At 75.3% G+C, this 48,894-nt stretch carries 48 protein-coding genes; 20 read left to right on the top strand and 28 right to left on the bottom strand.

The features are described 5' to 3' along the window. The 4 genes from ACFSBI_RS13800 to ACFSBI_RS13815 all read right to left on the bottom strand — a co-directional run. Positions 1 to 1,870, bottom strand: a 1,870-nt coding sequence (locus ACFSBI_RS13800; protein ID WP_377935892.1) for a HelD family protein, incomplete at its 3' end; no start/stop codon positions are given. A gap of 57 nt (positions 1,871 to 1,927) precedes the next feature. Then, positions 1,928 to 3,133, bottom strand: coding sequence for a DUF4192 family protein (locus tag ACFSBI_RS13805; RefSeq protein ID WP_377935894.1), 1,206 nt, complete (start codon positions 3,131 to 3,133; stop codon positions 1,928 to 1,930). A gap of 98 nt (positions 3,134 to 3,231) precedes the next feature. After that, positions 3,232 to 3,756, bottom strand: a complete 525-nt coding sequence (locus ACFSBI_RS13810) for an adenine phosphoribosyltransferase (protein ID WP_377935896.1) — start codon at positions 3,754 to 3,756, stop codon at positions 3,232 to 3,234. 170 nt (positions 3,757 to 3,926) lie between these two features. Beyond that, positions 3,927 to 4,295 (bottom strand): FKBP-type peptidyl-prolyl cis-trans isomerase, encoded by a 369-nt coding sequence (locus ACFSBI_RS13815; protein WP_377935979.1) that lies wholly within the window; start codon positions 4,293 to 4,295, stop codon positions 3,927 to 3,929. Between the two features lie 78 nt (positions 4,296 to 4,373). On the opposite strand from ACFSBI_RS13815, the gene ACFSBI_RS13820 reads away from it, so the two are divergent. Further along, positions 4,374 to 5,702: an MFS transporter gene (locus tag ACFSBI_RS13820; RefSeq protein ID WP_377935898.1), complete on the top strand. Its 1,329-nt coding sequence runs from the start codon at positions 4,374 to 4,376 to the stop codon at positions 5,700 to 5,702. Then, positions 5,699 to 6,418, top strand: a complete 720-nt coding sequence (locus tag ACFSBI_RS13825) for a M50 family metallopeptidase (RefSeq protein WP_377935900.1) — start codon at positions 5,699 to 5,701, stop codon at positions 6,416 to 6,418. Before ACFSBI_RS13820 ends, ACFSBI_RS13825 begins: the two co-directional genes overlap by 4 nt. Here the strand turns inward: ACFSBI_RS13825 and ACFSBI_RS13830 are convergent. The 3 genes from ACFSBI_RS13830 to ACFSBI_RS13840 form a co-directional block, all read right to left on the bottom strand. Next, positions 6,402 to 7,559 (bottom strand): PrsW family intramembrane metalloprotease, encoded by a 1,158-nt coding sequence (locus tag ACFSBI_RS13830; protein WP_377935902.1) that lies wholly within the window; start codon positions 7,557 to 7,559, stop codon positions 6,402 to 6,404. The two genes, ACFSBI_RS13825 and ACFSBI_RS13830, sit on opposite strands and share 17 nt — an antisense overlap. 94 nt (positions 7,560 to 7,653) lie before the next feature. Beyond that, on the bottom strand, positions 7,654 to 8,088 hold the full coding sequence (locus ACFSBI_RS13835) for a hypothetical protein (RefSeq protein ID WP_377935904.1): 435 nt from the start codon (positions 8,086 to 8,088) through the stop codon (positions 7,654 to 7,656). A 24-nt stretch (positions 8,089 to 8,112) separates the two neighbouring features. After that, on the bottom strand, positions 8,113 to 9,501 hold the full coding sequence (locus ACFSBI_RS13840; RefSeq protein ID WP_377935906.1) for an FAD-binding oxidoreductase: 1,389 nt from the start codon (positions 9,499 to 9,501) through the stop codon (positions 8,113 to 8,115). Positions 9,502 to 9,538: 37 nt separating this feature from the next. Here ACFSBI_RS13840 and ACFSBI_RS13845 point away from each other — a divergent pair, with 37 nt between their 5' ends. Continuing rightward, the gene (locus ACFSBI_RS13845; RefSeq protein ID WP_377935908.1) at positions 9,539 to 10,060 is read left to right on the top strand and encodes a DUF6328 family protein; all 522 of its coding nucleotides are present in this window, start codon (positions 9,539 to 9,541) and stop codon (positions 10,058 to 10,060) included. 148 nt (positions 10,061 to 10,208) lie between these two features. On the opposite strand, the gene ACFSBI_RS13850 is transcribed toward ACFSBI_RS13845, so the two are convergent. Further along, positions 10,209 to 11,582, bottom strand: a complete 1,374-nt coding sequence (locus ACFSBI_RS13850; protein ID WP_377935910.1) for a DUF1501 domain-containing protein — start codon at positions 11,580 to 11,582, stop codon at positions 10,209 to 10,211. A 10-nt stretch (positions 11,583 to 11,592) separates the two neighbouring features. Continuing rightward, on the bottom strand, positions 11,593 to 13,203 hold the full coding sequence (locus tag ACFSBI_RS13855; protein ID WP_377935912.1) for a DUF1800 domain-containing protein: 1,611 nt from the start codon (positions 13,201 to 13,203) through the stop codon (positions 11,593 to 11,595). 180 nt (positions 13,204 to 13,383) lie between these two features. Between ACFSBI_RS13855 and ACFSBI_RS13860 the strand changes: the two genes are divergently transcribed. After that, positions 13,384 to 14,562, top strand: a complete 1,179-nt coding sequence (locus ACFSBI_RS13860) for an MFS transporter (RefSeq protein WP_377935914.1) — start codon at positions 13,384 to 13,386, stop codon at positions 14,560 to 14,562. A 22-nt stretch (positions 14,563 to 14,584) separates the two neighbouring features. Here the strand turns inward: ACFSBI_RS13860 and ACFSBI_RS13865 are convergent, their stop codons facing one another. Continuing rightward, positions 14,585 to 14,962: a cupin domain-containing protein gene (locus ACFSBI_RS13865; protein WP_377935916.1), complete on the bottom strand. Its 378-nt coding sequence runs from the start codon at positions 14,960 to 14,962 to the stop codon at positions 14,585 to 14,587. Between the two features lie 60 nt (positions 14,963 to 15,022). Here ACFSBI_RS13865 and ACFSBI_RS13870 point away from each other — a divergent pair, with 60 nt between their 5' ends. After that, the gene (locus ACFSBI_RS13870; RefSeq protein ID WP_377935918.1) at positions 15,023 to 15,454 is read left to right on the top strand and encodes a DUF6196 family protein; all 432 of its coding nucleotides are present in this window, start codon (positions 15,023 to 15,025) and stop codon (positions 15,452 to 15,454) included. 163 nt (positions 15,455 to 15,617) lie between these two features. After that, positions 15,618 to 16,319 (top strand): tetratricopeptide repeat protein, encoded by a 702-nt coding sequence (locus ACFSBI_RS13875; RefSeq protein WP_377935919.1) that lies wholly within the window; start codon positions 15,618 to 15,620, stop codon positions 16,317 to 16,319. A 7-nt stretch (positions 16,320 to 16,326) separates the two neighbouring features. Here ACFSBI_RS13875 and ACFSBI_RS13880 read toward each other — a convergent pair whose 3' ends face one another. The 3 genes from ACFSBI_RS13880 to ku all read right to left on the bottom strand — a co-directional run bounded on the left by ACFSBI_RS13880 (position 16,327) and on the right by ku (position 19,877). Continuing rightward, positions 16,327 to 17,298, bottom strand: a complete 972-nt coding sequence (locus ACFSBI_RS13880; RefSeq protein ID WP_377935921.1) for a GNAT family N-acetyltransferase — start codon at positions 17,296 to 17,298, stop codon at positions 16,327 to 16,329. A gap of 29 nt (positions 17,299 to 17,327) precedes the next feature. Further along, positions 17,328 to 18,746 carry a DUF222 domain-containing protein gene (locus ACFSBI_RS13885; protein ID WP_377935923.1) on the bottom strand — a complete coding sequence of 473 codons (1,419 nt, stop codon included), beginning with the start codon at positions 18,744 to 18,746 and terminating at the stop codon, positions 17,328 to 17,330. Positions 18,747 to 19,073: 327 nt separating this feature from the next. Next, on the bottom strand, positions 19,074 to 19,877 hold the full coding sequence (gene ku, locus ACFSBI_RS13890) for a non-homologous end joining protein Ku (RefSeq protein ID WP_377935925.1): 804 nt from the start codon (positions 19,875 to 19,877) through the stop codon (positions 19,074 to 19,076). 124 nt (positions 19,878 to 20,001) lie between these two features. On the opposite strand from ku, the gene ACFSBI_RS13895 reads away from it, so the two are divergent. The 5 genes from ACFSBI_RS13895 to ACFSBI_RS13915 are packed head-to-tail and all read left to right on the top strand — an operon-like array spanning position 20,002 to position 27,764. Continuing rightward, positions 20,002 to 22,437 (top strand): ATP-dependent DNA ligase, encoded by a 2,436-nt coding sequence (locus ACFSBI_RS13895; RefSeq protein ID WP_377935927.1) that lies wholly within the window; start codon positions 20,002 to 20,004, stop codon positions 22,435 to 22,437. A 19-nt stretch (positions 22,438 to 22,456) separates the two neighbouring features. Then, entirely contained in the window at positions 22,457 to 23,599 is a 1,143-nt protein-coding gene (locus ACFSBI_RS13900) for a YihY/virulence factor BrkB family protein (RefSeq protein ID WP_377935929.1), read from the top strand. Next, positions 23,596 to 24,279, top strand: a complete 684-nt coding sequence (locus ACFSBI_RS13905) for a hypothetical protein (protein ID WP_377935931.1) — start codon at positions 23,596 to 23,598, stop codon at positions 24,277 to 24,279. The genes ACFSBI_RS13900 and ACFSBI_RS13905 overlap by 4 nt, the downstream gene beginning before the upstream one ends. A 51-nt stretch (positions 24,280 to 24,330) precedes the next feature. Next, positions 24,331 to 25,680 (top strand): maltokinase N-terminal cap-like domain-containing protein, encoded by a 1,350-nt coding sequence (locus ACFSBI_RS13910; protein ID WP_377935932.1) that lies wholly within the window; start codon positions 24,331 to 24,333, stop codon positions 25,678 to 25,680. Then, positions 25,677 to 27,764, top strand: coding sequence for a S9 family peptidase (locus ACFSBI_RS13915; RefSeq protein WP_377935934.1), 2,088 nt, complete (start codon positions 25,677 to 25,679; stop codon positions 27,762 to 27,764). The genes ACFSBI_RS13910 and ACFSBI_RS13915 overlap by 4 nt, the downstream gene beginning before the upstream one ends. A 137-nt stretch (positions 27,765 to 27,901) precedes the next feature. On the opposite strand, the gene yidC is transcribed toward ACFSBI_RS13915, so the two are convergent. Next, the gene (yidC, locus tag ACFSBI_RS13920; protein ID WP_377935936.1) at positions 27,902 to 28,630 is read right to left on the bottom strand and encodes a membrane protein insertase YidC; all 729 of its coding nucleotides are present in this window, start codon (positions 28,628 to 28,630) and stop codon (positions 27,902 to 27,904) included. Between the two features lie 108 nt (positions 28,631 to 28,738). Then, positions 28,739 to 28,993: a hypothetical protein gene (locus ACFSBI_RS13925; RefSeq protein ID WP_377935938.1), complete on the bottom strand. Its 255-nt coding sequence runs from the start codon at positions 28,991 to 28,993 to the stop codon at positions 28,739 to 28,741. A gap of 60 nt (positions 28,994 to 29,053) precedes the next feature. Here ACFSBI_RS13925 and ACFSBI_RS13930 point away from each other — a divergent pair, with 60 nt between their 5' ends. Beyond that, positions 29,054 to 29,341 (top strand): hypothetical protein, encoded by a 288-nt coding sequence (locus ACFSBI_RS13930; RefSeq protein WP_377935940.1) that lies wholly within the window; start codon positions 29,054 to 29,056, stop codon positions 29,339 to 29,341. 102 nt (positions 29,342 to 29,443) lie between these two features. Next, positions 29,444 to 30,577, top strand: coding sequence for a glutathione-independent formaldehyde dehydrogenase (locus tag ACFSBI_RS13935; RefSeq protein ID WP_377935941.1), 1,134 nt, complete (start codon positions 29,444 to 29,446; stop codon positions 30,575 to 30,577). Between the two features lie 75 nt (positions 30,578 to 30,652). Here ACFSBI_RS13935 and ACFSBI_RS13940 read toward each other — a convergent pair whose 3' ends face one another. Together ACFSBI_RS13940 and ACFSBI_RS13945 are read right to left on the bottom strand one after the other, a co-directional pair. After that, complete coding sequence (locus ACFSBI_RS13940; RefSeq protein ID WP_377935943.1) at positions 30,653 to 32,752, bottom strand: DEAD/DEAH box helicase; 2,100 nt, start codon at positions 32,750 to 32,752, stop codon at positions 30,653 to 30,655. Positions 32,753 to 32,906: 154 nt separating this feature from the next. Beyond that, the gene (locus ACFSBI_RS13945) at positions 32,907 to 34,358 is read right to left on the bottom strand and encodes an FAD-dependent oxidoreductase (RefSeq protein WP_377935945.1); all 1,452 of its coding nucleotides are present in this window, start codon (positions 34,356 to 34,358) and stop codon (positions 32,907 to 32,909) included. Positions 34,359 to 34,472: 114 nt separating this feature from the next. On the opposite strand from ACFSBI_RS13945, the gene ACFSBI_RS13950 reads away from it, so the two are divergent. The 3 genes from ACFSBI_RS13950 to ACFSBI_RS13960 all read left to right on the top strand — a co-directional run bounded on the left by ACFSBI_RS13950 (position 34,473) and on the right by ACFSBI_RS13960 (position 37,430). Then, a complete protein-coding gene (locus tag ACFSBI_RS13950; protein ID WP_377935947.1) occupies positions 34,473 to 35,399 on the top strand; it encodes a pseudouridine-5'-phosphate glycosidase in 927 nt (308 codons plus the stop codon). Then, a complete protein-coding gene (locus ACFSBI_RS13955; protein WP_377935949.1) occupies positions 35,396 to 36,274 on the top strand; it encodes a carbohydrate kinase family protein in 879 nt (292 codons plus the stop codon). Before ACFSBI_RS13950 ends, ACFSBI_RS13955 begins: the two co-directional genes overlap by 4 nt. Positions 36,275 to 36,443: 169 nt before the next feature. After that, positions 36,444 to 37,430, top strand: a complete 987-nt coding sequence (locus tag ACFSBI_RS13960) for a phosphodiesterase (protein ID WP_377935951.1) — start codon at positions 36,444 to 36,446, stop codon at positions 37,428 to 37,430. A 191-nt stretch (positions 37,431 to 37,621) separates the two neighbouring features. On the opposite strand, the gene ACFSBI_RS13965 is transcribed toward ACFSBI_RS13960, so the two are convergent. Next, entirely contained in the window at positions 37,622 to 39,205 is a 1,584-nt protein-coding gene (locus tag ACFSBI_RS13965; RefSeq protein ID WP_377935953.1) for a stealth family protein, read from the bottom strand. Between the two features lie 170 nt (positions 39,206 to 39,375). On the opposite strand from ACFSBI_RS13965, the gene deoC reads away from it, so the two are divergent. After that, positions 39,376 to 40,098, top strand: coding sequence for a deoxyribose-phosphate aldolase (gene deoC, locus ACFSBI_RS13970; RefSeq protein WP_377935955.1), 723 nt, complete (start codon positions 39,376 to 39,378; stop codon positions 40,096 to 40,098). Positions 40,099 to 40,173: 75 nt separating this feature from the next. Here the strand turns inward: deoC and ACFSBI_RS13975 are convergent, their stop codons facing one another. From ACFSBI_RS13975 to truB, 6 genes are all read right to left on the bottom strand, one after another. Beyond that, positions 40,174 to 41,109, bottom strand: coding sequence for a bifunctional riboflavin kinase/FAD synthetase (locus ACFSBI_RS13975; RefSeq protein WP_377935957.1), 936 nt, complete (start codon positions 41,107 to 41,109; stop codon positions 40,174 to 40,176). A gap of 1 nt (position 41,110) precedes the next feature. Next, positions 41,111 to 41,536: a hypothetical protein gene (locus tag ACFSBI_RS13980; RefSeq protein WP_377935959.1), complete on the bottom strand. Its 426-nt coding sequence runs from the start codon at positions 41,534 to 41,536 to the stop codon at positions 41,111 to 41,113. A gap of 149 nt (positions 41,537 to 41,685) precedes the next feature. After that, positions 41,686 to 41,985, bottom strand: coding sequence for a hypothetical protein (locus ACFSBI_RS13985; protein ID WP_377935960.1), 300 nt, complete (start codon positions 41,983 to 41,985; stop codon positions 41,686 to 41,688). 8 nt (positions 41,986 to 41,993) lie between these two features. Then, on the bottom strand, positions 41,994 to 42,338 hold the full coding sequence (locus ACFSBI_RS13990; RefSeq protein WP_377935962.1) for a hypothetical protein: 345 nt from the start codon (positions 42,336 to 42,338) through the stop codon (positions 41,994 to 41,996). Further along, complete coding sequence (locus ACFSBI_RS13995; RefSeq protein ID WP_377935964.1) at positions 42,335 to 42,703, bottom strand: hypothetical protein; 369 nt, start codon at positions 42,701 to 42,703, stop codon at positions 42,335 to 42,337. The genes ACFSBI_RS13990 and ACFSBI_RS13995 overlap by 4 nt, the downstream gene beginning before the upstream one ends. Next, the gene (gene truB / locus ACFSBI_RS14000; RefSeq protein WP_377935966.1) at positions 42,700 to 43,563 is read right to left on the bottom strand and encodes a tRNA pseudouridine(55) synthase TruB; all 864 of its coding nucleotides are present in this window, start codon (positions 43,561 to 43,563) and stop codon (positions 42,700 to 42,702) included. Before truB ends, ACFSBI_RS13995 begins: the two co-directional genes overlap by 4 nt. Before the next feature lie 101 nt (positions 43,564 to 43,664). Between truB and ACFSBI_RS14005 the strand changes: the two genes are divergently transcribed. Continuing rightward, complete coding sequence (locus tag ACFSBI_RS14005; RefSeq protein WP_377935968.1) at positions 43,665 to 44,054, top strand: VOC family protein; 390 nt, start codon at positions 43,665 to 43,667, stop codon at positions 44,052 to 44,054. Here the strand turns inward: ACFSBI_RS14005 and ACFSBI_RS14010 are convergent. Beyond that, the gene (locus ACFSBI_RS14010) at positions 44,051 to 44,695 is read right to left on the bottom strand and encodes a nucleoside/nucleotide kinase family protein (protein ID WP_377935969.1); all 645 of its coding nucleotides are present in this window, start codon (positions 44,693 to 44,695) and stop codon (positions 44,051 to 44,053) included. The genes ACFSBI_RS14005 and ACFSBI_RS14010 overlap by 4 nt on opposite strands. A gap of 41 nt (positions 44,696 to 44,736) precedes the next feature. Between ACFSBI_RS14010 and ACFSBI_RS14015 the strand changes: the two genes are divergently transcribed. Next, positions 44,737 to 45,093 carry a GNAT family N-acetyltransferase gene (locus ACFSBI_RS14015; RefSeq protein WP_377935981.1) on the top strand — a complete coding sequence of 119 codons (357 nt, stop codon included), beginning with the start codon at positions 44,737 to 44,739 and terminating at the stop codon, positions 45,091 to 45,093. Beyond that, on the top strand, positions 45,090 to 45,950 hold the full coding sequence (locus tag ACFSBI_RS14020) for an HhH-GPD family protein (protein ID WP_377935971.1): 861 nt from the start codon (positions 45,090 to 45,092) through the stop codon (positions 45,948 to 45,950). Before ACFSBI_RS14015 ends, ACFSBI_RS14020 begins: the two co-directional genes overlap by 4 nt. A gap of 16 nt (positions 45,951 to 45,966) precedes the next feature. Here the strand turns inward: ACFSBI_RS14020 and ACFSBI_RS14025 are convergent, their stop codons facing one another. The 3 genes from ACFSBI_RS14025 to infB form a co-directional block, all read right to left on the bottom strand. Further along, a complete protein-coding gene (locus ACFSBI_RS14025; protein ID WP_377935973.1) occupies positions 45,967 to 46,362 on the bottom strand; it encodes a DUF6804 family protein in 396 nt (131 codons plus the stop codon). Beyond that, entirely contained in the window at positions 46,359 to 46,793 is a 435-nt protein-coding gene (gene rbfA, locus ACFSBI_RS14030; RefSeq protein ID WP_377935975.1) for a 30S ribosome-binding factor RbfA, read from the bottom strand. The genes ACFSBI_RS14025 and rbfA overlap by 4 nt, the downstream gene beginning before the upstream one ends. Positions 46,794 to 46,857: 64 nt before the next feature. Beyond that, the coding region (gene infB / locus ACFSBI_RS14035; protein ID WP_377935977.1) for a translation initiation factor IF-2 at positions 46,858 to 48,894 on the bottom strand (2,037 nt) is incomplete at its 5' end.

Genomic DNA, 48,894 nt, shown 5'->3' on the forward strand with positions numbered 1-48,894 from the left:
GTCGAGGCCGCGGCCGATGCGGTCCGCGCGGATCGCCGTCGCGGACCGCGCGGGACCGCGTGATCGGCAGCCCGTCCCGCTCCGCGCGGCGCTCGGCGAGCTCGGCGATCTCGCGGGGCGTGCGGTAGTTCACGGTGAGCCGCTCGAGCCGGAACTCCTCCGTCAGGGGCCGGATCGCCTGCTGCCAGGACCGGGGCGGGCGGCTCGCGGCCGACTGCGCGAGGTCGCCGACGATCGTGAAGCTGCGGAGCGGCCCGCGGCGGCGCAGCAGCCGCCACTGCATCGGGGTGAGCTCCTGCGCCTCGTCGACGACGATGTGGCCGTAGGTCCAGGTGCGGTCCATCGCCGCGCGCTCCGCCGTCGTGAGCGGGTTGCCGTCCTCCGCGAAGCCGTCCGCGAGCGCCTCCGCCGACACGAGCCCGCCGACGCCCATGTTCTCGATCGCGGCGCGGGCGTTCTCGAGGTCGCGCTCGCGCTGGGCCTCGCGGGCCTGCGCGCGGGCGTCGCCCTGCACGTCCGCCTCGCCGAGCAGCTCCGCCGCCTCGTCCAGCAGCGGCACGTCGCCGATCGTGAAGGCGGCGGAACGGGCGCGTGCGAGCAGCTCGCGCTCCGCGGGCGAGAGCTCCGGCGCGGCGCGGGCAAGGTAGTCCGGCCGCGTGAAGAGGTCGCCGAGCAGCTTCTGCGGCGTGAGCGGCAGCCAGGCGGTGTTCAGGAGGACCTTCACGTCGTGGGCGGTGCGGAGGTCCTCCCGCAGCAGCCGGCGGTCCTCGTCGTCGATCGTGCCGCCACGGGCGGCGACCCGCTCCGCGAGCTGCGCGGTCAGGGAGGACAGCGCGTCCTTCACGAACACGACGCGCGCCTCGTTGTGCGGCTTCCTCGTCTGCTGCGCGTGCCGGATCGCCCGCTGCAGCACCTCCGGCTGCACGGTGAGGACCACGCCGTCGACCTCGACGTCGGTCGGCCGCTCGGGCGCGACCTGCCGCAGGTGCACCGCGCGGCGGATCACCTCCGCCATCCGCGCGCGGCCCTTGATCGCGGCGACCGGGGCGGGGTCGACCGTCCCCGCATCGACGCCCGGGTACAGCTGGCCCAGCGTCTTCAGGACGACACCGGTCTCGCCGAGCGACGGCAGCACCTGCTCGATGTACTCGAGGAAGCTGCGGGACGGGCCGACGACGAGCACGCCGTTGCGCGCCAGCCGCTCCTTCTGCGCGTACAGCAGGTAGGCGGCGCGGTGCAGCGCCACGGCGGTCTTGCCGGTGCCCGGGCCGCCCTGCACGACGAGCACGCCCCGGGCCTCGGACCGGATGATCCGGTCCTGCTCGGCCTGGATGGTGCCGACGATGTCGTGCATTCGGCCGGTCCGCTGGGCCGCCAGGGCGGCGAGCAGCGCGCTCTCCCCCGTCAGCGCGGCGTCGTCCGGCACGTCGTCCGGGTCGAACACCTCGTCCTCGACGCCGACCACCGACCGGCCGCGCGTCGTCAGGTGGCGTCGCACCCGGACCCCGAGCGGCGTCGCCGCGGTCGCCTGGTAGAACGCGCTGGACTGCGGCGCCCGCCAGTCGAGCAGCAGGGGCTGCTGCTCGTCGTCCCGCAGCCCGATGCGGCCGATGTAGCGGAGGGCGCCGTCGGTCAGGCGCAGCCGCCCGAAGACCATCCGGTCGTCGACGTCGCGCAGCTGCTGCAGCCGATCCTCGAACAGCCGCGCCATCGCGTCGCGCTCGGTGCGGGCCTGGTGGGTGCCGCCGCCGCCCCGCCGCACCCGCTCCAGCTCGCCGCGCGCCTCGTCGCGGAGCGCGTCGAGCCGGTCGTAGAGCCCCGCGACGTAGCGCTGCTCGCGTTCCAGCTCGGCGTCGACGGCATCGGTCACAGGCGGGGCCTTCCGTTCGTTTCAGGGCCGTCGATCCTACGCCGCGGCGTCCTGGGGTCAGACGGGCGGCGCGAAGGGGTCGGGTGCCGTCGGATCCTCCCGGAACGCCCACTCGGGCAGCTCGCCGCGCTGCACACGCGCCAGCACGAGCGACGGCACGTCCCGGCCGGGGTCGAGGGCGAGCGCCCGCTCGGCGAGGACGCCGGCGATGCTGCCGCCGCCGACCGCCCAGTGCAGCCAGGCGAGCATCCCCTCGACCGGCGCCCGCTCCTCGGGGTCGAGCAGACCGCCGACCTCGGTGAGGGCCGCGATCGCCCGGGCGATGCGAGCGACGTCCGGGCGCGGGAAGGCACCGCCGCCGATCGCGGCGCCGAGGCTCGCGAGCGAGGGCGCCGCCGGGTCGCCGTCGTGCGCGTCGCGCCACAGCTCCGCGCCGAGCGCACGGCCCCAGCCGAACTGCACGAGCACCAGGTTCTCGAGGCCCTGCCGGGTCGCGAGCGCGAACAGCAGCGCCCGGCACGGGCACGGCCCGTCGCCGTCGTGCGGGTCGAGCATGCGCTCCACCAGCTCGACGACGTCCGCCTGGTCCCCGCCGTGCCGGTACCGCTGCATCGCGGGCTCGGGCGCGGCGGCGCGCCCGAAGGCGGAGCCCGGGCGGCGCAGGTCCACCCCGTGCAGCACGCCGCCCGGCCCCTCCGGGTGCAGCCACCAGCGCTCGAGCGCGTCGAGGAAGGCGTCCTGCGCCGCCTCGTCGGTCTCGGGGTACTCCGGCGCCCGCCGCGGGGAGGGCGGCGCGGGGTCGCCCTCGCGCGGCGCGATCTCGTCCAGCGGTCGGCCGCCGCGCGGGAGGGCCGGGTCGAGCAGCGACCCCCAGCCGTCGGCCGCGACGCAGAGCAGGTCGCGCACGTCCAGGCCCATGCGCTGCGCCTCGCGGTTCAGCGCCCGCAGCAGGTCGGCGTGCGGCGGGCGGCCGCTCGGGGCGAAGGACGCGTCGGTGCGGACGACCGGGGTGACCCCGTCGGCGCCCTCGACGCGGCAGACGGTACCGAGCACGTGCCGCGCCCAGGCCCGCTGGTCGTCCGGCACCCGCGTGGTCGGCAGGTCGAGCCGCATCGCGCCGTGGGTGCGCCTGCCCGACCAGAGGACGAGCACCACGCTGTCCTCGATCGGGACGCCGGCGAGGGACGGCACGAGCCGCAGCAGGTCGGCGGGCGTGCTGCACTTCACGACGTTGGCGGGAGGGGGCGCGACGGGGATGCTCATGCGCCGAGCCTGGGCATTGCAGCGGCGGCTGCGGCCGCATCCGGCGCATCGATCCGAGGATCGGTGCGATCCGGGCCTGGGGAGGAGCGGAACGCGGGTCAGACGACGCGGATCGCCTCGACGCGGCGCCCCGTCAGCCGGTCGCGGCCGCCCAGCCCGGCGAGCTCGAGCACCACGCCGACGCCCGCCACCACGGCGCCGGCCCGCTCGAGCAGCGCGCAGGTCGCCTCCACCGTGCCGCCGGTGGCGAGCACGTCGTCGAGGACGAGGACGCGCGTGCCGGGCTGCAGCGCCTCCTGCCGGATCTCGAGCGCGGCGGAGCCGTACTCCAGCTCGTAGTGCTCGGTCAGGGTCGCGGGCGGCAGCTTCCCGGCCTTCCGCACGGCGAGGACGCCCGCGCCGACGGCGTACGCGGCCGCCGCGGCGAGCAGGAACCCGCGCGCCTCGATGCCGGCGACCAGGTCGAACCCGCCGTCGAAGACGTCCGTGAACCGGTCCGTGACGGCGCGGAGCGCGGCGCCGTCGGCCAGCACCGGCGTGAGATCGCGGAAGAGGATCCCCGGCTGCGGGAAGTCCGGGACCTCGAGGGTGAGCGCGTCGACCAGCTCGGCGGCGGAGGGCACGGGTCGAGGCTACCCAGCCCTGTGCGAACGGCGGATCGGGCCCGGACAGGGCGATCGCCCGGTGGTGCGGCACTGCCTGCAGCTCGCCCGGGCGATCGATCGGGTTTCAGGATGCGCCGGGAGGGACTGCATCGCAACCCCTCCCGGCGCGGCGCTCGGGGAACTCCCGGTCAGGCCTTCAGCAGGTCGATCACGAAGATCAGCGTGCGGCCGGAGAGGCGGTGGCCGCCCCCCGCGGGACCGTAGGCGAGCGCCGGCGGGCAGGTCAGGATGCGCCGGCCGCCGACCCGCATGCCCGGGATGCCGTCCTGCCACCCCTTGATCAGGTTGCCGAGCGGGAACGAGATCGACTGGCCGCGGCTCCACGACGAGTCGAACTCCTCCCCCGACTCGTAGTCGACGCCGAGGTAGTGGACGGTCACGGTGCCGCCGGGCTTCGCCTCGGCCCCGTCGCCGACGACGACGTCCTCGATGACCAGCTGGTCGGGCGCGGGACCGGTCGGCGGCTCCAACTCGGGCTTGACGGAGGTGTCGGTGATGTCGCTCATGGGCCCCGAGTCAACCGCACGGCCCGCCGTGTCCGGCTGACAGCCCCCGGTCCGCCAGGATGGACGCCGATGGAGCAGCAGGGTGCGCGCGGCCGCGGCGCGCTGCTCGACCTCACGCCGCTGACGCAGTCGCCCGCGTTCGCGCGGCTCTGGGCGGGCCGCTCCGTGGCGAGCATCGGCAGCCAGCTGACCCTGGTGGCCGTCGGGCTGAACGTCTTCGCGCTGGTGCGGCCGGAGTCCGGGGCGGGGGCCGCGACCTTCGCGGTCGCGCTCACGGGCGTCTTCGCGCTCGTGCCGACGATCCTCGCCGGGCTGTACGGCGGCATGCTGGCCGACGCCTTCGACCGCCGCACCGTCGCGCTCGTCTCCGCGCTCGTCTCGTGGGCCGCCACGATCGTGCTCGCGGTGCTGTCGTGGACGGGAACGGAGACCACGGCCTCCCTCTACGTGCTGACGGTGGTCACGGCCTGCGCGGCGACGGTGCTCGTCGCGACCGAGACGGCGGCGACCCCGCGGCTGCTGCCCGCCCGCCTGCTGCCCGCCGCGAGCGCGCTGAACGGCGTCGGCATCGGGCTCGCCGTCACCGCCGGACCCGGGCTCGCGGGGGTGCTCGTCGCCGCGGTGGGCTTCGCGTGGTGCTACACGATCGACGCGGTGCTGTTCGTCGGCACGCTCGTCGCCGTGCTCACCCTGCCGCCCCTGCCGCCGGAGGGCCGCGTCGAGCGGCCCGGCCTCGCGTCGCTGCGCAGCGGCCTCGCCTTCCTGCGGTCCGCGCCGAACGTGCGGGCCAGCTTCGTCGTCGACATCGTGGCGATGACGTTCGGGCAGCCCCGGGTGCTGTACCCGGCGGTCGGGGCGGTGACGCTCGGCGGCGGCCCGATCACGGTCGGGGTGCTGTCCGCGGCCTTCGCGATCGGCGCCCTGGTCTCGAGCGTCTTCTCCGGCCGGGTCGGCGCGGTGCGCATGCAGGGCCGGGCGGTGGAGCGCGCGATCCAGGTCTACGGCCTCTGCACCGTGCTGTTCGGCGCGGTGCTGCTCGTCGCGGCGGTCGGCGCGGCGACGGGCGCGCTCCCCTCCCCCGCCGGTCCCGCCTGGGTGGCGCTGGCGGCGGTCGCGCTCGCGGGGGCGGGCGCCGCGGACAACGTGAGCGCGATCTTCCGCTCCACGATCCTGCAGACGGCCGCACCGGACTCCGTGCGCGGGCGGCTGCAGGGCATCTTCATCGTCGTCGTGACCGGCGGCCCGCGGGTCGGCGACCTGTACGCGGGCGCCCTGGCCGTCACCGGCGTGCTCTTCCTGCCGCCGCTGGTCGGCGGGGTGCTGATCATCGCCCTCGTGACGCTCATCGCGGCCCGCAGCGGGTTCCGCCGGTACGACGCGCTCCGCCCGACGTCGTGACCGGCGAGGGCGTGCTCGCGGCGCTCGCGGCGCTGTGGGCGCGGATCGTCGCGACCTCGCCCGCTCCCGGCCCGCTCGACGCGGTGCTGGTGCCCGCCGTCGTCACCGCGCTGCTGCTGTCCCCGGCGTGGCCGCACCTGAAGCACGGCGTCACGATCGTGCACGAGGCGGGGCACGGCGCCGCGGCGACCGCGACCCGCCGGCGCCTCCGCGGGATCCGCCTGCACTCGGACACGAGCGGGCTCACCGTCAGCGTGGGGCCGCCGCGCGGACCGGGCATGGTGCTCACCCTGCTCGCCGGCTACCCGGCCCCGTCGGCGGCGGGCCTGCTGGTCGCCTGGGCGGTCGCCGCCGGGCACTCCTCCGCCGCGCTCTGGGGCTGCCTGGTGCTGCTCGCGGCGGTGCTGGTGCAGATCCGCAACTGGTTCGGCCTGTGGTCGGTGCTGGTCGCCGGGGCGGTGGTCGGCCCGGTGACCTGGTTCGCGGACCCCGCCTGGCGCACGCGGGCCGCGCTCGCGGTCGCGGCGCTGCTGCTCGTCGGCGGGCTGCGGGCCGCCCTCGAGCTGCCGCGGGCCCACCGCCGCGAGCGCGGCAGCGACGCGGATCAGCTGGCGCGGCTCACCGCCGTGCCGGCCGCGGTGTGGCTCGCGCTCTTCATCGTGCTCGCGGCCGGGTGCGTCGCGGCCGCGGCCGCGCTGCTCACGCCCGTGCGGTGAGCACCTGCCGGTCCTCGACGATGCGCCCGAGCAGCTCCCGCTCGTCCGGGGTCCGCCCGATCGCGGTGCGTCCCCGCAGGAGGCGCTGCCGGGCGTGCCCGAGCCGGGTCGCGTCGCGGACGAAGCGGTTCATCGCGGCCCGCTTGCGGTGCCGGTCCGGCTGCTGGTCCGCCCAGCGCATCGCGCGCCTGCGGCCCGACCAGGTCGACAGCAGCGCCACCTCGGCCTCGGTGAACCAGCCCGCCTCCGCGTACTCCGACAGCCGCTGCCGCGTGACCGAGCGCTCCCTCGTGCGCACGGCGAGCACGACGACCACCGCGAGCACGAAGATCGGCACCTCGACGACGAAGTAGTACTCGATGGTGTTCCGGGCCAGCGAGAGGCCGCCGTTCCAGAGCGCGTGCAGGAGGGCGGCCGGGATCAGGCCGAGCAGGTAGGCGACGAAGCCGAGACCGGCGCCGCCGCGCTCCGCCGCCTTGCCGATCGCGTAGCCGGTGCAGGCCGTGAACAGCAGGTGCGCGAACGGGGAGAAGATGCCCCGCGCGACGAAGATCACGACGAACTGCGGCCCGATCCCGCTCTCCACGAGCGTGCGGCCGAAGTAGAGGACGTTCTCGGTGAAGGCGAACCCGGCCGCGACCGTGGCCGCGTAGACGATGCCGTCCACCGGCCCGTCGAAGTGCTTGCGGTTGAACCAGAAGAGCAGGAGCACGCCGAAGCCCTTCGCGGCCTCCTCCACGATCGGCGCCTGCACGACGGCCTGCACGAAGTCGTCCGGCTGCCCGCCCGCGGACGCGAGCGCGATCTGCACGCCGAGGTCGAACAGCAGCGCCACCGCGACGGACACGCCCGCGCCCCAGAGCAGCGCGAACAGGAGGGCGGGCCGCGGCTCCGGCTCCCACCGGTCGATCCATCGGATCGCGAGCAGCACGACCGCGAAGGGCACGAGCGCGGCCAGCGCGGCGACGCCCGCGCCCGCGACGCCGAGGCCGCCGAGCAGGTAGAGCGCGACGGCGACGAGCGCGGCGGCGCCGAGCGCGATGCCGAGCGCCGCGGCGACGCGGCGCCCGACGTGGCCGGGGTCGTGGGGTGGGAAGTCGATCGGCGCCTGGGGCGAGGGCGCGGACCGGATGTCGGTCACGCGGCGGGGCCCGGGTCGAGGGTCATGCCGCCATGATCCTGCAGAGCGGGGCGTGGAGCGCCTGGGAGCACCCGGAGAGTCGGCTGCAGCGCAGTCAGCGGGGGTCGATGCCGATCTGGACGACGAGCGAGGCCGGCAGCCCGACGTGCGTGCTGCCCGCGTCCGCGGCGATCACCGCCGACGCCGGGGCGACCGCGAACGACATCAGCGGCAGGGCGATCGCGAGGCCGATGAGGGTGCGCCGGGCGATCCGCGGCCACCGCCAGGGCGACCCGCCCGCCTCCTGCTCGAGCCGGCCGAGCCTGCGCCCGCCGAGCACGACGCCGACGATCAGCAGCGGCACCCACCAGGTCGGCGTGCTGTGCAGCACCGCCTCACGGCCCGAGCCGCCGAAGGGGCGCTCGATCGCCCAGAAGCTGCTCGCGAGGTAGAGCACGAGCACCCCGATCGCCAGCGGCCACAGCCGCTGCGGCCGGGCGGCGCGCGCGAAGATCGCGTCCGCCTCCGACGTCAGGTCCTCACCCGCCATCGCCGCAGTGTCGCACGCGCTCCTTCAGATCGCCTTGCCGGGGTTCAGGATGCCGAGCGGGTCGAACGCCGCCTTCACGCGGCGCCCGAGGGCGAGCACGTCCTCGCCGAGGGCGTCCTCGAGCCAGCGGCGCTTCAGGATGCCGACGCCGTGCTCCCCAGTCAGCGTGCCGCCGAGGTCCATCGCGGCGCGGAAGAGGTCCTCCGCCGCCGCCCAGGCGACGTCGGGGATGCCGCCGGTGGCGAGGTGCGGCGGGATCACCACGTTCGGATGCAGGTTGCCGTCGCCCGCGTGCGCGATGACGGGGATCGGCAGGCCGTGCCGCGCGGCGATCTCCTCCACCGCCTCGAACATCTCGGGCAGCCGGCTGCGCGGCACCGCGACGTCCTCGATCAGCGGCTCGCCGAGGCGGGCGAAGGCGGGGTGGGCGGACCGGCGCAGCGCCAGCAGCGCCTCCCCCGCGGCGGGGTCCGCCGCCCGCGTGACGTCCCCGCCGGCCGCCTCGAGCAGCCGCACGGCGGTCGTCGCGTCCGCCTCCGCGCTCGCGCCGTCGCAGTGCACGAGCAGGAAGGCGCCCCGCCCGGAGAGCGACGGCACGTCCCCCTCCGGGCCGCCGCCGGCCGCGACGAGGGCGTCGATGGCCGCGCAGCTCGCGGCGTCCATCAGCTCGAGCGCAGCGGGCCGCAGCCCGGTCGCGGTGATCGCCGCCGACGCCGCGGCGGCCTCGCGGACCGAGTCGAAGGTGGCCGCGAGGGTCACCGTCGGCGCGCGGTCGATGCGGCGGAGCCCGAGGGTCGCCTCCACGACGACGCCGAGGGTGCCCTCCGAGCCGATCATCAGCCCGGCGAGGTCGTAGCCCGTGACGTCTTTCACGGTCGGCCGCCCGAGGTCGACGAGGGCGCCGTCCGCGAGCACCACCTTGAGGGCGCGGACGCTCTGCCTGGTCACGCCGTACTTCGCGCAGAGCAGCCCGCCCGCGTTCGTGGCGATGTTGCCGCCGACGGTCGAGATCGCGCGGCTCGCCGGGTCCGGCGGCCACCAGAGCCCGTGCGGCTCGAGCGCGCGGGCGAGGTCGTCGGTGACGACGCCGGGCTGCACCACGGCGGTCTCGTCCGCCGCGTCGATGCCGAGCACCCGGTCCATCCCGGCGAGGTCGAGCACGATCGCGCCCTCGGTGCCGATCGCGCCGCCGGCGAGCCCCGTGCCCGCACCGCGCGGCACGACCGGGGTGCGGGTGGCGGTGGCGAGCCGCAGCACGGCGCGCACGTCGTCGATCCCCCGGGCGCGGACCACCGCGAGCGCCCGCTCCGGCGTGGTCCACCCGCCGCGGTCGGTGCGGACCTTCTCGAGGTCCTCGTCCGCGGTGCTGACCGCGGGCCCGACCTCCTGCTGCAGCGCGTCGAGGATCGGCATCGCCCCAGCGTACGAGGCGGGCGCTAGCCTCCGGTCCGTGGACGCGAGGCGGGACGCCGACCCGGCCGACGGGCGCGACGAGACCTCGACCGAGCGGCTCGACCGCAACTGGGACGGGCTGCTGCAGGAGCTGCGGGTGCTGCAGACCGGGACGCAGCTGCTGACCGGCTTCCTGCTGACGATCGCCTTCCAGCCCGCCTTCGGCGACCTCGAGCCCTGGCAGCGCGGGCTCTACCTGGGGGTCGTGTCGCTCGCGGTGGTCTCCACGGTGCTCGTGCTGATGCCGGTGTCGCTGCACCGCGTGCTGTTCCGGCGGCGGGCGATGGCCGAGCTGGTGCGGTGGGGCGACCGGATGGTGCGCCTGGGGCTCACCGCGACGGGCCTCGCGATCGCCGGGGTGCTGGCGCTCGTGTTCGGGGCGACGGTCGGCCCGGTCGCGGCGGTCGCGGGCGGCGGCGTCGGGCTCCTGCTGATGGCGGTCCTGTGGGTGGCGCTGCCGGTCTCGCTGCGCCGCGGCCGCCCCCGGCACACGGCGGGCGACCCGCGTCTCGAGGCCTGACCGCGGACTTGCCGCTCCTTGCTGACCGCGCCGGCGTGTCTCCGCAAGTCGCGGCAAGCGCGCGCCTCCCCGACCGCGGACTTGCCACCTCTTGCGAGGCCGCGCGGCGTGTCGCGACGATCCGCGGCAAGTCCGCGTTCGTCGCCGGTCAGGCGGCCATGACGCCGACCGGCTTCACCTTCCAGCGGGGGAAGACGCGGCCGAGCTGGCCGGCGGAGAGGCCGACGCGCGTGCCGACGACCTCCCCGAGGACGTCGCGGTAGTCGTTCCAGCCGGGCACGTCGCCGAGGCTCGTCCGCTGCCCGAGGCCGCGCCAGGTGCCGTGCACGCCGCCCGCGACCCCGCCGCCGATGACGAGCACGGCGCCGCCGTGGCCGTGGTCGGTGCCGCCGGACGCGTTCTCCTCGACCCGCCGCCCGAACTCGCTCATCGTGACGATCGTCGTCGTGTCGAGCGCCTCGCCGAGGTCGTCGGTGAAGGCCGCGAGCGCCGCGGCGAGGTCGCCGAGGTGGCGCTGCATGTCGCCGGAGTCGGGCGTGCCCATGCCGGTGTGCGTGTCCCAGCCGCCGACGTCGATGCAGGCGACGCGCACGCCGGCGCCGCTGCGGATCAGGGCCGCGACGTCCTTCAGCGCGTCGCCGAGGTTGCCCTTCGGGTAGGTCGTCGCCGGCTTCGCGGTCGCGGAGCCCCGGATCCGCTTCGCCGTCGCGAGCGCCTCGAGCGCGAGGTCGGCCTGCTCCGCGACGGGGTGGTCGAGACCCGTGTAGAGCGCTCGGAGCGCTGCGGAGGTCGCCCTCATCTCCCGGTCGTCGACCGGCAGCTTCAGCGCGTCGATCGAGCGCATGGCGATCGCGTTCGCGGGCCCCTGCAGCGAGCGCGGCGTCGTGCCGCCGACGGCGACCGCCCGGAAGGTCGTGCCGGGGCCGGACGCCTCCAGGACCCGGTCGAGCCAGCCGGTGGTGAGGGAGCCGCTGGAGCCGCGCTCCAGGCAGTCCTGCGCCTGGAAGTGGCTGCGGGTCAGGTCCGGCGTCGAGACGGCCGGGACGGCGGCGACACGGCCCTTCGCGATCAGCGGCGCGAGCGGCTTCATCGCCGGGTGCAGCCCGAAGCCGCGCGCGGCGTCGAAGTCGAGCAGGGCGCCGGCGCGCACCGCGATGTGCGGCCGCTCCTTCACGAGCAGCGGATCGGCTGCGGGCACGAGCAGCGAGAGCCCGTCCATCCCGCCGCGCAGGAACAGCACGACGAGCGTGCCCGTGCGCTCGGCGGCCGCGGCGTAGGACACCCGGCTCGTCACCAGCTGCGAGCCGAGCGCGGCGACGCCGACCCCGATGCCCCCGGCGAGGAACGTGCGGCGGTTGAAGCCGCCGGACCAGGCCTGCGTGCGCTCCTCCTCCGCCACCCGCTGCGCCTCCGCCACCGCGCGCAGCGCCGCGTCGCCGCGGCTCGGCCCGAGCCGCTCCCAGTCGGGGCAGTCCGGGTGCAGGGTGCGCAGCACGTCGTCGGGGAGCGTCGTCGTCGGCATGGTCGTCTCGCTATCGCAGCTGGAAGTACGGGGAGTCGAGCAGCAGGGCGGCGACCTTGCCGCACGTCCAGTCGTCGACGGGGGCGGGCGCGCCGACCTCCAGGCCCGCGCCGCGCACGGCGGCGACGAGGTGGGCGCGCTTCGGCGTCGTGCCGGTGAGGCGGCGCCCGACCGCTGCGGCCCATTGCACGGTGGTCATGCCGTCGGTGCGCTTCACGAGGCGGGACGGCTTCGTCCACGTCAGCTTCGGCCACCAGCCGTGGACGAAGGCGCGGTGCAGGTCCCAGCGCTGCAGCATGGCGCCCGCGCCGAGCCAGGCCGCCGCGACGTCCGGGTAGCCGTTCGGCGGCGCCCAGCGCAGCGGCGCGTGCCCGGCCGAGTCGAGGTTCCAGTACAGCCACTCGAGCGGCTGCCGCATGCCCGCGGCCGGCTTCACGTCGAGCACCCGCAGGGCGCCGACGGCGTCCTCGAGCGGCCGGCGCATGCGGGTGCCGACGGCGTGCCAGAAGTCGCTGGAGCGGAAGACCGCCGTCACCACGGCGCGGATGTCGGTGCCGTTCCGCAGGTAGACGCGGGCGAGCCGGTTCACGAGGTCGGCGCTCGGGGTGTCGGAGACGAAGCGGATCGCGAGCTTCCGGGCGATCGTCCGCGCCGTCGCGGGGTGGTGGGCGAGGTAGCGCAGGTAGGCGTCGCCGACCGCCTCCCCCTGACCGGGCCGGTTGGGGTGCGAGAAGCCGAGCACCCGCAGCCGGCCGGTCACGTGGCGGTCCGGGTCGAAGCGGTAGACGCCCTTCTTCCAGTCCCACGTGCGGCCGGAGAGGATGCCGGCGCTCGCGCGCACGTCCTTCTCGCTGTACCTCGCCTGCAGCCCCACGGTGTGCAGCTCGAGCAGCTCGCGCCCGAGGTTCTCGTTCACGTTCCGGCGGTCGGACTCGTCGTTGCTCAGGAACGACAGCATCGCCGGGTGCCGCATCGCGGCCTGCAGCATGTCCTCGAAGCGGCCGAAGGCGTGCGCGCGGATGACGTCCCGGACGTAGCCGGGTCCGGTGTGCCACTGCTCGCTCGGCACCGGGACGTGCAGGTGGTCGGCGAAGACGTCGACGACGACCTCGTAGAGCTGCCGGTCGGAGAACACCTGGCGCGCGAGCGTGGCCTGGCCGGTCTGGAACCCGGCGTCCCAGCTGTACCGCTTGCTGCCCTTCACCACGGCTGCGGGCCGGGCGAACGCCAGCGGGAACCGCTGCACCGCCTTCTTCGCGCGGCCGTCGTCGATGCGGCCGGGGTGCAGCTGCAGGTCGAGCCACGCGTCGATGCCGAGGCGCTTCAGCCGCTTCCGGTCGGCGGGCCTCGGCCCGAAGGTGGCGCGCCGCAGCAGGTGCTCCCGGGGGTCGTGCGCAAACACGGCGGAGCGGGCGCCCCGGGCCGCCGCGGCGGCGGCCGATGCGGTCGGGTACTGGCGGCCGACGAAGGCGCGCTTCGCGGGCGCGGCCTCGGCCGGATCGGCCGCGGCGAGCGACTCGCCCGCGATCGCGCCGGCCGCGAGCGCGGCGCCGAGCCCGAGCAGGGCGCGGCGGGACGAGGCGCGGCGGGACGAGGCGCGGACCTCCACCTCGGCCGACATGCGGCCAGACCGTAGGGGCCGCCCCCGTTCGCGGGTCGCAGCGACACGGGGAGCGGCCGGATCCGCCCCCGGGCGGGGCGGGCAGACGGGCGGCGACCGGTCCTGCTGGCAGGCTCGTGGGGTGCGCGCCCCCGTCCCCCCGGCCCTCTGCGGCGCTCCGCACCGCTCGGCCATCGCCCGGTGACGACTGCCACCGCCGGCCGCGACCGCGTCCTCTGGCCCCTCGCGGCGTGGTTCTGGGCGCTGCAGTTCGCCGTCCTCAACCCGATCCTCGCCGTCCTGCTCGTCACGCTCTACGGCGCTTCCGACGCGCAGACGGGGCTCGCGCTCGCGGCGTACAACCTCGGCGGCTTCCTCGCATCCCTCGTCATCCCCGCCGCGGCCGATCGGCGGGGCGACTACCTGCGACCGCTGCTGCTGTGCGGCGCGAGCGGCGTCGCCCTGATCGGCGCCCTCGCCGTCGTGCCGGCGCTCCCGTTCGCGGTCGTCGCCCTGGTGCTGCTCGGCGGGCCGCCCGGCGTCGGGTCCACCCTGCTGTTCGCCCAGCTGCGCCACAGCGGCGCCTCACCGGAGCGGGTGGTGCGGACCCGGGCGATCGTGTCGTTCGCATGGGTGGTCGGGCCGGTCCTCGCCACGGCCGTGACGAGCGCCTTCTCCCCCGCCGCCGCCCTCGTCCTCCTCGCCGCCACCGCGGCCGTGAACCTCGCGACCGCGCTGCTGCTGCTGCGGAGCCGGCGCCGCGCCGGCCTCGAGCGGCCCGCCGCGACGGGGGCGTCGCCGCTCGCCGCGCTGGCCCGGCTGCGCACGGGGCGCCCGCTGCTCGTCGTCGGCGCCTTCACCGTGCTGCAGGCGACCAACGTCGCCACCGTGACGATCGCCGGCCTGTACGTCGCACGGTCGCTGCAGGCGCCGATCGTCTGGGCGGGCGTCGCCCTCGGGGCCGCCGCCCTGCTCGAGATCCCCGCCCTGCTGCTCGTCGGACGCCTCGTCGGGCGCCGGTCCGCCCGCGCGCTCGTCGTCGCGGGGTGCGTCGCCGGGACCCTCTACTACGCGCTGGTCGCCGTCGCGCCGAACCCGGTCGTCTTCGTGGCGCTGCAGCCGCTGAACGCCGTCTTCTTCGCCGTCGTCGCGGGCGTCGGGCTGACCGTGTTCCAGGACGTCTTCCACGCCCCCGGCATCGCCTCCGGGCTCTTCACGAACACGCGCCGCATCGGGGCGGTGCTCGCGAGCGGCCTCATCGCCGCGGCGGCCGTCGCGCCCGACACCTACCGCGCGGTCTACGCGAGCGGCGCCGCGGCGACGCTCGCGGTCCTCGTGGGCGTGCTCGTGCTGCGGCTCCGCCGTCCGGCGCGGTCCTGAGGCGGGTCCCCGGCGCAGCGGCTCAGCGCCCGAGCTGCTCCTCGATCGAGCGGGTGCGCTCGACGACCACCGAGCCCGTGTGCGCGGTCGTGACGGTCTCGACCAGCACGATGCGCACCTCCTCCTCCGCGATCGGGTTGTGCCGCACGCCGCGCGGGACGACGAAGAGCTCGCCGGGCCCGAGCCGGACCTCGTCCCGCCCCTCGAGCTGGATCCGGAGCCGCCCCGAGACGACGAGGAACAGCTCGTCCTCGTCGTCGTGCGCGTGCCACACGAGCTCGCCGAGCAGCTTCGCGACCTTGACGTACTGGTCGTTCACCCGCGCCACGACCTTCGGCGACCAGTGCTCGGTCAGCCCGTCCAGCGCCGCTGCGATCCCGACCACGTCCTGCTGCTCCACGGCCTCAGCCTCCCACCGTGCGGCCGGAGCGCTCGCAGCGTCGGCGCCTACGGTGACGCCGTGGTGAGCGTGAGCCGGGAGACGGCCGAGGAGACGGAGCAGCGGCTGCAGGGCGTCCTCGCCCTCGCGGAGACGGTCGTGCTTCCGGGCGCCTGGTCCTTCTTCGAGTCGCCCCGCGACCAGCCGCCCGTCCTCGACGACGACGTGCTCGCGGTGGTCCGCGACGACGACACCTGGAGCGTCCTGCGCCCGGCGGAGGACGGCGACGGGACCCGCGAGCGCTTCGGCGTCTTCTCGTTCCACTTCCCCGAGGGCGTCGACAACAGCGGCTTCGTCGGCTGGCTCGCGGGTGCGCTGAAGGAGCGGCTCGGCACCGGCGTCCTCGTCGTCTGCGGCAGCAACCGCGACCGCGGTGGCGTCTACGACTACTGGGGCGTCCCGGAGGACCTGCTCGACCGCGCGGTCAACGTGGTGCACGCCCTCGCGGTCTGAGATCGCACCCCCGCGACGCGCGGTCGCTGCGCCGCGACGCGCGGTCTTCCGGGCATTACGCGGTCGGCGCGCCGACCGCGTACCGCCGCAGCGACCGCGTGAGGGGCGCGGGCGGCACCCTCGCTCGCGCGGTCGCCCATCCGGGCGGGCCGATCATCGAGGGGTGGACGATCGCGACCTCGAGGCCTTCGCCCGGGCGTGGCACGAGCGGCCGGACGGCTGGAGCGGTCGCCGCTACACGGACGCCCTGGTCGACGCCGGCCGCCTGGACGAGGCCGCCGCGGTGTGCGAGGCGATGTGGGCGCTCGGCTACCCGGCGGGGCTCACCGACCTCGCCTGGCTCGAGCGCGACCGCGGTGCCGTCGATCGCGCCGTCGCGCTGATGCGCCGGGCGCTGCCCGAGCTCGACGACGAGGACCGCCCGCTCGCCGAGGGCGTGCTCGGCCACTGGCTCTGGTACCTCGAGCACGACGCGGATGCCGAGCCGCACCTCCGGGCCGGCTGCGCGGCGTACCCGTCCGCCCGGGTGGACCTCGCCGGGCTGCTCCGCGCGACGGGCCGTGCCGAGGAGGGGCGCGGGGTGCTCGAGGCGGGCGTGGCCGCCGGGGAGGTCGAGTCCATGCTGCCGCTCGCGAACCTGCTCGACGAGGAGGGCGACCCCGCCCGCGCCGAGGCGCTCTACCGCCGCGCCTACGAGGCCGGGGACGCGTACAGCGCCTGGAACCTCGCCGTGATGCTCGACGGCCGGGGTCGCCGCGAGGAGGCCTCGGCGTGGCGCTGGCGCGCCGCGCAGGGCGGCGACGAGCTGGCCATCCGCCACCTCGCCGACGACGAGGACGACGGCCCCGCGACGCTCCGGGACTGATCGCGGTTCAGTCCCGTCGACCCACGCGATGGCCTTCGGCGGCGTCCAGCCGCAGCACGCCCGCCGCGGTCGGACGGAAGCCGCAGGCGCGGTATAAGCGCGCCAGCTGCGGCTCGTGGTCGACGTGCAGCCACTCGCAGCCGACCGCGCGGACCTCCCGCACGAGCCGGTCCACCAGGCGGCGCCCGATCCCCCGTCCCTGCCGGTCGGACCGGACCACGGCGTCGAGCAGGAAGGCGTGCGCGCCCCCGTCGCCGCAGGCGTGCACGAAGCCGACCAGCTCCGCGCCCTCGAAGGCGCCGATCCAGGCGACGCCGTGACGCTCGAGGCGGGCGGCCCACGGCTGCAGGCGCTCGACCCCGCCGAACGCCTCCGCGTGCAAGCGAGAGAGGACCGCGTCGTCCACCGCGAACCGCGACCGGAGCACCACCTGCGGGTGGGCCGAGCGCTCCTGCGCCCCGTCGGGCGCCGACGCGGACCGGGCGGTCGCCGTCCCGGCGCGGGCGATGTCCGAGGAGGTCGACGCCGCCTCGGGCAGCTCGACCGACGCGCCCGACGCGATCGCCCGGAGCGCGGCCTCGACCCGGGCCGCCGTGGTCGCCGAGGCCAGCGCCTGGACCGCTGCGGGCGCCACGAAGCGCGCCGAGGCGAGACCCGGCTCGAGCCGGAACGGGGTCGACGCGTCGACCACCCCGCCGTCGTAGGCGAGATGCAGCACCCCGTGGTCGTCGCCCGGCTCCTGCGCCCACTGCATCACGAGCGGACGGCCGATCGACAGCGCGACCCCGAGCTCCTCGCGCACCTCGCGAGCGGCCGCCTCGCGCGGCGACTCCCCCGCCTCGACCGACCCGCCGGGCGTCAGCCAGTCGGGGCGGTAGCTCGTCTCGACGAGGAGGACGCGGCCGGCCTCGTCCCGGATCACCGCTCCGGCGGTGATGGGGCGGAGCGCAGGAGCAGCGGTCTCGACGCGGGCGGGCACGGAGGCCATCCAAGACCCGGGAGCCGCCGTCAGCGACCCCACGGATCGTCCGCACGAGCCCGCCTTGGCGGCGGTGGACCTCCAGGAGCTCGGGCGGCAGCGCGGTGCTGCGGCGAGGGGTCGCCGCGCCACCCGCTCGGGACGAACCAGTGGCTGCCGGCATGCCGCCGGATCTCGACCGGAGGCCGCTTCGCATGCACCAGGTGGTGGTGGAAGGAGCACAGCATGACGCCGTTGACGACGTCCGTCGGGCCGTGGTCGCGGTGCCACCAGCGGGCGTGGTGCGCCTCGAGGTACGGGCTCGTGACGCGGCAGCCCGGGAACTCGCACCGGCCGCCTGCCGCGACGGAGAGCGCCTTCCGCTGCGCGGCGGTGAAGACGCGCGTGGACCGCGAGAGGTGCAGCGGCTCGCCCTCTGGACCCGTGACCATCAGGCGGAGGCCTCCGGTGCAGATCCGGCGCTCGATCACCGGCACGGGCAGGCCGGCGAGCACCCCGGCGGTCCAGCCCTGCCCCTGCCTCGCCTCCAGCTCGGCCGCACCGATCGTCACCACGACCTCGTGGGTGACCGCGGTCGATGCGGTGCCGTCGTGCTCCGCGCGGATGCCCGCCTGCACGACCTCGACGAGCGTGTCGTAGTCCTGCTGCGGCCGGGTCCGGTCGTCGGCGTCCTCGGGACGCCACTCGGGGCCGAGGTCGTCGTCGGTCGCGTCCGAAGCGGGCTCGATCCGGATCATCGAGCGGCCGCGCCTGCGGGAGGCGAAGAGCTCCTTGAACATCGCGAGGTCCTCGGGCGGCAGCACGACGCTCATGCGCGTCGTGCCGTCGCCGAGCGTGCGGCCGAGCTGCACGGCGCGGCGGCGGCGCTGCTCCGCCTCCCGCGGCTCCGCGCCGTCCGGATCGAGTGCGAGCGCCCAGAGCTCCGCGACCTCGTGCAGGACCTCGGTGTCGGCGGTGCGAGCGGTGTCGAGCAGCGCCTCGACCATGTCGGCGACCCGGTCGGCGGTCACCCGGCGGTGGATCGCCTTGACCGTGTTCGCGATGACGCGCGCGGACTCGACACCGACGTCGCCGGCCTCGATCGCGGCGCGCACCTCGGGGAGGCGACCGGGCAGCAGGGCGCCGTCGAGCGCGACCCCGGGCGCGGTCGCCGCACCGAGCCCGATGCGCCGCTTGGCCGTGCGCGCGTCGATCCGCGCGACGCGCTGCACGAGCTCGACGCCGTCGCGAGCGCCGAAGCGGAAAGCGAGCGACTCCTCGCCGACGCCGCGGCGCGAGCGGTGCTCGACCTCGGCGGCAGCGCGATGGCGGAGGCCGTCGACCACACGGCCGAGCCGCTCGACGAGGGCGAGGTCGGCGAGCAGCTCGGCGTCCGACGCGGTCTGCGCGCGGGAGGACGCGGCGCAGATCGCCGCGAGCGCGGCGGTCAGGTGCGGGTCCTCCTGCATGGCTTCATCACACCATCGAGCACTGACATCGGCTCGGGCCAATCAGGGGCTGATCGGGTGTTCTTCACATGCACGAGGGTGCGTCGCTCCGCCTTCCGCGAACGGAGCCGGGAGGGTCGTCCTGCGGGCCGGAGTGGTCTCGAGGCTCCTTCGTCGCACCTCGACCAGCGGTGGGCGGGTGGTCTCGAGGCTCCTTCGTCGCACCTCGACCAGCGGCGCTGCGGGCAGGCTCGGGTGGTCTCGAGGCTCCTTCGTCGCACCTCGACCAGCGGTGGCGGGAGGTCTCGAGGCTCCTTCGTCGGACCTCGACCGGCGGGGTGCGCTCGGTCAGGCGCGCTTCTTCTTCGCGCGGTTCGCGTCGACGCTGCGCTTCAGCGCCTCCATGAGGTCGATGACCTCGCCGTCGCCCTCGTCCTCCTCGCTCTCGCCGAAGGTCGCCGCCGTGTCGACGGACTCCCCCTGCTCGAGCTTCGCGTCGACCAGCTGCTTCAGCTGCGCCTGGTAGTCGTCGGTGAAGTCCGCGGGCGAGAAGTCGCTCTCGAAGCTCTTCACGAGGCTCGTCGCCATGTCGAGCTCGCGCTTGTTCAGCTCGACCTCGGCCTTCAGCGACGGGAAGTCGGCCTCGCGCACCTCGTCGTCCCACAGCAGCGACTGCAGCAGCAGCGCGTCCCCGTGCACGCGCAGCACCCCGAGCCGCGTCTTCTGCCGCAGCGTGAACTGCACGACCGCGACCCGATCCGTGTCGGCGAGCACGTGGCGCAGCAGCGCGTAGGAGCGCGGGCTCTTCCCGTCCGGCTCCAGGTAGTAGGAGCGGTCGAGGCGGATCGTGTCCACTTGGCTTCCGGGCACGAACTCGACGACGTCGATCTCGCGGCTGCGCTCGACCGGCAGGGACTTCAGGTCCTCCTTCGTCAGCACGACCGTCCGGTCGCCGACGTCGTAGGCCTTGTCGATGTCCTGGAAGTCGACGACCCGCCCGCAGACCTCGCAGCGGCGCTGGTAGCGGATGCGCCCGCCGTCCGCGTTGTGCACCTGGTGCATGGACAGGTCGTGGTCCTCGGTCGCCGCGTACAGCTTCACGGGCACGTTGACGAGGCCGAAGGTGATGGCTCCGCGCCAGATGCTGCGCACGACGCACGCTCCTCGATGCCGGAATCGCCTGATGAGGGTCCGAGTATGCCCCTCGACCCGGAGCGGGGCCACTCCCCCGTTCCGGTCCCAGCGGTTCAGCAGACTTCCAGTCCACTGTGAGCGCGTGGTCGGGTCGGTGAAGCAGGACGTGGAGGTCGACGGACGGCGCCTCCGCCTGTCGAACCTCGACAAGGTGCTGTACCCGGCGACGGGGTTCACGAAGGGCGACGCGCTCGCCTACTTCGCCGCCGTCGCCTCCGCCCTCGTCCCGCTGGCGGCCGGGCGCCCGGCGACGCGCAAGCGCTGGCCGGACGGCGTCGGGACCGCGACCGACCCGGCGAAGCCGTTCTTCGTGAAGAACCTGGAGGCCGGCGCCCCCGATTGGGTCCGCCGCGGCACGATCGAGCACCGCAGCGGCGCGAACACCTACCCGGTCGTGGACGACCTGGCGACGCTGACCTGGCTCGTGCAGCTCGCGACGCTCGAGGTGCACGTGCCGCAATGGCGCTTCGGCCCCGACGGCTCGCCGGCGCACCCCGACCGGATGGTGCTGGACCTCGACCCGGGCGAGGGCGCGGGGCTCGCGGAGTGCGCCGAGGTCGCGCGGCTGCTGCGGCCGGTGCTCGAGGGCATGGGCCTCGACGCGGTGCCGGTCACGAGCGGCTCCAAGGGCCTGCACCTGTTCGCACGGCTCGACGGCGGCTGGTCCTCCGACCAGGTGACCGACGTCGCGCACGAGCTGGCGCGGTCCCTCGAGGCCGACCACCCGGACCTCGTCGTCAGCGACATGAAGAAGGCGCAGCGGCACGGCAAGGTGCTGCTCGACTGGAGCCAGAACCGCGCTGCGAAGACGACGCTCGTGCCCTACTCGCTGCGCGGCACGCTCGAGCCCCACGCGAGCGCCCCGCGCCGGTGGGAGGAGCTCGATGAGCCCGGGTTCGCGCAGCTGACGCCGGACGAGGTGGTCGGCCGGCTGGAGCGCGACGGCGACCTCGCCGCCGCGCTCGCCCCGGCCGACGCCCGCGGCGACGCGCTCACCCGCTACCGGTCCATGCGCGATGCGGCGAGGACGCCCGAGCCGGTGCCCGCGGCGCGGCCCGCGAAGGGCGACGACGACGTCTTCGTGATCCAGGAGCACCACGCGAGCCGCCTGCACTGGGACCTCCGGTTCGAGCGCGACGGCGTGCTCGTCAGCTGGGCGCTGCCGAAGGGCGTGCCGCGCCCGGGAGAGCGGAACCACCTCGCGGTGCACACCGAGGACCACCCGCTCGAGTACGCGACCTTCGCGGGCGACATCCCGGAGGGCGAGTACGGCGGCGGCCACGTCGACATCTGGGACAGCGGCACCTACACCGCCGAGAAGTTCCGGCCCGACGAGGTCATCGCGACGATGCGCGGCGGCGCGGGCGGCGGCCTCGGCGGCGAGCCGGTGCGGATCGCGCTGATCCGCACCGATCGCCGCGAGCGCGAGGAGCCGGGCACGCCGATCCAGGGCGAGCAGTGGCTGATCCACCGGATGGCGCCCGCGGACGACGCGACGCCGGAGGAGGAGACGAGGCAGCAGCAGGCGCAGAAGAAGGAGCCGGAGCACGAGCTGCGCCCGATGCTCGCGACCGCGGGCGCCCCGCTCGATCCGGACGCGGAGTACGGCGTCGAGATGAAGTGGGACGGCGTCCGCGCGATCGCCCGGGTCGAGGACGGCCGGGTGGTGCTGACGAGCCGGAACGACCTCGACCTCACGCCGACGTACCCGGAGCTGCAGGCACTCGCGGACCACGTGCACGCGGGCTCCGCGGTGCTCGACGGCGAGATCGTGGCCGAGGACGCGCGGGGGCGGCCGAGCTTCTCCCGCCTGCAGCAGCGGATGGGGCTCACGAAGCCGCGCGACGTCGAGGCGGCGCGGCGCGCCGTCGCCGTCCGCTACCTGCTGTTCGACGTGCTCGCGGTCGACGGCCGCGACGTGCGGCGCGCGACCTGGCACGACCGGCGGGACCTGCTCGAGCGCCTGGTCGAGCCTGGCGACGGCGTCGACGTGCCGCCGGTCGTCGCGACCGCGGAGGGCGACGACCAGCGCGCCGCGGTCGACGACGCGATGGCGATCAGCCGGCGGCTCGGCCTCGAGGGCGTCGTGCTGAAGCGGGCCGACGGCCCGTACCGCGCGGGCCGCTCCGGCGACTGGGTCAAGCGGAAGCACGAGCGGCAGCAGGAGGTGGTCGTCGGCGGCTGGCGGCCCGGCCACGGGCGGCGCGAGGGCGGGGTCGGCAGCCTGCTGCTCGGCGTCCACGAGGGCGGCCGGCTGCGCTACGTCGGCCGCGTCGGCACCGGGTTCTCCGACCGCGACCTCGACGCGATCGCCGCGGCGCTCCACCCGCTGGAGCGGAAGACCCCCGCGCTGGAGGACGTGCCGCGCGCCGACGCGGGCGACGCGCACTGGGTGACGCCGACGCTGGTCGGGGAGGTACGGTTCGCCGAGTGGACGGACGACGGCCGACTGCGGCAGGCCAGCTGGCGGGGCCTGCGCCCCGACAAGCGGGCCGCCGACGTGGTCCGTGAGCCCTGACGCCAGGCCCTTCGGGCCGGTGCGCCGCCCTCCCCCGCCCCGCCGTGTCCGGCTGACCCGCCGGGACGCGCGGTACGCGCTGCGCCGGACCCTGCACGCCTTCTCCGCGCGGCGGGGCGTCGACCAGGCCGCGGCGCTCACCACCTACGCCTGCCTGGCGCTGCTGCCGATCGCGCTCACCCTCGTGTCCGCGCTCGCGCTCGTGACCGGCCGGGGCCGCGCGATCGAGGCGCTGCTCGACACCGTCGCCGTGGTCGCGAGCCCGGCCACGGTGGCCGGGCTGCGCGACCCGCTCACCCAGCTGACCACCATCCCGGCACCCGGCGTCGCCCTCGCGATCGGCCTCGTCCTCACCGTCTGGGCGGTGTCGGGCTGGGCGATGGGCTTCGGCCGGGTGCTGAACGGCTTCTCCGACGTGCCGGAGGGGCGGCCGGAGTGGCGCTTCCGGCTCGCGATGGTCGTCCTCGCCGTGCCGCTGATCGCGGGGCTGCTGGTCTGCGCCGGCCTGCTGCTCGCGACCCCGCAGATCGTCGGCCCCCTCGCCGAGCGCGCGGGCGTGGCCGGTCCCTGGCTCGTGCTCGCGCAGGCGGCGAAGTGGCCCGTGCTCGCGGCGGTGCTCGCGCTCATGCTCGCGGCGCTGCTGCGCTGGGCGCCGAACACCGAGCGGCGGCTGCTCGGCCCCACCATCTGGAGCGCCCTCGTCGTCGTCGGCGGGTGCTTCGCCGCGACCGCGGCCTTCGGGCTCTACCTGACGACGCTCGGGCACTACGACGCCGTCTACGGCTGGCTCGGCTCCGCGCTCGTGCTGCTGATCTGGCTGTTCCTCGTCGACGTCGTGCTCGTCTACGGCGCCGCCCTCGACGTCGAGCTGGTCCGCGTGCGGCAGCTGCGCGACGGCATCCCCGCCGAGCGCGCGGTGAAGGTGCCGCTGCGCGACACGACGCGCGTCGCGGCGGCCGATCGCGCGCTCCGCCGCCTCGAGGCGCAGGGCGCCGTCATCCGAAGGGGCGGCGGCTACCGTGGGGCCATGAGCCGCAAGGAGCCCGACGGCACCCCGTCGATCGACGAGGTGGAGCACGACTTCGCGATGCCGGAGGACGCCGACCTGCGCCCGGTGGACGACGAGGGCCGCGTGGAGCAGGACGGGCCGGTCGAGCGATGAGCCGCGTGCGCGTCGTCGGCTGGACGGTCTCGCTCGGCGCGCTGGTCGCGGGCCTGGTCGTCGCGGCCGCGGGTGCCGCCCGGAACGCGGAGACGCGGCGCAAGGCCGCGGATTCCGCCCGGCTGCTGCGCGACCGGTCCGTCGCCTCCGCCTCGCACCTCCGCGAGCAGGCGAGCGAGAGCGCCCAGCTGCTGCGCGACCAGTGGACGCAGGCCGCGGTCGAGGTGCGCGACCGCTGGTCCGAGACGGCGGAGGACGTCCGCGGCCGCGCCGACGAGTGGCGCGAGCGGTCGACCGAGAACTTCGAGCGGGCGCTCCGGCAGGCCGCCGAGGCCCGCGACGAGTCCCTGGCGGGGTTCCCCGACGACGAGGACGAGGACGACCCGCCCGTGCGGGAGGACGCCCCCGCCGACGAGCCCGCCGCCGCCGAGGAGCCGGCACCCGTCGACGAGCCGGCCACGGCCGAGTCGACCCTCGCGGCCGACCCGGACACCGACGAGTCCGACGAACCCGACGAGGACCCGGCCGCGAAGGCCGGCGCGGGCACCGCGACCGAGCCGGAGCCCGCCACGACGGAGTCCGAGACGCTCACGACGCCGATCGCGGACGCGCTCGGTCCCGAGGCCGTCGAGCGGGCCGAGCAGGCGGCCGAGGGCGAGGACGAGGGCCGCCGCTCCTGAGCGCCGCTCCGTGCGGCGGATGCCCGGGCGGCGCTCGGTAGGTTCGCCTGCATGCCCGACAGCACCTCGGTCGACGGCCCGCTGCGCAGCTGGATCGGAGGCCAGCGCTGGTTCGCCTCCACCGGCACGCCCGACCTCGTCGAGGCGGGCGAGTTCCCGATCGCCTCGGACGGGTCGGGGCGCACGCTGCTGCTGCGCGAGCGCTCGGGCGACGCGCTCTACCAGGTGCCGGTCGTGCTGCGGGACGCCGACGGCCAGCCCGGCGTGATCGGCGCCGTCGATGGCGGCGAGCTGATCGACGGCCCCCGAGACGCCTCGTACGTCCGGGCCCTGCTCGAGCTGGTGCTCGGCGGCGGCCAGGTCGAGGGCGACGGCACGACCGTCCGCGGCGTCCCGCTCGGCTGGGAAGGACCCGCGCCGACGCTGGTCGCCTCCCGGGTGCTGTCCGGCGAGCAGTCGAACACGTCGATCATCGTGGAGGCGACGCGCGACGACGGCGAGATCGCCCGCGTGATGCTCAAGGTCTTCCGCGCCCTGCACGACGGCGAGAACCCCGACGTCGTGCTGCAGTCGGCCATCGCGGCGGCGGGGTCGGACCGCGTCCCCGCCACCTGGGGTGCGCTCGTCGGCACGTGGCCGGACGCCTCGGTGGAGGGCGGCCTCGCCTCCGGGCACCTCGCGGTCGCGCAGGAGTACCTGCCCGGCACGGAGGACGCCTGGCGCGTGGCGCTCGTCGCGGCGCGCGCCGGCGAGGACTTCACGGGCCCCGCCCGCGACCTGGGCGCGGCGACCGCCGAGGTGCACCGCGTGCTCGCGCAGGCCTTCCCGACCCGCGACGCGGACGAGGCCGGGCGCGAGGCCCTGCTCGCGAGCATGCGCGGACGCGCGAAGCGGGCGATCGGCCTCGTCCCCGGCCTCGCGGGCCGCGCGGAGGAGATCGAGGAGGCGCTCGTCAGCGGCACGCGCAACGAGTGGCCGGCGCTGCAGCGCGTGCACGGCGACTACCACCTGGGGCAGGTGCTGCTCGTGCCCGACCGCGGGTGGGTGCTGCTCGACTTCGAGGGCGAGCCGCTGCGCCCGATGGCCGAGCGCAGCGAGCCCGACGCGGCGCTCCGCGACGTCGCGGGCATGCTGCGCAGCTTCGACTACGTCGCCGGCACGATCGCCCTCGAGGGCGGCGACGCCGCAGCCGCGAACGCCTGGACCGCGTCGGTCCGCGCCGCGTTCCTCGAGGGGTACGAGCGCGAGCTCGGCCGCTCCCTCGACCCCTACGCGGCGCTGCTGACCGCGCTGGAGCTGGACAAGGCCCTGTACGAGTGCGAGTACGAGGTGCGCAACCGGCCCCTCTGGCTCCCGATCCCGGAGGACGCGGTGCACCGCATGCTCGAGGCCCGCGCATGAGCGGCGCACCCGTCGCCGACCGGCGACCGTCGGACCGCACCCACCACGGCGACGTCGTCGTCGACGCCTACGAGTGGCTGCGCGACCGGGAGGACCCGGCCGTGATCGAGCACCTCGAGGCGGAGAACGTCTGGACGGACGAGCGGGTCGCCGGCCTCGCGACGCTGCGCGAGCGCCTGTTCGGCGAGATCCGCTCCCGCACGAAGGAGACCGACCTCTCGGTCCCGACCCGTGAGGGCGACTGGTGGTACTACAGCCGCACCCAGGAGGGCAAGCAGTACGCAAGGCACTGCCGGGCGCCGATCGCGGGCCCGGACGACTGGACGCCACCGGTGCTCGACGCCGACGTGCCGGGCGAGCAGGTGCTGCTCGACGACGACGCGGAGGCGGCGGGCCACGACTTCTACTCGCTCGGCAGCTTCGACGTCTCCCCCGACGGCGGCCTGCTGCTCTGGGCGGTCGACACGGCCGGCGACGAGCGCTACGTGCTGCACGTGAAGGACCTGACGACGGGCGACGCGCTGCCCGCCGTCATCGAGGGCACGATGCCGGGCGCCATGTTCGACGCGGACGGCGCCGCGATCTACTACACGACCTGCGACGAGGCCTGGCGCCCGGACACCGTCTGGCGGCACCGGCTCGGGGACACGGGTGAGGACGAGCAGGTCTTCACCGAGCCGGACGACCGGTTCTGGGTCGGCACCGGCATGACCCGCAGCCGCCGCTTCGTCGAGATCGGGGTGGGCAGCAAGATCACGAGCGAGGTGCGCCTGCTCGACCTCGAGCACCCCGAGCTCGGGTTCCGGGTGGTCTGGCCGCGGCGCGACGGCGTCGAGTACTCCGTCGACCACGCGGTGCTGGACGGCGAGGACCGCCTGCTGATCCTGCACAACGACGGCCACGAGGACTTCGAGCTCGTCTCCGTGGACCCCGCGGACCCCGAGGGCGAGCGGCGCGTGCTGCTGCCCGGCGCGGTCGGCGTGCGGCTCGAGGACGTCGACGCGTTCGCGGGCTTCGTCGCCGTCTCCTACCGGCAGGGCGGGCTCGCGCGGGTCGGGCTCCTCGGCGACGGCGGGCTCGAGGAGGTCGCCTTCGACGAGCCCCTCTTCACCGCCGGCACCGGCTCGAACCCGGAGTGGCAGCAGCCGACGCTGCGCATCGGCTTCGCCTCCCTGCTCACCCCGTCGACCGTGCTCGACCTCGACGTCACGACCGGCGAGCGCCGGGTGCTGAAGCAGCAGCCGGTGCTCGGGGGCTACGACTCGTCCCGCTACCGCGAGCGCCGCGAGTGGGCGACGGCGGACGACGGCACCCGGGTGCCGATCTCGCTGGTGGGCCGCGCGGACGTGCTGGACGGCGGGCTGCCCGCTCCCCTGCTGCTCTACGGGTACGGCTCGTACGAGGCGTCGATCGACCCGTCGTTCTCGATCGCGCGGCTGTCGCTGCTCGACCGCGGTGCGGTCTTCGCGATCGCGCACGTGCGCGGCGGCGGCGAGATGGGCCGCCACTGGTACGAGCAGGGCAAGACCCTGACGAAGCGGAACACCTTCACCGACTTCGTCGCCTGCGCCCGCCACCTCGTCTCGACCGGGTGGACCGCGCCGGATCGGATGGTCGCGGAGGGCGCGAGCGCCGGCGGCCTGCTGATGGGCGCGGTCGCGAACCTCGCGCCGGAGCTGTTCACGGGCATCCACGCCGGCGTGCCGTTCGTCGACCCGCTCACCTCGATCCTCGACCCGTCGCTGCCGCTGACGGTGATCGAGTGGGACGAGTGGGGCGACCCCCTGCACGACCCCGAGGTCTACGCGTACATGAAGTCCTACGCCCCGGTCGAGAACGTGGGCGAGCACCCCTACCCGCGGATCCTCGCGACCACGTCGCTGAACGACACCCGCGTGCTCTACGTGGAGCCGGCGAAGTGGGTCGCGCGGCTGCGCGAGGTCGGGGCGGACGTGCTGCTGCGCACCGAGATGAGCGCCGGCCACGGCGGCGTCAGCGGCCGCTACGCGGCGTGGAAGGAGCGCGCGTTCGAGCTGGCGTGGATCCTCGACGTCCTCGGCCTCGCGGACGTCGACCCCACCTGAGGGCGACCCGCTCCACCCGGACGGGCACGCGTGCCCGTCGGCCGCACCCTGCGGTCCCTAGGTGCAGTTGCGGCGGCACGTGCCGCCGCAACTGCACCTGAAGGCCGCAGCACGCCGGTAGCGGCTGCGGTGCGCCGTCAGGCGACGCGGACCACGCGCCGCAGCACCGCCTGCTGGCCGAGCGTCCACGTCGCGGAGCACGCCCAGTAGGCCGTGACCCCGATCGGGAGGAGGAGCCCGGAGGCGGCGGTCAGGAGCGGCAGCAGGAGCAGCAGGCGACCGCCGGGAGCCGTCGTGCCGACGACGGCGAGGTGCTGGGTCAGCACCTGCGCGAGCGCGGTCGCCGCGAGCAGCGCCCCGCCGACGACCGCCGCGGGCGCACCGCCCGTCAACGCGGTCGCGGCGAGCGGCGCGCCGAACGCGACGGCCACCGCGAAGGAGCCGAGCGCGGCGGTGCCCGCGGCGTGCGAGGCGTGCTCGAGCGCCTGGACGAGGGCGAGGAAGAGCGGCACCTGGACGAGCAGCGGCAGCATCGACGCGAGCGGCCGCACGCCGTGGCGGCGGTGCAGCGCGGCCAGCTCCTCCGCGTGGCGCCGTCGGTCCGCAGGACCGGTCCGCCCGCGGTACCGCTGCCGGAGGCGCTCCGCCTCCGGGGCGAGCGCGCGCATGCGGAGGGCCGAGCGGTGCTGGTGCACGGCGAGCGGCAGCAGCGCGGTCCGCACGCCGACGACGAGCAGCGCGACGGAGAGCAGCCAGACGGCGCCATCGGCGGGGTCGAGTCCGGCGGCGACGAGGAGGTGGTGGAGGAGGGTGAGCGCCGACTCGACGAGGGCGCGGACGGGGGCGATGAGATCGGGCAGGGACATGGATGGCGTGCTTCCGGGTCGCGGACGTGACGACCCGCGGACGACGGGTCGGGGGAACGACCCGGGGCGACCGGGTCGACGGCGTGCGGGACCGCGGGCGCGGTCCGGTCAGCGCGTCGGTGCGGGTGCCCTGGTCCTCACGTGGCCCGGCGCTGCGGGGTCGGTCGCGCGCAGCAGCACGCGCAGCCGCGCGAAGCCGTCGGCGGGCGCCGCCACCTGCGCGGCGACCGGCACGCGCACGACGTGCAGCAGCACGGCCGCGCTCAGCAGCACGACCACGACCGCCCCGGCGAGCAGCATCTCGACCGCGGTCCCGTCCGCGCCGACCAGCGGCAGCGTGCGCGCGAGCACCTCCAGGACCACGGCCCCACCTTAGGCCCGGGCCCCAGGCTCGCGCCCGGACGCCGTAGGTGCGGTGCTCAGGTGCAGTTGCGGCGGCACGTGCCGCCGCAACTGCACCTGAGGGCCGCACCGGCGGCGGACAGCGAGCAGACGATCGCCTTCGTCCGCTCGTCGTTCACGAAGCTGTCCACCGCGCGCTCACGGGCGGCAGCGGTCTGGTCGCCGCGGATCGAGACGTTGCGGATGTCTCGGCAGGCGAGCGCCGGCCACGGCAGCGTCAGCGGCCGCTGCGCCGCCTGGCAGGAGCGCGCGTTCGAGCTCGCGTGGATCCGGGAGGCCCTCGGCCTCGCCGACGCCGAGCCCCGCTGACCCGGGCCCCGGAGTCTCGCAGCCGCCGCGGCGGTGCTGTCCAGGGTCGGCGCGCACGGTGGTCTCGTGCGTATCGAACGGTGCGCACGAACTGGAGGAATCATGCGCGCACTCGTGTACCACGGCCCGAAGAACGTCTCCGTCGACGAGGTGCCGGACGCGCGGATCGAGCGCCCGACCGACGCCCTGGTCCGCATCACGACGGCGAACATCTGCGGCAGCGACCTGCACATGTACGAGGGACGCACCGACGTCGAGACCGGCAAGGTGCTCGGCCACGAGAACATGGGCGAGGTCGTCGAGGTCGGCGACGCGGTCGACAGGGTGAAGGTCGGCGACATGGTCGTGCTGCCGTTCAACATCGCCTGCGGGTTCTGCAGGAACTGCGACGCCGGGCTGACCGGCTTCTGCCTGACCGTGAACCCGGGCAGCGCGGGCGGGGCCTACGGCTACGCCGACATGGGCCCGTACTCAGGCGGCCAGGCCGAGCTGCTGCGCGTGCCCTACGCCGACTTCAACGCCCTCGTCCTGCCGGACGACGCGCGGGAGAAGCAGAAGGACTACACGATGCTCTCCGACATCCTGCCGACCGGGTACCACGGCACCGAGCTGGCGCAGGTGCGGACGGGCGACTCCGTCGTGATCTACGGCGCCGGTCCGGTCGGCCTGATGGCGGCGATGTCGGCCCAGGTCCGCGGCGCGGCCGAGGTGTACGTGATCGACCACCAGCCCGACCGGCTGCGCCTCGCGGAGGCGGTCGGCGCGACGCCGATCGACGACAGCGACGGCAGCGGCGTGCAGCAGGTGCTCGACGCGACCGGGGGCCAGGGCGCCGACAAGGGCGTGGAGGCGGTCGGCTACCAGGCGCACGACCACGAGGGCCACGAGCAGCCCGGGGTCACGATCAACAACCTCATCCAGGCCGTGCGCCCGACCGGCCGCATCGGCGTCATCGGGGTCTTCGTGCCGCAGGACCCGAACGCGTCAGACGACCTCGCGAAGCAGGGCGAGTTCGCGATGGACTTCGGCACGTTCTTCTTCAAGGGCCAGTCCATGGGCACCGGGCAGGCGAACGTCAAGGAGTACAACCGGGGCCTGCGGAACCTGATCCACCGGGACCGCATCAACCCCGGGATCATCGTCAGCCAGGAGCTGAGCCTCGACGAGGCCGCCGAGGGCTACAAGAACTTCGACGACCGCAAGGACGGCTGGACGAAGGTGCTCCTCCACCCCTGACCCGGGCAGCGCTCAGGCGCGGTCTGCGGCGGACGTGCCGCCGCGGACTGCACCTGCGGGCCGCAGGCGCCGGGCTCAGAGCTTGAGCGCGTCCCGCAGCAGGGAGATCAGGGCGTCGAGCTGCACGCTCGTCTCGCCGGTGACCTCGGTGTCGTCGCCGTCCAGCGCGCGTGCCGCGAGGCTCGCCTTGCTGTCGACCAGCTCGGCGATCCGGGCGTCGATCGTGTGCGCGGCGATGATCCGCCAGGCCGTCACCGGCTCCGACTGCCCGATGCGGTGGGTGCGGTCGATCGCCTGCTGCTGCTCCGCGGCCGTCCAGGACAGCTCGGCGAGCACGACGTTCGAGGCGACCTGCAGGTTGATCCCGACGCCGGCCGCGGACAGCGAGCAGACGATCGCCTTCGTCCGCTTGTCGTTCACGAAGCTGTCCACCGCGCGCTCGCGGGCCGCGGCGGTCTGGTCGCCGCGGATCGAGACGTTGCGGATGTCGCGGCGGGCGAAGGTCGCCTCCGCCTGGTCCATCACGTCGATGTGCTTCGCGAAGAGCACGACCTTGCCGGTGGAGCGCGCCAGCTGCGTCGCGTAGTCCGCCGCGAGCGCCGCCTTCGCCGACCCGATCTTGCGGATCATCGTGAAGATGTTCTCGCCGGTGGTCGCGCCGCGCGACTCCTCCAGCTCCTGCTCCGCGACGAGCCGCACGATCTGCAGCTTCTGCTCGAGCGTCTCCGGCTTCCGACCGCCCGCGATGGAGCGGTAGCGCTGCACGAGCCGCTGCTGCAGCTCGCGCTCGGCCTGGCGGATGGAGCGGCCCGCCTCGTCGTCCAGCTCGACCGGCAGGTCGACCACGCGCTTCGCCGGCAGGTCGGCGGCGACGTCGACCTTGCGGCGGCGCACGACGCCCATGTCGATGACGGCGCGGCGCGCGGCGGAGGAGAAGCCCGCGTCGTTCGGGGCGAGCCCCGTCTCCTCGAGCCGCGCCATCAGCTCGGGCAGCGGCTTCGTCTCGTCGATCCAGCCGAGGAACTGCCAGATCGCCTTGAAGTCCTCGGTGCTGTTGATCACCGGGGTGCCGGTCAGCGCCATGAGCAGCGGGTCGCTGCGGCGCTCCCGCAGCGCCTGCGCCAGCGAGAGCACCAGCTTGGAGCGCTGCGCCGAGTGGTTCTTGATGAAGTGGGCCTCGTCGACGACCATGCCCTTGAAGCCGAGCGTCTTCAGCCACCCGGAGTGCCGGTCGAGCACCTCGTAGTTGACGACCACGACGTCGGCGAACGCGTCGAGGTCGGCCCCGTCGCCGTTGATCACGGTCGCCGTGCGACCGGGGATCCAGCGCTGCACCTCGCGCGCCCAGTTCATCTTCACGACGTTCGGGACCACCGCGAGCAGCGGGAAGGCGTCGGCGACCGAGGCCGCGATCAGGCTCTGCGCGGTCTTGCCGAGGCCCGGCTCGTCGGCGAGCAGGAACGTGCGGTGCCCGCGGGCGACCGACTCGACGAACTCCGCCTGGTGCCGCATCAGCGCCGTGCCGGCCGGTGCCCAGCGCGGCTTCGCCGGCGGCTCGGGCAGCTCCATCGAGGTGACGGAGCCGCCGGCCTCGAACGCCTTGAACAGCGGGCCGAGCAGCTCCCAGTTCGCGAGCCGCCGCGTGAGGTGCGGGGTGCGGCCGAGGGCGAAGTCGGGGGCGAGGAACGGGTTCGCGAGCTGCCGCGAGCGCACCGACCTCGGCGTCACCTGGCGCTCCGCGAACGGGTCCGCGACGCTCGGCGCGGGCGCGACGACCTCCTCCGGCACGTCGTAGCCGGCCTCCTCGAGCATCCGGCGCTTGAGCGCCCGGGCGGCGTCGGAGGGGCTGCTCGACGTCTCGAGCAGCGCGATGAGCGAGGTGTCGCGCGCGGCGGTCTTGGCGAGGATCGTCGCGACGCCGTCGAGGCGCTTCAGCGTCTCGGCGCGGACGTCCTCCGCCATCTCCGGGTCGTTCTTCGCGCGGGCGCGCTCCTCGCGCACGAGCAGCGCGATCACCTGGAACTTCGTGCGCCCCGACGGGCCGACCGTCCCGCGGCCGGCGGCGGTCTCGACCTCGCGCACCGCGCGGGCGAGGACCGGGATCAGCCCGGTGTTGTCGAAGGCGCCCTTGCGGGACGCGCGGGTGCGGGTGGGGGTCGCCGTGGATCGGGCCAAATCTGGTCTCCAGAACCGGGTCACGTCCGCCGGAGCCGGTGGGGATCACCGGGCGGAGCTGGGGTGTGACTGATGCCGCGCGGTCAGGCCGGATTCGGACGTGCATCGTCCGGGGCGGCTGCTGAGGATGCGCTGCGGCGTGTCCCAGTGTACGTCAGATCGGCGAGCCGTCCCGCGGCACGCCGGACGCGGGGCGCAGGCGGCCGCGGGCGGCGCCCTCCACGACCTCGCCCTGCGGGGAGAAGCGGCTGCCGCACACCGGGCAGTCCCAGCCCAGCTCGACGTCGTTCCAGGCCACCCGGCCCCCGCAGCGGCTGCAGGACGCGGTCACGCTCGACACCACCCCGTCGATCAGGCTCGTCGCGACGGCGCCCTCGTCGGTCCGGTGCACCAGCCCCTGGCCGTCGGCGAGCAGCGCGAGGTCGGCGGGGGCGATGCGCCGCAGCGACCCCACCCGGGTCGCGGCGGCGCGCAGGTCGGCGCGGGCGCCGATCACCATGCTCGGCGGCCGGGTGACCCGGCGGCCGATCGTCGTCGCCCAGCGCGGCCTCGGCCGGCCGAGCAGGTCCCCCGCGATCCGGATGCCCGCCGCCGCGCCCTGCGTGAGGCCCCAGCCGTCGTACCCGGTCGCGAAGGTGACGGAGCCGAGCCCGCGGGGCAGCGCGCCGACGAAGGCGATCGGGTTGAAGGGCCGGTAGTCCTGCCCGCTCCAGGAGCCGACCCGCTCGAACCCCGGGACGAGGCCGCGCACCTGCGCCTCGAGCGCGGCGAGGTGCCGGGACTCGGGCCCGTCGGTGCCCACAGGGTGGGCGGCGCCGATCCCGACCAGCCGGCCGTCCGCGCCTGTGGCGACCGTCGTGCTGACGGCGCCGGGCCCGAGGGCGGTGGTCATCGGCAGCGAGGCGTCCGGCGTGGTGCCGACCACCGCCATGATCCGGAAGGGCTGCGTCTTCAGCGCGTACAGGCCCCGGTCGAGCACCGGCGTGCCGGTCGCGAGCACGAGCCGTGCAGCGCTCCGCTCCCCCGCGCCGGTCTCGACGCGGACGTGCCCGCGGCGGACGTCGACGTCGATCACGCGCTCCCGCTCGACGATCTCCGCGCCGGCGTTCCGCGCGGCGACCGCCAGCGCGGTGAGCAGGCGCCCGGGATCGACGAGGACCTGGTCCGGCAGCCGCAGCGCGCCGTGGTGCGCGAAGGGCAGGTCCAGCCGCTGCCGCTTCTCGAGCCGCAGCCCGGCGCGGTGGGCGGCGAGGTGCTCGTCGTCGATCAGTCGGGCGCCGCCCGGGCGCAGCGCGACGAGCACGGCGTCCCGGCGCTCGTGGGGCGTCCCGGACTCCGCGAGCAGCTCGGCGATCAGGTCGAACCCGGCCGCGTTCATCGCCCGATAGGCCGCGGCGTTGCGCCTCGCCGTCTCCCCGGCGAGCCGCCGGTAGGCGGAGCCGTGCAGCTGGCTGACGATGCCCGCGGACCGCCCGGAGGAGCCGCCGCCGACCGGCTCCGCCGTCACGACGGCGACGCGGCGGGCGCCGCGGGCGAGCAGCAGCGCCGTCGTCAGCCCGGTCACGCCGGCGCCGACGACCAGCTCGTCGTACTCGTCCCCCGCCACGCGGGAACGCTAGTGCCCGAGCCTGTGCCCGGACCGCGGTCTTCGAGGAGGCGCCGATGCGTCGACGGCGCCTCCGGTTCGGCCCGGCGCCGCGCGGCCTCCTAGGCTCTCGGGGTGCCGAATCCGCTCGTCCTCTCCCCCGAGGTCGCCGACGCGCTCGCGTCGCACCGACCCGTCGTCGCGCTCGAGTCCACGATCATCAGCCACGGCCTGCCGCGCCCCCGCAACCTCGAGGCGGCGCAGGACTTCGAGACGGTGCTGAGGGACGCGGGCGTCGTCCCGGCCACGATCGCGGTGCTCGACGGGGTCCCCCACGTCGGGCTCGACGAGGCCGGGCTCGACCGCATCGCGAACGAGGACCTCGCGAAGGCGAGCATCCGGGACCTGCCGATCCTCGCGGCGCGGGGTGCGAGCGCCGCCACGACCGTTGCCGCGACGACCCACCTCGCCGCGCTGGCCGGGGTGCGGGTGTTCGCCACCGGCGGGCTCGGCGGCGTGCACCGCGGCGCCTCCACGACGTTCGACGAGTCCGCGGACCTCGCCGCGCTCGCGGAGCACCCGGTCGCGGTCGTCACCGCGGGCGTGAAGAGCGTGCTCGACATCGCCGCCACCCTCGAGCGCCTCGAGACGCTGTCGGTGCCCGTCGTCGGGTTCGGCACCGACGTGTTCCCGAGCTTCTGGCTGTCGGGCTCGGAGTTCTCGCTCGACTGGCGGGTCGACGGCCCCGAGGACGTCGCCCGCATCCTCGTGGCGCAGGACGCGGCGCCGGACGACCGCCGCCCCCGCCCCGGGCTGGTCGTCGCGAACCCGATCCCCGAGGACGAGCAGTGGGACCCGGCCGAGCACGACCGGGTCCTGGCGAGCGCCTTCGCCGCGGCGGACGCCGCGAAGGTGCGCGGCAAGGCGGTCACGCCGTTCCTGCTGCAGTACATCGTGCAGGCGTCGGAGGGCGTCTCGCTCGAGGTGAACCTCGCGCTCGCGAGGAACAACGTGCGGGTGGCCGGCCGGATCGCCGCCGCCTACGCCGACCTGACGCGGTGACCCCGCGCGTCCTCGTCGTCGGGGACGTGATCGACGACGTGCTCGTGCGGCCGGAGGGCCCCGTCCGCGACGACACGGACACGCCGAGCCGCATCGAGCGGGTGCCCGGCGGCTCGGCCGCGAACACCGCGTGCTGGCTCGCGGTGACCGGCGCGGCCGCGACGCTCGTGGCGACGGTCGGCGCGGGCGACGCCGCGCGCTGCGGCGCGGACCTCGCCCGGCACGGCGTCGTGCCGCGCCTCGGCGAGTCGGCGGCGCTGCCGACCGGCACGATCGTCGTGCTCTCGCAGGGCGAGCGCCGCACCATGCTCACGGACCGCGGAGCGAACCGGGCGACGGCGCCCGAGGCCGTCACCGACGCGCTGCTGTCGGCGCACGACCACCTGCACCTGACGGCGCACGGCTTCGCGGACGAGGACCGGGACGAGCGCCTGAGCGGCCTGCGGGACCGCGCCGCCGCCGGGGGTGCGCGACGCTCGGTGGCGCCCGGCTCCGCAGGGCTCCTCGCGGAGTACGGCCCGGCCCGCTTCCGCCGCGTCGTCGCCGGCGTCGAGGTGCTCGTCGCGAGCGAGGCGGAGGCGGCGCTGCTGACGGGCGAGCCGGACGCGGCGCGGGCCGCGCGGGCGCTCGCCGAGGACCACGCCCTCGTCGCCGTCACCCTCGGCGGGAAGGGCGCGCTCGTCCGCACCGACGGGCAGGCGCGCTTCGTGCCCGCCGTCCCGGCCGTGCTCGCGGACCCGACGGGCGCCGGCGACGCGTGGGTCGCCGGCCTGCTCGCGGGCCTGGCGGACGGCGCGTCCCCGTGGGAGGCCGCCGGCGCCGCGGCTCGCCTCGCCGCCCGGGCCGTCGAGCAGGTCGGCGCCCGCCCCCGCTGAGCGATCGCGGCACCCGCGAGTCCGATCCGCGCCACGCGCGGCCCCCTCAGCGCACTGATAGGTCACCTGACGGACGATGCCTGTTCATCTCCCCGCCACTACTGGGGACTCCCCGCGTCACCGCCCTTGAGTACGGTCCCGTTCACCGCGACGAAAGCGAGAGCGTCAGATGTCCAGCCGAGGAGCCGAGGGCTCCGATGCCGTCCGGGTCGCCGAGCACGCGCGGCCCGACCACTTCCTGCTGCACCTCAGCGACACGCACCTGCTCGTCCCCGGCGGACGGCTGTACGACGCGATCGCGCCGGAGCGCAGCCTCCAGCGCATCTTCGCGGACCTCGAGGCCGCCGGCACGCGGCCCGAGGCGATCGTCTTCTCCGGCGACCTCGCGGACCGCGGCGACGAGGAGGCGTACCGGCTGCTGCGCGACATCGTGGAGCCCGCCGCCGAGCGCCTCGGCGCCCAGGTCATCTGGTGCATGGGCAACCACGACGACCGGGCGACCTTCCGCCGGGTCCTCTTCGGGCAGCACGGCAGCAGCCGGCCGGTGGACCGCGTCTACGACGTGAACGGCCTGCGCGTCATCACGATCGACACGTCCGTGCCGGGCGAGCACTGGGGCTCGCTGTCCGGCGCCCAGCTCGACTGGCTGGCGGAGGAGCTGGCGAGCCCGGCCCCGCACGGCACGATCCTCGCGATGCACCACCCGCCGCTGCCCTGCGTGCAGGACCTCGCGGTGCTCGTGGAGCTGCGGGAGCAGCACCAGCTGGCGGAGGTCGTGGAGGGCAGCGACGTGCGCGCGATCCTCGCCGGCCACGTCCACTTCTCGACCAGCGGCATGTTCGCCGGCGTACCCGTGTCGGTCGCGTCGGCCACCTGCTACACGCAGGACCTGACCGGCGAGGCCCGCAGCACGAGGCCGCAGGACGGCAACCAGTCGTACAACCTGGTCCACGTCTACGACCGGACGATCACGCACTCCGTGGTCCCGGTCGCGGCCGGCCGCACGATGTCGTCGACGTCGGCCGCGGAGACCGACGCGGTCCTCGCGGCGCACGGCGTCGTCATCGCGGACCGGGTGAACGCACCCGTGCCGGCGCGCCGCGACCGCGTCGACCACGAGCTCGAGGCGATGACGCGGCCGATCACGCTGCCGTAGTACTTCCGCGCAGAGGCGCCCGCTCCCGGACCGCTCCGCGGCCCGCTCGCGGACGCCTGGGCAGGCTCGTCGCTGCGCTCCTCGCGCCCGCGCTCTTCGACGCCATGAGGCGCCGGTCGGCCTTCGGCCTCCGCACCGCTGGTCGAGGTGCGAGCGCCGGCGAGCCTCGAGACACCCGCGCTCGCGAGCTCTCACCCCGCCTGGGCCGGAGCCGTCGCCTCCTCGGTCCGCTCCCAGGGGCCCGGCAGCGGGAAGTAGCGCTGCAGGAAGTCCGTGACCTTCTTCGTCCGCACGTCCGGCGCGACCTCCGGGAAGCTGCCGTCGTTCAGGCAGAAGAAGTCGACGTCGCGGCGGCGCCCCAGCCGCTTCAGCAGGCCGAGGCCCTTGTGGGTGGTCGTGTCGACGTAGAGCACGGACGACGAGGTGTTCTGCACGCTGCGCCCGGTGAGCAGGGCGTAGTAGTGGTACAGGCTGTTCGTGACGGAGATGTTGTCCTTCGCGCGGAACGGGCTCGCCCCGGTCGCGGCGAACTCCTCCGGGAACTCGCGCTCCATCTCCTCGATCACGCTCTTCGTCAGCGGCGTCGCGGCGTGCTCCAGGTGCCGGGTGATGACGCGGTCGAAGCGCTCCCGCAGCAGCCGGCGGTTCACCCGCGCCGCGTTCTCGAACCCGCTGCGCGCGGGGTCGTTGTCGCCGATGCCGATGCGGGTGTCCGCCTCGATGAAGCGGCTCACGCCGCCCGGGCTGAAGAACACCTCGGGGCGCAGCGGACGGCCGATGAACATGTCGTCGTTCGAGTAGATGAAGTGCTCGCTGAGGCCGGGGATCCGGTGCAGCTGGCTCTCCACCGCCTGCGAGTTGTGCGTCGGCAGCCAGGCGGGGTCCGGGAAGAACTCCTCGCTGCGCACGATCCGCACCTTCGGGTGGTCGGCCAGCCAGGCGGGCGCCTTCGAGTCGGTAGCGATCCAGATCGTCCGCACCCACGGCAGGTAGGTGTGCACGGACCGCAGCGCGTACCGCAGCTCGTCGATCTGCCGGTACCGGGCCTCCGCGTCGTCGCCCTCGCCGACGACGTAGGAGGCCATGCGGCGGGCGCGGGCGCGCTGCCACTCCTTGTCGGTGCCGTCGACCCAGCTGAACACCATGTCGATCGGGAAGGTGACGTCGGACACGAGGTCCGTGAACATGTCGCGGATCGTCGGCCAGGTGCGGCCGTAGCGCTCGGTCTCGGCGGGGTGCACGTCGGCGAGCGCGAAGCGGCGGCGGGTCAGCGCGTTCGGCGCCGGCACCCGCACCTCCGTGCCCTGGCGCACCCAGAACTCGAAGCGCACGCCCGTCGCCGGGTCGTCGTGGAGGACCCCGGCCGCGTCGACGCGGGGCCGGTGCACCGACAGCAGGCGATCCGTTCGCGTCGGGGCGACGTCGCCGTCGGCGATGAGGACCCGCTCGCCCCGGGGGCTGAGGTCGCGGCGCAGCGCCGTCGCGACGAACGGCTCGTCGGCGCAGGCGGAGACGAGCGCCCGGGTCGCGGCGAGGCGGTCGGACTCGTCGACGACGAGGATCGGCCGGTGCAGGTCGTCGCGGGCGAGCAGGATCTGCACGTCCGCCGCCTCGAGCGCCTCCGCGAGGAAGCGCAGGTCGTTGGTCCGCGCCTCGGCCGGCGTCTCGCCGCGGCCGGCGAGCGCGAGCACCCCGCCGCTCTCGACGACGTCCGCGCGGGACCGGATGCGGCTCGCCGGACTCTGCAGGGGACGGAGCTTGGAGCGCGCAGGCACGGCGGGTCCCCCTCGGAGAGTCGGTGCGGTGGGTTCGGGTGCTTCCTCCCGCCGCGCACGGCGGCGTCGGTGCGAGGGACGGGTGGTCCGCCGAGGGAGGATCGTAGCGGGCGGGCGGCTCGGGACCCGGCGGGGGCCGCCGCGACCCGCCGCGCGTAGGCTCCTGCCCCGTGCCCGACGAGCCCGTGACCGCAGCCGCCATCGCCCGCCTGATCGACCACGCGATCCTGAAGCCCGAGCTGACCGACGCCGAGGTCGACGCGGACCTCGACCTCGCCGCCCGGTGGGAGGTGTTCAGCGTCTGCGTGCGCCCCTCGGACGTGCCGCGGGCCGTCGCCCGCCTCGCCGGCACCCCGGTCGCGGTCGGCACCGTGATCGGCTTCCCGCACGGCACCACCTCGACGGCCGCGAAGGTCGCGGAGTCGCGCCAGGCGATCGCGGACGGCGCGAGCGAGCTCGACATGGTGCTGCACATCGGCCGCCTCCGCAGCGGCGACGTCCAGGCGGTGGCGGACGACGTGCGCGCGGTCGTCGAGGCCGCCGACGGCCGCGTCGTCAAGGTGATCCTCGAGACCGCCTACCTCGACGACGACCAGGTGACCGCGGGCGCGAAGGCGGCCGAGGCGGGCGGCGCGTCGTTCGTGAAGACCTCCACCGGCTTCGGCGGCGGCGGTGCGACGCTCCACCACCTCGCCCTCATGCGGGACGCGGTCTCGCCCGCGGTGCGGCTGAAGGCGTCGGGCGGCGTGCGCGGGCTGGAGACCCTGCTCGAGATGCGCGCCGCGGGGGTCGACCGCTTCGGCACGAGCGCGACCGAGACGATCCTGACCGACGCGCAGCGCCTCGAGTCCGGCGCCGCGGCCTCCGGCGCGGAGGACGCCTCCTCCTACTGACCCGAAGGTCTCTCGTATCGCGATAGATGCCGCCTCCCACCATCAGAGACGGCATCTATCGCGATACGGAGCGACTCAGTCGCTGAGCGTGCGGACGCGGGCCACGTCGACCGCCATCTGCGCGATCAGCGGCTCGATCCCCGCGTAGGCGATCTGGCCCCGGATGCGGTGCCGGAACTCGATCTCGACGACGTGCCCGTACAGGTCGAGCGTGCGGTCGAGCACGTACGCCTCCACCTGCTTCGGCGGCACGCCCTCGAACGTCGGGTTGCTGCCGACGGAGATGGCGGCCGGGTAGGCGATCGGCGTGGGCAGGCTGCGGTCGATGAGGCGCCCCGCGTAGACGCCGTCCGCCGGGATCATGCCGTCGCTGCGCTCCGCCAGGTTCGCCGTCGGGTAGCCGAGCTCGCGCCCGCGGTGCGCACCGTGCACCACCTCGCCGCGCACCGACGGCGCCCGCCCGAGCAGCGCGGTCGCCTCCTCGATGGCGCCGGCCTGCAGCAGCTCGCGGATCCAGGTCGAGGACACGCGCCGCCGCGCCTCCACCACCTTCGGCAGCACGGTGACGGAGAACCCGTGCCGGGCGCCGAGCGCGTCGAGGAGGCCCACGTCGCCGCGGCCGCCGCGCCCGAAGCGGAAGTCGTCGCCCACGAGCACCCGCCGCATGGCGAGCGGCACGGTCAGCACCTGCTCGACGAACGCCTCGGGCTCGAGGTCCGCGAGCGCCCGGTCGAACTCGAGCACGAGGGTCGCCGCCACGCCGGCCTCGGCGAGCAGGTCGAGCTTCTGGTCGAGCGCGACGAGCGGGTGCGGGCACGACTCGGGACGCAGCAGCTCGAGCGGGTTGCGGTCGAAGGTGACCACCGTGGGCACGAGCGAGTCCCCCGCCAAGGCCTTCAGGTCCGCGATCACCGCGCGGTGGCCGGTGTGCAGGCCGTCGAACTTGCCGATCGTGACCGCGGAGGGGCCGAAGCCGGCCGGCACGTCGGCGGGGCCGTGGAAGACCTGCACCTCAGCCCTCCTCGGCGAAGACCGCGCGCTGGCTGCGCAGGAACAGCAGGCCGAGCACGGGGAGCACGAGCGGCAGCAGCAGGTAGCCGAGCCCGTAGCCCCACCAGACGGTGTAGCGGAAGGGGAACACCTCCGGCAGCACGAGCGAGAGGGTGCCGACCAGCAGCACGCCGATCAGCTCGAAGACGATCGTGGTGAAGGCGAGGCGGAACGCCGTGCGGCCGGAGCGCGCGAGCGCGATCGTCGCGACCAGGTAGACGACGCCGGCGACGAACGACAGCACGATCGCGAGCGGGGCGGCGGCGAAGTCGGTGATCATCTGCACGACGGAGCGCACGAGCGCGGCGAGCGTCATGACGAAGTAGAAGGCGATCAGGACGCGGCCGGGGCCAGCGGTCCTCGGCCGGGCGGGGCGGGTCTCTGTCATCGCGCCGACGATTCTCCCACCCGCTCGCCGGGCGCCCGACGCGCCCGCCCTCGCGCGGTCGCCGCGCCTCGTTGCGCGGTCGCCGCGGCGCCCCGCGGTCGGTCCACCCGCCGCGGCCCGCCACGAGGACCGCGCGAGGGGACAGGGGCTCACCGCCCGGCGAGCGCCTCCCGCCACCGGCCGGGGTCGCCCCACCTGCCCAGGAACCGCGACTCCGTCATCGAGCGGAGGTCGCGTCGCAGCTGGTCGACGAGCCACCCGCGGTCCGACGTCGGCACGTCGCCCCGCACGACTTCCGGCCCGCCCCGACGGACGATGACGAGCTCGGTCAGCGCGAACGACGGCTCGAGCCCCTGCAGCACGACGCCGACGACGGCCAGCACCGCGTTCACCCCGACCCTGCGGGCGCGCCGCGCGCCCCGCACCGGTTCGAGGCGGACCTCGAGCACGTCGGCGGCTAGAGGACCGGGGGCACCCACCCGCGCTCCTGCCAGCGCTTGTACCGCTCGTCCCAGCCGCCCGGCGGGCCCCAGGCGCGCAGGAACTCGGACTCCGACATGCTGCCGAGGTCGCGCTCCACGGCCCGCTTGAGGAAGCGCCGCAGCCCGGGCTTGACCGGGCCGCGCAGCACGACGGCACCGGAGGCGCGGCGGACGACGAGCGCGTCGTCGAGGGGCGGCACGCCGCCCGGCGGCGTGCTCGAGTTCACCGCCATCGCGATCGCCGCGACCGCCCGACGCAGGCGCGCCGGCCCGTCCCCGTGGGACTCGATGCGGAACTCGAGGGTGTCGGCGGCGCTCACGAGCCCTGCACCGTCCAGATGATCTGCATGCGGACGATCATGACCGCCACGGCCAGGCAGCCGATGCCGACGACCACGACCGACCAGCGGGTGCGCTCCGTCAGGGCCCACACGATCGCGGCGGGCGGGATCACCATCGCGCCGACGAGGTAGGCGTAGAACTCGACCGCGTTGCCGGTCGGCGGGTTGCCGACGAACGGCGCGACGATCGCGATGACGAGCTGGGCGACGAGCAGCAGCTCGATCAGCGCGGGGCCGGCGAGCGACAGGTCGGAGGGCTTGCGGCCGGCGAGGCCGAGCACGATCGCGAGCACCCCTGCCGCGGCCGCGACGATCGCGACGACGGCCGTGTAGCCGGCGATCACGACGCCACCTGCGGCAGGTTCATCAGCACCGCGGCGCGGCCCCGCTCGACGCGGGCGAGCCCGACGAGCGCGCCGTCCGGATCGACCGCGGCCGCCACGGCGGCGTCCTCCTGCTCGACCTCGGGCCGCTTGCCCTGCCGCAGCGCCGTCGCGGCCGCGGCTTCCAGCTCGAGCACCGGGAACAGGCGGGCGGCGACCGCGGCGGGGTCGAGCAGGCGCAGCGGCGGCTCCAGCGGGCCCGCCTCCCCCACCTCGAACGGCCCGACGCGCGTGCGCCGCAGCGCCGTCAGGTGGCCCCCGACGCCGAGCGCGCCCCCGAGGTCGCGGGCGAGCGCGCGGATGTAGGTGCCGCTGCTGCAGTCGACGACCACGTCGACCTCCGCGCCCCGCACCGCCACTACGTCGAAGCGCTGCACGGTCACGCGCCGGGCGGGCAGCTCGACCCGCTCCCCCGCGCGCACCAGCTCGTGGGCGCGCCGGCCGTCGACGTGGACGGCGCTGACGGAGGACGGCACCTGGTCCAGCTCGCCGGTCAGGCGCGCGACCTCCTCGGGCAGGCGGGCGAGCACCTCCTCGCCGACCTCCGCCGGCGCGGAGGTCGGCACGCCCTCGGCGTCGTCGGTGGTGGTGCCCCAGCCGAGCCGGATCGTCGCCTCGTACGTCTTGTCGAGGCCGACCAGGTAGGTCAGCAGGCGCGTCGCGCCCTCGACGCCGAGCAGCAGCAGCCCGGTCGCGGCGGGGTCGAGGGTGCCCGCGTGCCCGACGCGGCGGGTGCCGGCCAGCCGGCGCACGCGCGACACGAGGTCGTGCGAGGTCGGGCCGAGGGGCTTGTCGACGAGCAGGATCCCGGGCGCCGGCACGCCCCCATCGTCCCACCCCGCCGACTGTTGACGGACGGTGGGGCGGGCGGCATCCTGAACCGCGTCGAGGCGGGGAGGCCGCGGTGGGCAGGGACCTCTGGGTGAGCATCACGACGACCGACGTGCCGCGGGCGCGGGCCTTCTACGAGGCGCTCGGCTTCGAGGTGGATCCGCGCTTCTCCGACGAGACCGCGGTCTGCGTCGTGCTCGAGGAGCACGTGTTCCTCATGGTCCTGGCCCGCGAGGTGTTCGCGTCGATGACCGACAAACCGGTCGCCGACCCGCGCACGCACGCGCTCGTCGGGCTGAACGTCACCCGGTCGTCGCGCGAGGAGGTCGACGAGACGGTCGCGCGGGGACTCGCCGCGGGCGGCACCGAGCCGGGACCCGCGCAGGAGCACGGGTCGATGTACGTGCGCGACCTCGAGGACCCGGACGGCAACAACCTGGGCTTCCTGTTCATGGGCGAGCCGGAGGAGGCGTCCGCCTAGCAGGCGTCCTCGAACCGGCGGCGCGGGTGCTCCGGGTCCGTGAGGTCGAAGGTCGCGGTGGCGCGCTTGCGGGCGTCGACGCGCACGAAGGCGTCGTCGACGAGCCCGCTCCAGCCGACGAGCTCGGGCGAGTCCTCCGCGTACCGCGTCCGCAGCCCCTCCCGGCGCCACGCCTCCGCGCGGGGGATCTGCAGCCAGGCGCTGCGGTGCCAGAGCGCGGGCAGCTCGCCGAGGTGCAGGAACGGGCCCGACACCACGAGCACCGCGCGCTCCCCCGGCGAGAAGGTCGTCTCGGACTCGGCGTCGCCGGAGGGGATCTCCAGGTCGTCGCCGCGGCGGTAGGGCTTCAGCACGCGCTCGCGGAACGCGGCCACGTCGTAGAGGCGCTCCGGGTCCGCGGGGAGGCCGTCGGCAGCCAGGAAGTCGCCGAGGCGCACCGCGGCGGCGGCGGTGCCGGCGTCGACGAACGCCCCGGCGAGGTCGCGGGCGAACGCCTCGCGCCCGCTGGCCTCCCCGTGCTCCCCGGGCCAGGGCGTCTCCACGCCGTCGATCCCGAGGACCAGGCGGCCCTGCGGGAACACCTCGAGCACCTCCCGGGCGTACTCCGCGACGGTCGAGGAGCGGTCCGGCTGCCAGCGCATGCCCGCGACGCTATCCGCCTACGCTCGGGCCCGTGCTGCGGATGCGTGCCGGGCGGGAGGCCGACGAGGCCGAGCTCCGCCGCTTCGTGCCGGACCTCGGCGACTGGGCGACGGCCGTCTCGGCGCTGGGGCCGCTCGTCGCGCTCACCGACGAGCGGGTCGTCGGCGTCGCCGTGCGCTGGCCGCACCCGGACCACGTGCGGCTCGAGCGGCTGGCGGTCGCGCCGGACGCGCGCCGTGGGGGCGTCGGCGCCCGGCTGCTCGACGCGGTCGAGCGCGAGGCGATCGAGGCGGGCGTGAACGCCGTCCGAGCGGCGGCGACCGGCGGCCACGTCCCGCTCCTGCTCGGCCACGGGTACACGCATGCCGCGGACGGCATGCTCGAGAGGCGCCTGTGACTCTCGACGCCGCCGCGGTGACCGGCTGGTTCCGGGAGCACGCCCGCGACCTGCCCTGGCGGCGGCCGGGGTTCAGCGCGTGGGGCACGCTGATCAGCGAGCTGATGCTGCAGCAGACGCAGGTCGCGCGCGTGGTGCCCGTCGTCGAGGAGTGGCTGCGCCGCTGGCCGACGCCCGCCGACCTCGCGGCCGCGTCGCAGGCCGACGTGCTGCGCGCGTGGGGCCGGCTCGGCTACCCGCGGCGCGCGCTCGCGCTGCACGCGTGCGCCGCCGCGATCGCGGAGCGGCACGGCAACCGGGTGCCGGAGGACGTCGACGAGCTGCTTGCGCTGCCGGGCGTGGGCGACTACACGGCCCGCGCGGTCGCCGTCTTCGCGCACGGCGGACGGCACCCCGTGGTGGACACGAACGTCCGGCGGGTCCTCGCGAGAGCCGTGGACGGGGTCGCGCAGCCGGCGGCGCCGAGCGCCCGGCGGGACCTGCCCGCGATGTCGGCGCTGCTGCCGGAGGATCTCGAGGAGCAGCGCCTGTTCAACGCCGGGATGATGGAGATCGGCGCCGTGCTCTGCACCGCGCGCGCGCCCCGCTGCGACGAGTGTCCGCTGCGCCGCTCCTGCGCGTGGAGGGCCGCCGGCTCACCCGCCCACGACGGCCCGCCGGTGCGGCGGCAGCCGCGTTTCGAGGGCTCGGACCGGCAGCGCCGCGGTCGCGTGATGGCCGAGCTCCGCGCCTCCGACGTGCCCCTGACCGAGGCCGAGCTGGCCCGGGCGGTGCCGGAGGCGGCCCGGATCCTCGAGGGCCTCGAGCGGGACGGGCTCGCCGCGCGCGCCGAGGGCGGCTGGGCGCTGCCGGCCTGAGCCGGCACCCGCGCGGTCAGGCAGCGCCCGCGCGCCTCGTGTCGTACCGGGCGAACGTCCCCGTGAGCACGAGCGCCGCCGCGGCGACGACGTGGCCGATCCGGAAGGGCTGACCGCTGAACGCGAACGGCAGGACCGGGTTCCAGAGCACGGCCACCACGATCGGGACCGGCAGCCACGCCCACCGGCCGGCCTGCCCGACGAGCACGGCCGTGATCAGGGCGAGCACGCTCACGACGTAGAGGACGACGACGTAGAGCCCGGTCCCGATCAGCAGCAGACCGGAGAGGAGCACCACGGCGCCGAGCGCCGCCGGGGCGAGCGCCCGGCGCTCCTTGCCGGACCCGTACCGCTGGGGCGACGGCTGCGGCGCGCGCGCCGCAGCCCGCCGCTCGGCGCGGTTGCCGTTCACGCCTCGTCGGCCTCGCGGGGCTTCACGTAGGGGTCGGCCTCGCCGGCGTACTGCGCGCCCTCGGCCAGCGCGCGAGCAGCGGAGTCGCGCTCCCGCGCCGTCGCGAGCAGATCGGCGACGTGCGCCGCGTTCTCCGGGATCGCGTCGGGGATGAACTCGAGCGTCGGCGTCAACCGGGCGCGGATGTTGCGACCGACCTCGGTGCGCAGCATCCCGGTCGCGGCCTTCAGCGCGGCCGCCGAGTCCTCGCGCTCCTCCTCGGTGCCGTACACCGTGTAGAAGATGCTCGCGTGCTGCAGGTCGCCGGTCATGCGGACGTCCGTGATCGTCACGAACCCGAGCCGCGGATCGCGCAGGCCCTTGTCCAGCCGCCGAGCGACGATCTCCTTGATCGCGTCGCCCAGCTTCGCGGCCCTGCCGTGGTCGACCATCTTCTCCTCCTTCGTCGTGCAGGCGGACCCCGGCGCTCGGCCGGGATCCGCCTGCAGAACGGGACTACGCGCGGACCTTCTCGCGGGTCTCGATCGTCTCGATCTCGTCCCCGATCTGGATGTCGTTGAACCGACCGAGGCCGATGCCGGCCTCGTAGTCCGTCCGCACCTCGGTGACGTCGTCCTTGAAGCGGCGCAGCGAGTCGATCGCCAGGTTGTCCCCGACGACCACGCCGTTGCGGATCACTCGCGCCTTCGCGTTGCGGGTGATCGTGCCGCTGCGGACGTAGACACCCGCGATGTTGCCGACCTTCGACGAGCGGAAGATCTCGCGGATCTCCGCGAGGCCCGACTGGACCTCCTCGTACTCCGGCTTGAGCATGCCCTTCAGCGACTGCTCGACGTCCTCCAGCGCGGAGTAGATCACCGAGTAGAAGCGGATGTCGATGCCCTCGCGGGCGGCGCGCTCGCGGGCCTTCGCGTCCGGGCGGACGTTGAACCCGATGATGATCGCGTTGTCGACGGTCGCCAGGTTGACGTCCGACTCGGTGACCGCGCCGACGCCGCGGTGGATGATCCGCAGCTGGACCGAGTCGTCGACCTCGATCTTCAGGAGCGACTCCTCCAGCGCCTCGACGGCACCGGACACGTCGCCCTTGATGATCAGGTTCAGCGAGTCGACCTTGCCGGCCTCGATCTGACCCATGAAGTCCTCGAGCGAGATGCGCTTGCGGGCCTTCGCCAGCGACGCGTTCCGCTCGGCGGCCTCGCGCTTCTCCGCCACCTGACGGGCCGTGCGGTCCTCCTCGGTGACGAGGAAGGTGTCGCCGGCGCGCGGGACGGACGAGAGGCCCTGCACCTGGACGGCGCGGGACGGGTAGGCCTCGGTCAGCGCGTTGCCGTTCTCGTCGGTCATCGCGCGGACGCGGCCGTAGGCCGTGCCGGCGACGATCGAGTCGCCGACGCGCAGCGTGCCCGACTGGATGAGGACGGTCGCGACGGCGCCGCGGCCCTTGTCGAGCCGCGCCTCCACCGCGACGCCTCGGGCGTCCCGGTTCGGGTTCGAACGCAGGTCGAGCGCCGCGTCCGCGGTGAGCAGCACCGCGTCCATCAGGTCCTCGATGCCGAGGCCGTCGCGGGCCGAGACGTCGACGAACTGCACGTCGCCGCCGTACTCCTCCGCCACCAGGCCGAACTCGGTGAGCTGCTGCCGGACCTTCGCCGGGTTCGCGCCCTCCTTGTCGACCTTGTTCACCGCGACCACGATCGGCACGTTCGCCGCCTGGGCGTGGTTCAGGGCCTCCACCGTCTGCGGCATGACGCCGTCGTCGGCGGCGACCACGAGGATCGCGATGTCCGTCACCTCGGCACCACGGGCACGCATGGCGGTGAACGCCTCGTGACCCGGGGTGTCGATGAAGGTGATGGCCCGCTCGTAGCCCTCGTGCTCCTTCCAGACCTGGTAGGCGCCGATGTGCTGGGTGATGCCGCCGGCCTCGCCCGCGACGACATTCGCGTTGCGGATCGAGTCGAGCAGCTTCGTCTTGCCGTGGTCGACGTGGCCCATGACGGTCACGACCGGCGGCCGGATCTCCAGGTCCTCGTCGTCCTCGTCGTACTCGAACTCGATGTCGAAGCCCTCGAGCAGCTCGCGGTCCTCGTCCTCGGGCGAGACCATCTCGATCCGGTAGCCGAGCTCCTCGCCCAGCACCTGGAACGTGGCCTCGTCCAGCGACTCGGTCGCCGTGGCCATCTCACCGAGGTGGAACAGCACCGTGACGAGGTTGCCGGGGCTCGCGTCGATCTTGTCCGCGAAGTCCGTGATAGACGCGCCGCGGCGCAGGCGGATCGTGGTGGTGCCGTCGCCGCGGGGGACGCTGACACCGCCGAGCGTCGGCGCCTGCCGCATCTCGAACTCGGCGCGCTTCGTCCGCTTCGACTTGCGCTGGCGGGACTTCCCGCCGCCCTTGCCGAACGCACCCGCGGTGCCGCCGCCGGGGCCGCGACCGCGACCGCCGCCGCCCGGACGGCCGGCGAAGCCGCCCGCGGGGCGCTGGAAGCCGCCCGGCGCACCCGGACGGCCGCCGCCGGCACCGCCGGG

Origin of the sequence: Amnibacterium endophyticum (assembly GCF_042680685.1) — a bacterium.
GTDB classification, from domain to species: domain Bacteria; phylum Actinomycetota; class Actinomycetes; order Actinomycetales; family Microbacteriaceae; genus Amnibacterium; species Amnibacterium endophyticum.

What these genes read in the sequence shown, in the direction of transcription:
- ACFSBI_RS13850 (WP_377935910.1), bottom strand. Translation starts at nt 11,582, where the DNA reads ATGCCGACGACGACGCTCCCCGACGACGTGCTGCGCACCCTGCACCCG.
- ACFSBI_RS13935 (WP_377935941.1), top strand. Translation starts at nt 29,444, where the DNA reads ATGCGCGCACTCGTGTACCACGGCCCGAAGAACGTCTCCGTCGACGAG.
- yidC (WP_377935936.1), bottom strand. Translation starts at nt 28,630, where the DNA reads ATGTCCCTGCCCGATCTCATCGCCCCCGTCCGCGCCCTCGTCGAGTCG.
- ACFSBI_RS13835 (WP_377935904.1), bottom strand. Translation starts at nt 8,088, where the DNA reads ATGGCGGGTGAGGACCTGACGTCGGAGGCGGACGCGATCTTCGCGCGC.
- ACFSBI_RS13820 (WP_377935898.1), top strand. Translation starts at nt 4,374, where the DNA reads ATGGAGCAGCAGGGTGCGCGCGGCCGCGGCGCGCTGCTCGACCTCACG.
- ACFSBI_RS13840 (WP_377935906.1), bottom strand. Translation starts at nt 9,501, where the DNA reads ATGCCGATCCTCGACGCGCTGCAGCAGGAGGTCGGGCCCGCGGTCAGC.
- ACFSBI_RS13910 (WP_377935932.1), top strand. Translation starts at nt 24,331, where the DNA reads ATGCCCGACAGCACCTCGGTCGACGGCCCGCTGCGCAGCTGGATCGGA.
- ACFSBI_RS13980 (WP_377935959.1), bottom strand. Translation starts at nt 41,536, where the DNA reads ATGACAGAGACCCGCCCCGCCCGGCCGAGGACCGCTGGCCCCGGCCGC.
- ACFSBI_RS13905 (WP_377935931.1), top strand. Translation starts at nt 23,596, where the DNA reads ATGAGCCGCGTGCGCGTCGTCGGCTGGACGGTCTCGCTCGGCGCGCTG.
- ACFSBI_RS13960 (WP_377935951.1), top strand. Translation starts at nt 36,444, where the DNA reads ATGTCCAGCCGAGGAGCCGAGGGCTCCGATGCCGTCCGGGTCGCCGAG.
- ACFSBI_RS13915 (WP_377935934.1), top strand. Translation starts at nt 25,677, where the DNA reads ATGAGCGGCGCACCCGTCGCCGACCGGCGACCGTCGGACCGCACCCAC.
- ACFSBI_RS13885 (WP_377935923.1), bottom strand. Translation starts at nt 18,746, where the DNA reads ATGCAGGAGGACCCGCACCTGACCGCCGCGCTCGCGGCGATCTGCGCC.
- ACFSBI_RS14010 (WP_377935969.1), bottom strand. Translation starts at nt 44,695, where the DNA reads ATGCGCTGGCAGCCGGACCGCTCCTCGACCGTCGCGGAGTACGCCCGG.
- ACFSBI_RS13805 (WP_377935894.1), bottom strand. Translation starts at nt 3,133, where the DNA reads ATGAGCATCCCCGTCGCGCCCCCTCCCGCCAACGTCGTGAAGTGCAGC.
- rbfA (WP_377935975.1), bottom strand. Translation starts at nt 46,793, where the DNA reads ATGGTCGACCACGGCAGGGCCGCGAAGCTGGGCGACGCGATCAAGGAG.
- ACFSBI_RS14015 (WP_377935981.1), top strand. Translation starts at nt 44,737, where the DNA reads ATGCGTGCCGGGCGGGAGGCCGACGAGGCCGAGCTCCGCCGCTTCGTG.
- ACFSBI_RS13855 (WP_377935912.1), bottom strand. Translation starts at nt 13,203, where the DNA reads ATGTCGGCCGAGGTGGAGGTCCGCGCCTCGTCCCGCCGCGCCTCGTCC.